Origin of the sequence: Pseudomonas asturiensis (assembly GCF_900143095.1) — a bacterium.
Classification (GTDB): Bacteria; Pseudomonadota; Gammaproteobacteria; order Pseudomonadales; family Pseudomonadaceae; genus Aquipseudomonas; species Aquipseudomonas asturiensis.
Window position 1 is genome coordinate 95,550 of record NZ_FRDA01000006.1, and the last position, 57,671, is coordinate 153,220.

Consider the following 57,671-nt stretch of genomic DNA (forward strand, 5'->3'; position numbering starts at 1 on the left):
TACATCAGCACCTCGCGAAGCGGCCTGATTATCCGCTAGCATGACGCTCTGTTTCCTTGTCACTGCGACCCGCCATGCCGTCCCCGCGTACGTCTGCCGTCAAACGCATCACTCTGGCCAACGGCCTGAGCGTGGTGCTGTGTCATGAGCCACGGCTCAAACGCTGCGCCGCTTCGCTGCGGGTTGCGGCGGGCAGTCATGATGTGCCCCAGGCATGGCCGGGGCTGGCGCATTTTCTGGAGCATCTGTTCTTTCTGGGCACCGAGCGTTTCACCGACGAGCAGAACCTGATGACCTTCGTGCAGCGCCACGGCGGTCAGCTCAATGCCAGTACGCGAGAACGCACCACCGACTTTTTCTTCGAACTGCCGCCTGCCGTTTTTGCCGACGGCCTGGAACGCCTGTGCGACATGCTCGCTCAGCCACGCATGGCCATGGCGGACCAACTGCGGGAGCGCGAGGTGCTGCATGCCGAGTTCATCGCCTGGCGCGGGGATGCCGAAGCCCGCCAACAAATCCACTTGCTGGCGTCGATCAATCCACACCACCCGTTACGCGGGTTTCACGCGGGCAATCGCTACAGCCTGTCGGTGCCCAACCCTGCGTTTCAGCAGGCCTTGAAGGCCTTCTACCAACGCTTTTATCAGGCCGGGCAAATGACGCTTTGCCTGAGCGGCCCGCAGTCACTGGCTGAGCTGGAAAGCCTGGCGATGCGCTACGGTGTGTCGTTCGCAACGGGCAAGCGCGTCGAGCAACAGTCTGCGCCTCCACTGGCTGAACACGCCACGCCCGTGCTGGAAACCGATGCGCAGCGCCTGCATCTGCTGTTCGCTTGCGACGGCTTGCCGGAAAAGGCTGACGAAGCCGTGGCGTTTCTGTGCCATTGGATGAATGCCGCCAAGCCGGGCGGTCTGGTGGCCACGTTGAGTGAACGAGGTCTGATTGACGCGTTGAAAGCCGCGCCGCTGTATCAGTTTGGCGAGCAATTGTTGCTGGAGGTGAGCGTTGATAAAGGCTTCGCGAACAAGCTTTCGCCCGCAGAAGCGGCGGGGCTGTCGCTCGACTGGCTGGCTTTTTTCAAACTGAACTGGCCCTCGTTGGTAGAGGAATACCGGCGTATTCAGCACCGTCAGTTGCAGGTCTGCGGTACCTTGGCGCTGGCGCATCATTATTGCCGCGATCTTCCGGCAACACTCAGCGAGCAAGGCGGCGAGGCGTTGCGAGCGTTGCTGGATCAACTCGGCCCTGAAACGCTGATCAATGTTCAAGGTGTGGATAACCCGGCAGGCGAGCCTGACGACTGGCACCTGCCTGCGCCCAACCCGTTTTTAACGGGCGATTCAGCACCTCGGCCGCTCGCCGCCGAAGCCGCTGTATACCTGCGCTGGACGTTGCAACACCCACAGCCCAGACTCTGGCAGGTACTCAACGACAGCCTGAAAGACCTCATTGAGGAGGCCCGACAGGCCGGGGTCGCGTTGGCGTTCAGTGAATACGGCACGTACTGGCAACTCAGACTGAACGGCCTGCACGAGCCGTTCGCTGCCATTATCGAACACTGCCTGAATCGCCTGAAGCATCCGGCACCTGAAGCACTGGCCCGCTACGCACGGCCTGCAAACGAGCCGGCACTGATCCCGATTCGTCAGTTGCTCAAACGGCTGCCTGATCATTTTTTAGCCAGCCCTTCCGGCCAGGAAACCGATGACCTGCAAAGCGTCTGGGCCAGCTCAAACTGGACAAGCTTTGCTACAGGGTTGCCCACCGACGGCCAGCACCGTGTCGAAGAGGCGCTGCAAGGCATGCCTGGCGAACCGCAGGCGCATCTGGCGATATCAACCACCTGCAGCCCGGGCAAGCGTTGGCAGACAGAAGCCTCGTCTTCCCCGGAAAGCGCCGTGCTGTTGTTTTGCCCGGCAGCCAGCGCATCCGCCCGGGATGAGGCCGCCTGGCGCCTGCTCGCGCATCGAATTCAAGCGCCGTTCTACCACCGGCTTCGGGTCGAATTGCAGCTGGGTTACGCGGTGTTCAGCGGCATCCGGCAGATAGACGGCACCACAGGGCTGTTGTTTGGCGTGCAATCGCCGTCGTGCAGCGTCGATCAGTTGGTCGCGCACATCGAGGCTTTTCTGGAAGGGCTTCCTGACCTGATACACAACGCCGATCTGGCCGAGCAGCGCCAGGCCTTGATCACGCAGCAGGACGTTTCCACGCTGTCTCACGAGCAAGTCGCAGAAACGCGCTGGCAAGCGCACCTTGCCGGCCATACTGAAAGGCACAGGCTTGATCTGCACAACGCGCTGTCAAATCTGGATACACACTCTTTAGCCACGGCCGCCCGCGCACTGTGCGATGCCGACGCGGGCTGGCTGATCCTGGCCAATCGCCCGCCAGCCACGGCGTTCAAGGATCGTTACCTGAACGGTAACGGTCTTTCATAAAGATTTGAGCACTGCCAAATTGTTAAATTGAGTAACATAGCTCCCTAAGCATCTGAACGTATGCCGTTGCTGGCGCACTAAGATGTAGTCACCAACCGCTGCACTATCTGAAGGAGTGTTTTTATGTCGTGGACTAAACCTGCTTACACTGATCTGCGTATCGGCTTCGAAGTCACCATGTACTTCGCCAGCCGTTGATTTCAGTGCGCTGCAAAGCCTCGGTTCGCCGGGGCTTTTTTTATTGTCGGGCTGCTTTGGTTTTTTGTTTCGGGTCATGTGGTAGGGAGCTGACATGTACATCCAGATTTTAGGTTCCGCTGCCGGTGGTGGTTTTCCCCAGTGGAACTGCAACTGCGTCAACTGCGCAGGTTTTCGCGACGGCAGCCTGCGGGCGCAGGCGCGCACTCAATCCTCCATTGCCCTGTCCGACGACGGCGTGAACTGGGTACTGTGCAACGCCTCGCCGGACATCCGCGCTCAACTGCAGAGCTTTGCGCCGATGCAACCGGGCCGTGCGCTGCGCGACACCGGGATCAGCGCCATTGTGCTGATGGACAGCCAGATCGACCACACCACCGGTTTGTTGAGCCTGCGCGAAGGCTGCCCGCATCAGGTATGGTGTACCGACATGGTCCATGAAGACCTCAGCACGGGCTTTGCGCTGTTCGAGATGCTCAAGCACTGGAACGGCGGCCTGGACTGGCACCGCATCGAGCTGCAAGGCAGCTTTGTGATTCCGGCCTGCCCGAACCTGCGGTTTACGCCGTTTCCGCTACGCAGCGCCGCGCCGCCTTATTCCCCTCACCGTTTCGACCCGCATCCGGGCGACAACATCGGTTTGCTGGTGGAAGACACCCGCACTGGCGGCAAGCTGTTCTATGCGCCGGGCCTGGGCAAGGTCGATGACGCGCTGGCCGAAAAGATGCGCGACGCCGACTGCCTGCTGGTCGACGGCACGATGTGGGACGACGACGAGATGCAGCGTCGTGGCGTGGGCACTCGCACTGGCCGGGAAATGGGCCATCTGGCACAAAACGGTCCTGGCGGCATGCTCGAAGTGCTGGAAGGCTTCCCGACCCAGCGCAAGGTGCTGATCCACATCAACAACACCAACCCGATCCTCGACGAAGACTCTTCGGAGCGCGCCGAGCTGGTCCGCCGCAACGTTGAAGTTGCTTTCGATGGCATGAGCATCGAGCTTTAGGAGCCGACATGAGCGAAGCCACTGCACTGTCTCCCGCCGAATTCGAGCAGGCCTTGCGGGCCAAGGGCGCGTATTACCACATCTACCATCCCTATCACGTTGCCATGTACGAAGGCCGTGCGACCCGCGAGCAGATTCAGGGCTGGGTCGCCAACCGCTTTTATTATCAGGTGAACATTCCGCTCAAGGATGCCGCGATTCTGGCCAACTGCCCGGACCGCGAGATTCGTCGCGAATGGATTCAGCGCCTGCTCGACCACGACGGTGCACCCGGCGAAGACGGCGGCATTGAAGCCTGGCTGCGTCTGGGTCAGGCCGTCGGCCTGGACCCTGATCAGTTGCGCTCCCAGGAGCTGGTGCTGCCAGGCGTGCGCTTTGCCGTGGATGCCTACGTGAATTTTGCCCGCCGCGCCAACTGGCAGGAAGCGGCCAGCAGCTCGTTGACCGAGCTGTTCGCGCCGCAGATTCACCAGTCGCGTCTGGACAGCTGGCCGCAGCATTACCCGTGGATCGACCCGCAAGGTTACCAATATTTCCGCACGCGCCTGGGCCAGGCACGTCGCGACGTAGAACATGGTCTCGCGATTACGTTGCAGCACTACACTACGTATGAAGGCCAGCAGCGCATGCTGGAGATCCTGCAGTTCAAGCTCGACATTCTGTGGAGCATGCTTGATGCCATGTCCATGGCTTACGAATTGAACCGCCCGCCGTACCACAGCGTCACAGACCAGAAGGTCTGGCATAAGGGAATCGCGCTATGAACGTTCATTCCAAGAAAGACAATTCGAATCCGGAACGCCTGTCATTTCGCAACAAAGTCCCCACATGGCGACAAGGCTATCGCTTCCAGTTCGAACCGGCCCAGAACGCCAACGTGGTGCTGTACCCGGAAGGCATGATCAAGCTCAACGACAGTGCTGGCTTGATTGGCGGTCTGGTCGATGGAAAGCGAACCATCGCCGCCATCATCCAGGACCTGGAGCACAAATTCCCCAACGTCCCCGAGCTGGGCATGGATGTCGATGACTTCATGAAACACGCTCAGGAAAAACACTGGATCACCCTTGACTGAACTGACGCTTGCCACCGCCAGCCCACTGATACCGCCCAGGCCGGAGACCGGCCTGCCGCTGTGGTTACTGGCTGAACTGACCTACCGTTGCCCGCTGCAATGCCCGTATTGCTCGAACCCGCTCGACTTCGCGAAACAGGGTCAGGAGCTGACCACCGAGCAGTGGTTCAAGGTGATGCAGGAAGCCCGACAGATGGGAGCCGCGCAGATTGGCTTTTCCGGTGGTGAACCGCTGGTGCGTCAGGACCTGGCCGAACTGATCGCCGAAGCGCGACGACTGGGCTTTTACACCAACCTGATCACCTCGGGCATTGGCCTGACCGAAGAGAAGATCATCGCATTCAAGGAAGCCGGTCTGGACCATATTCAGATCAGCTTTCAAGCCAGCGACGAGCAGGTGAACAACATGCTCGCAGGTTCGAAGAAAGCCTTCGCGCAGAAGCTGGAAATGGCCCGTGCGGTGAAGAAGCACGGCTACCCGATGGTGCTGAACTTTGTTACCCATCGGCACAACATCGACAGGATCGACAAGATCATCGAGCTGTGCCTGGCCCTTGAAGCGGACTTCGTCGAACTGGCCACGTGTCAGTTCTATGGCTGGGCGCACCTGAACCGGGTTGGTCTGTTGCCGACCAAGGATCAACTGGTGCGCGCCGAAGCGGTCACCAATGAGTACCGGGAACAGCTCGAAGCGGAAAATCATCCGTGCAAGCTGATCTTCGTCACACCCGATTACTACGAAGAACGTCCCAAGGCCTGCATGAACGGCTGGGGCAGCATCTTCCTGACCGTGACGCCGGACGGCACCGCCCTGCCCTGCCATGGCGCACGCCAGATGCCGATCCAGTTCCCGAACGTGCGCGACCACAGCATGCAGCACATCTGGTACGACTCGTTCGGTTTCAACCGTTTTCGCGGTTATGACTGGATGCCCGAGCCTTGCCGTTCGTGTGATGAAAAGGAAAAGGATTTCGGCGGCTGCCGCTGCCAGGCCTTCATGCTGACCGGCGACGCGGCCAACGCCGACCCGGTGTGCAGCAAGTCCCCGCACCACGGGATGATCACGCAGGCTCGCGACGAATCCGAGACCGCCACCCAAACCATCGAAGAGCTGGCCTTTCGCAATGAACGAAACTCACGACTCATCGCCAAATCTTCCTGAACGGCTTTCTGCCGCCCAGGCGGTCGCCGCTGGCGTAGATTTCGCCGAACTGGATGTCAGCTCGGCGGGCCTGTTCTGGAATGAATACCGACCCGCAGACGGCGCGTGCCGCCTCTGGCACTGGTACGCGGGCACCACGCGCTGCCTGACGCCTGATGGCTTCAGTGTGCGCAGCCGGGTCTACGAGTATGGCGGCGGTTCGTTCTGCCTGGCCGATGACGCCCTGGTGTTCGTCAACGAACGCGACCAGCAGCTTTATCGCCAACCCCTCGATGGCAGCACGCCTGTTCCGCTGACTCAGGGTGACAAGCGTTACGGCGGCGTGTTTTACACCAACGGCCAGATTCTCGCGGTCGAGGAAGATCACAACATCCATCGACTGGTCGGCATCGAGCTGGCTGACGGGCAACGCGAACTGCTGGCCGAGGGCGCGGACTTCTATGCCTCGCCAGTGGTCAGCGCCGACGGCAAGCGACTGGCCTGGATCGAATGGCAACGCCCGCATCAGCCCTGGACATCGACCCGTCTCCTGTGTGCACAACAACAGGATGACGGCAGTTGGGGCCCGGCGCGTTGCGTTGCCGGCGACGAGACCGACGAGTCGTTGCAGCAACCGCGCTTCGACGCTCAAGGCCGGTTGTACTGCCTGACGGATCGGGCCGGGTTCTGGCAGCCGTGGGTCGAATCGTCGACAGGGTTTGCGCCCTTGCCAGCGGCTAAGGCGGACCATTCCCCCGCCCCATGGCAGCTTGGAGGATGCACCTGGCTACCGCTCAGCGACGGTTTTCTCGCCAGTTGGTCGCAGGATGGCTCGGGACTATTGGGGCTGATTCAGGCCGACGGTTCAGTCACTGATTTCAGCGCTGGCTACAGCCGCTTTCGCAGCCTGGCGATGGATGAGGAATACATTTATTGCATCGCCGCCTCGGCCGTAAGCACTTCGGCAGTGCTGGCCATTTCGCGCAGCGACCAAAGCGTGCAGGTTCTGGCGGGCGGCGGTGCGCCGTTGCCGCCGGAACAGATCAGCCGACCCGAACCGCTTCGCTATCCCAGCGGCGGCGCAGAGGCCTTCGGCTATTTCTATCCAGCAATGACAGATACAGATACGCCGCCGCTGGTGGTCTTCATCCATGGCGGGCCTACCTCTGCGTGTTACCCCGTTCTGGATCCGCGCATTCAGTACTGGACCCATCGCGGGTTTGCCGTGGCCGATCTCAACTACCGGGGCAGTACCGGTTATGGCCGTGACTATCGCCAGAGCCTGCACCTGACCTGGGGCATAGCCGACGTCGAAGACGCCTGCGCGGTGGTCGCCCACCTGTCAGCGCGAGGCTTGATTGATGCCAGCAAGGCATTCATTCGCGGCGGTAGCGCCGGGGGCTACACGACGCTGTGCGCGTTGGCGTTTCAGGATGTCTTCCGTGCGGGCGCAAGCCTGTATGGCGTCAGCGATCCGATCGCACTGGCGCGCGCAACACACAAGTTCGAAGGTGATTATCTGGACTGGCTGATCGGTGATCCGGTCAAGGATATCGAACGCTACAAGGAGAGAACGCCCTTGTCGCATGCCGACACCATCAACGTACCGGTCATCTTCTTCCAGGGAGAACTGGACGCTGTCGTCGTACCCGAGCAGACCCGCGACATGCTCAAGGCCTTGCAGGACAGAGGCATCCAGGCAGAGGGTCACTTTTACCCGGACGAGCATCATGGCTTCCGCAAGGCTGCAAACCTGGCAGATGCACTGGAGAAAGAGTGGCGTTTTTATCGTGAGGTGTTAGACGGGGCCGTTTGATCGTCCCCATATCGGGAACGATCAAACCTGGTGCAGCACGGCGCGATGCCGGACTGCTGCACCACAGGCTACTTACGCGAAACGATGATGTAGATCGCGTGGATGATGCCCGGGATGTAACCCAGCAGGGTCAGCAGGATGTTCAGCCAGAAAGCACCGCCCAGACCTACTTGCAGGAACACACCCAGCGGGGGCAACAGAATGGCGAAGATGATACGAATGATGTCCATGGGAAGCTCCTGATTGATTGGCTCTGATTGGCCATACAGCTAATCGACCCTTGGCATCAATGAGGGTTCCACCCGCTCTGGCACGAAGCCATTATTCTTGGGAATAAGAGGCTCGAAGAACCTGCTTCCCAGTATCTGAAAAAGCCGCGAAACGCCGCCTGCAAAAAACGCAGACAAAGAAAACCCCGCATAAGCGGGGCTTTCCAGACTGTTTCCCTGACATCCTTTTCTTCCCACCTTCCTGGCAGGCATCCCTACGTGTCCCTTTTATGTCTTATTGCGCATCCTGCGCTACGTCCATGGATTTAGAGTAACTTTGGATCCCACCTAAAGGAAGAGGCCAAATGTCAGCACGGCGTGTAAGCATTTGCTTACACGTCGTCATATTTCAAAACTGCTCGGCGCTCAACATGAACAATGACTCACTGCCAGCACGCACCGATGCGTTCAGCGAATGGATACGCGGCAGCAGGCGCGCGAAGTAGAAACGCGCCGTACCCAGCTTGCTGGCATAAAAATCTTCCTGCGCTTCCTTGCCGACAGCGGCCTTGGCCATCATCGCCCACATGTAGGCATAGGCCGTGTAACCGAACAGGTGTAAATATTCCACAGACGCAGCACCAATCTCATTGGGGTTGCTGCGTGAGCGATCCAGAATCCAGTGCGTCAGTTCGTCGAGCATGTCGAGCGCTGCGGCCAGCGGGCGAGTGAATTCGCCAAGCGAGCTGTCGGCGTCGGAAATGAACTGACGCACTTCATCGGAGAACAACTGGTAGAACGCACCACCCGAACCGACGATCTTGCGACCGACCAGATCCAGCGCCTGAATGCCGTTGGTACCCTCGTAGATCTGCGTGATGCGCACGTCGCGCACCAATTGCTCCTGGCCCCATTCACGAATGTAACCATGGCCGCCAAACACTTGCTGACCATGTACGGTGGTTTCCAGCCCCACATCAGTCAGGAAGGCCTTGGCGACGGGCGTCAGCAGCGCCACCAGATCGTCGGCGCGCTTGCGATCCGCGTCGTTCTCGCTGAACTTGGCGATGTCCAGTTGCAGCGCAACGTAACTGGAGAACGCACGGCCACCTTCGTTGAAGGCCTTCATGGTCAGCAGCATGCGCCGCACGTCCGGATGGACGATGATCGGATCAGCGGCCTTGTCCTTGTTCTGCGCACCGGTCGGTGCCCGGCTTTGCAGGCGGTCGAGGGCGTATTCCACAGCGTTCTGATACGAGCGCACGCCAGATGCCAGGCCTTGAATGCCCACACCCAGACGCTCGTAATTCATCATCGTGAACATGGCCGCCAGCCCCTTGTTGGGCTCGCCGATCAGATAACCAATGGCGTCATCGAAGTTCATCACGCACGTGGCCGATGCCTGAATGCCCATCTTGTGCTCGATGGAGCCACAGCTCACGGTGTTGCGCTCACCCACGCTGCCGTCGTCACCGACCATGAACTTGGGCACCAGAAACAGCGAGATGCCTTTCGGGCCTGCTGGCGCGTCCGGCAGCTTGGCGAGCACCAGATGGATGATGTTTTCGGTCAGGTCATGCTCGCCGCCGGTGATGAAAATCTTGCTGCCGGTGATCTTGTAGGAACCGTCGGTCTGCGGATCGGCCTTGGTGCGAATGATGCCCAGGTCGGTCCCGGCATGGGCTTCGGTCAGGCACATCGATCCACACCACAGGCCCGAATACATGTTTGGCAGGTACTTGGCCTTGAGCGCTTCAGTGGCGTGGGTGTTGATCGACACACAAGCGCCGGAGGTCAGCATCGGGTACAGGCCGAAAGCAAGGCTTGCCGAGTTGAGCATTTCCTCAACCTGGGCCGACACCACCTTGGGCATGCCCATGCCGCCGAAATCGGGGTTGCCGCCCACACCGACCCAGCCGCCTTCGGCGTAGGTGCGATAGGCCTCAGGAAAACCCGCCGGCGTCGTCACGACGGTGTCTTTCCAGTGGCAGCCTTCCTCGTCACCATTACGGCTCAACGGCGCGATGGTCTTGCTGGTGACCTTACCGGCTTCTTCAAGAATGGCGTCGACGGTTTCAGCGTCGACCGTTTCGGCCAGCGCCGGCAGTTGAGCCCAGAGTATGGAAACCTCGAACACTTCATTGAGGACGAAGCGCATATCGCGCAGCGGCGCTTTGTAGTCAGCCATGGCAAACCTCGTGAACACGGAGCGTGAGACCTGTAAGTGCTGATCTGCCCCGGTCGGGAATGCGGATCAGCCGTCGATAGTTCCGAGTCTACCCGAACAACATTTCAGACACATAGGGTCGTGTCATGACTATAAAGTCATAACAGGTCACTGCTTGAAAACACTGTGTTCAGGTGGCCGCTTCAGTGGTTCGCACGGCGCCACGGCGGTTTTGCTGCTGATGGGAAATCACGCAGTTGCGCCCGGCCCCTTTGGCGGCGTAGAGCGCCTGGTCAGCCGCTTTCAGGACTTCTTCGGGGGTGCGATGTTCCGGCTGACGTTCGGCGACGCCGATGCTGACCGTCACCGATACCGTGCCGGTATGCGCGCCGCTACGGCGCTGCCTTCCCTGCTGGTCGTCCTGAGGCCGACTGTCCTTGTTGCGCAGCTGAATTTCGTAATTGGCGATGGACTCGCGAATCGCTTCCAGATGCGGCAAACACTCATCGATGGTCTTGGCGGCAAACACGATGGCGAATTCTTCGCCACCATAGCGGTATGCCTTGCCGCCGCCATTGCTGATCTTCGACAGTTTGCTGGCCACCAGACGCAATACCTGGTCGCCCACGTCGTGGCCGTGGGTGTCGTTGAATTTCTTGAAATGGTCGACGTCACTCATCGCCAGCACATAATTGCGCCCCAGGCGCTGCATACGCTCGTTGAGCGCACGACGTCCAGGCAAGCCGGTCAGCTCGTCACGGAAGGCCATCTGATAGGCCTCATGGGCGACAGCGGCGGCAATCATCAGCATCACCTGGCTGCACAGAATATTCAGCGTGAAGGGCAGGATGAAGGTCTTGGGCAGTGCCCAGAACAAGCCCAGCAGCCCGACGATCTGCGCCGCATGCAACGGCCGGGGCTTTTCCAGGTACTGCCAGATCAAGACTGCGAACGAAATCAGAAACATCGCGTACGACAACTGGATCAGGCTCATCCACGCGCCATGCAACGCCGGCCAGCGGATGTCGGCCAGCCAGGCCTGCAATTCCACCGGATAGCTCTGCTCAAGCCCCAGCGCCACACTGCCCACGGCCAGCAGCACCGCGAGCCGGGCAACCATGTCCTGGAACAAATGCGTACGCTCCTCCCAGGCGGCGTACAACCCGTAGAGCACCGGCAGCAACAGGCAGACCAGATGAAAGATCACCGCGGCATCTTCCCGAACCTTGCCGAAGTCGCGGTAATAGTCGGTCTGGGTGTCGAGCAGGTAATAGGCGATGTACACGGTGATCATCAGGAACAGTTCGCGCTGACGCCGGTAGACACCGCAGTACGCACCGCCCAACAGCAGCACCAGAGTGGGCAGCACGTTGAACAGTGAGGTAAAGAATACGTTCAGGTCTTTGACGTAAGCAGCCGCCAGCCCCGCCACCAGCAATGCCAGTGATGGTAGAAAATGACTCAGTCGCGCAGCAGATGGACGTAACAAAAGAGGCTGTCTCCTTGCCTGAACCCGAGTCATCACCCGAATTAATAGCATTGTGCCTTCATCCTGAAAACAATGCATTCAGCAGGATTGATCAGTGACTGAGTCTGTAACGGCAGGAGAGTGAAAAGGTTTATGGATCGAGGGCAGATAGCCCTGTAACACTGAGTGATCACAGGCTGGAGGCTTCAGCCCGCGCCTCAAGCGCGGGGCACGATCAAGATCAAACGCCCATAAAAAAGCCGCCTGATCGACGATCAGGCGGCCTGGGTGACTCGGAACCGACTCAGTAAGCCAGACCGAAATCCTCTTCTTTCATGTCCATCAGGTTACCAGCACCCGAGAGGATGGCGGCAACGTGAGTGCGGGTGCGCGGCAGAATACGCTGAAAGTAGAAGCGTGCGGTCTGGATCTTGGCGCGGTAGAACGCTTCGTCCGATGTACCGGCTGCCAGCTTCTCGGCCGCAAGACGTGCCATGTCGGCCCAGAAGTAGGCAAGGCACGCGTAACCCGAATACATCACGTAATCGACCGACGCAGCGCCGACTTCTTCGCGATCCTTCATGGCGGCCATGCCCACTTTCATGGTCAGTTCGCCCCACTCCTTGTTCAGCGCCGCCAGCGGGGTCACGAACTCCTGAACGGATTCGTTGCCTTCGTTGTTCTGGCAGAACTTGTGCACGATTTTGGTGAAGCCCTTGAGCGCTTCGCCTTGGGTCATCAGGACCTTGCGGCCCAGCAAATCAAGCGCCTGGATACCGGTGGTGCCTTCGTACAGCATGGAAATACGGCTGTCGCGAACGTTCTGCTCCATGCCCCACTCGGCGATAAAGCCGTGGCCGCCGTAGATCTGCACGCCGTGGTTGGCGGCTTCGAAGCCCACTTCGGTCATGAAGGCCTTGGCGATCGGGGTCATGAAGGCCAGCAGTGCATCGGCTGCTTTCTTCTGGTCTGCGTCTTCGCTGTATTTGACAATGTCGACCTGCTTGGCCGTGAAGTACACCATGGCACGCGTGCCCTCGGCGAACGCCTTCATGGTCAGCAGCATGCGACGTACGTCCGGGTGGACGATGATCGGGTCAGCGGCTTTTTCCGGCGCTTTAGGACCCGTCAGCGAACGCATCTGCAGACGCTCGCGGGCATATTTCAAGCCGCCCTGGAACGCGATTTCAGCGTGCGCCAGACCTTGCAGTGCAGTGCCCAGACGCGCCGTGTTCATGAACGTGAACATGCAGTTCAGGCCCTTGTTCGCCGGGCCGATCAGGTAACCGGTAGCACCGTCGAAGTTCATCACGCAAGTGGCGTTGCCGTGGATGCCCATCTTGTGTTCGATCGAACCGCAGCTCACTGCGTTGCGCTCGCCAACGCCGCCGTCGGCCGCCGACAGGAACTTGGGCACGATGAACAGCGAAATACCTTTGGTGCCCGCCGGAGCATCCGGCAGACGCGCCAGCACGATGTGGACGATGTTATCGGCCATGTCGTGTTCGCCAGCGGAGATGAAGATCTTGGTGCCGGACACTTTGTAGGTGCCGTCAGCCTGAGGCTCGGCCTTGGTGCGCAGCATGCCCAGGTCGGTGCCGCAGTGTGGCTCGGTCAGGCACATGGTGCCGGTCCATTCGCCGGACACCAGTCGGGTCAGATACGCCGCTTGCTGCTCGGGCGTGCCATGCTCGGAAATGGTGTTCATCGCGCCATGTGACAGACCTGGGTACATGCCCCACGACCAGTTGGCTTCGCCAACCATCTCGCTGACTGCCAGACCCAGCGACTCAGGCAGGCCCTGACCGCCGTGCTCGACGTCATGCGCCAGGCTCGGCCAGCCGCCTTCGACGAATTGCTGATACGCCTGCTTGAAACCGGTCGGCGTCTTCACGCCCGATTCGCTCCAGGTACAGCCTTCGGTATCGCCTACCCGGTTCAGCGGAGCCAGCACCTGTTCACAGAACTTGGCGCCCTCCTCAAGAATGGCGTCGACCATATCAGGGGTAGCGTCCTGGCAGGCGGGCAGACTCTGATAGTGCGCTTCGTAACCGAGCAGTTCGTCACGAACGAAACGAATATCACGCAAGGGGGCCTTGTAATCAGGCATAGCGATAAACCTCTGCTGATGAATCCTGGAACGAATGACCGGGCGGTGACTGGAAGCATACTCCCAGGACCAGACAATCTCGTATGCCTTACGGTCAAACAGGTGTTTGAAACATACGTTTACGCCCAAACCTTGTCAATAGCGGCACATGAACCATTCGTCCACGCTGCTGCAGACCGCGCAGGCAAAGGGGTACAACGTCATGTAGACGATAACGGGAAGTCTAGCCGAGGGAATAAGGGTTGCAGCGGTGATACAGGACGGTGATACAGGAAGATTCAGAAGATAACGCCGTGCACGGAAGGCACGGCGTGAGGGTGTGGCAAGCCGTTACTCAGGCAAAGGTATCGATCAACGTGCCAAGCGCTTCGTCGCTCGCGCGCTGTGAGGCAAGCCCGGCTTCGATCTGCGATTTGCCTGCGGCCATTTCAACGATGTTGGCAGGCAGGTCGGAACGCTGGCTGCGGTCGACCGAACGCAGGTTCTCGAGCTGGAAGTCCGAAGACTGGCTTCTGCCCGACACCTCAATGTTGCTGCTGGCGATCTGCGTGGCTGCCTGATCGACACGGCTCTGCCCGACCTGCATGGCGCTCAGACCTGGATAGAGGGTGTTGTTCATGGTGATTTGCATAAGCCGATCCTCAGTTCAAAAAGCGAACACGTGTCATTGAACCAGCAAATGCCCGGAAACGCTCGACAAATAGACTAATGGCACTAGGCCTGTTAATAGCCTCAGTCTTGAAAATCTCAAAACCGCCATACGTGTCAGCAACATAGCGCCGCTGTCAGTCGAGCAGCTCCAGATGAAGACATTGCGCCACATTATCGGCGCTGGCCTTTTTCAACCGTGGTACACGCCCCAGACAGGGTGCAGGCAGACGCTCGGCCAGGGTGGCAAGATTCTCTTCGAGGCGCGAGGTCTTGCCATCGGTGACGTTCGCAACCCAGCCAGCCAGGTGCAGCCCGTCTCTGGCAATGGCCTCGGCCGTCAACAACGCATGGTTGATGCACCCCAGGCGTACGCCCACCACCAGAATCACCGGCAGGCCCAGCGCGATGGCAAGGTCGGACAGATTGCTCTGATCGGCCAGCGGCACTCGCCAGCCTCCCGCGCCTTCGATCAGGGTGAAGTCCGCCTGCTTGTTCAGAATATGCTGCATGGGCTGCAGCAGGGAGCGAACGGTCAGCGCCACGCCAGCCTCACGGGCCGCCAGATGCGGGGCGATGGCCGGCTCGAACGCCACCGGGTTCACTTCGTCGTAACTCAGCGGGATGGAACATTCGGCCTGCAACGCCAACGCATCCGCATTGCGCAGCCCTTGCGGCGTGACGACGCAACCTGATGCCACGGGCTTGCCTGCAGCCGTGCTCAGGCCGTTCAACCTCGCGGCATGCAGCAAGCCGGCCGCGACCGTGGTCTTGCCGGCATCGGTGTCGGTTCCGGTGATGAAATACGCAACGCTCATCTCGGCGGTCTTCCCATATGACGTGAACCCGGTCAGGGTTTTTCAAGTACCGCGTAGACCACTTGGTAAGTGGCGGGCAGCCCTGCGTCCTGACGAAAGCGCTCGTACGCTCGCACCAAGCCTAGAATCCGTTGACGCCCCGTCAAGCCGCTGGGCCTTCCCGGGTTGAGATTGTGTGCGCCCAGTGCCTTCAACTCATGAGTCAGGCTGCGCACATCCGGGTAATGCAGCACGTGCGGGCGGACGTCGAGGCGGGTGACACGCAAACCACTGGCCGCGCACAACTGACGATAGTCGTCTTCACGCCGAAAGCGGTTCACATGCACGCAACCATCAACGACCTGCCAGCTTTCACGCAGCTCATACAGCGTGCCGGTACACAGACTGGCGAAGGCAAACACCCCGCCCGGTTTCAAAACCCGAGAGGCCTCGCTGAGTACTGCCCTGAAATCCGCACACCATTGCACCGCCAGGCTTGAGAAAATCAGCTCGCAACCCTGATCGGCCAATGGCAGTCGCTCGGCATCGCCTGCCACGAAGTGACGCGCGCCACCCAGCGGCTGCGCATGGCGCAACATGCCTTCGGCGATATCCAGCGCAACGCCTTCACTCTCCTGAAAGGTCTGTGCCAGCACTCGACTGAAATAACCGGTGCCACTGCCCAGGTCGAGCCAGCGTGCGGGACTGAACTGGGCAGGCAACCGTGACATCAACTCGTGCCCGACCGAACGCTGCAATTCGGCGACGCTGTCGTAACTGCCCGCCGCGCGGGAAAAGGAAGCCGCCACCTGACGTTTGTCAGGCAGACCTGCCGACAATACGGCCTGTGAAAGGTCAGTCATGGTCCGACTCGTGTTCCGATTCATGTAGAAAGGCCTGGATCGCAGCCGCCACGCCATGGGGGTTTTCCAGAAGAAACGCATGGCTGGCCTGTTCGATCACACCGACCTCGACATCCGGCAACAGGTCCAGCAGATCGCCCGCTGCTTCGGCAGGCACGAACGCATCGAGCCCGGCGAATACATGCAACTGCGGTCCACGATAAGTCTGCAAGGCGCTGCGGGTATCAAGCTGTTGCAATATTTTCAGCCCGTCGACCAGCGCCGTGGGCGAGGTATGCGGCGCACCGGCCTTGAGCAGACGGGCCAGGCCACGCGGGTCCTCGGCGCCCTGGGTACATAGCAGGCTGAAACGCTTCAGAGTGGCGTCGGGATCAGCAGCGCAGCCCGCCAGAAACGCCTCGAAGTCCGGCACCGGCATCGCATGCGGCCAGGCACCCTGAGTCACGAAACAGGCATTGCTGGCCAGGGTAAACAGACCACAGCAACGTTCACCCCGACGTGCCGCCAGTTCCGCCGCGAGCATGCCGCCCAGCGACCAGCCGCCCAGCCAGGCGTCATCCGGCAGGTTGGCGTCCAGTTCATCGAGCCAGTCCGCCAGATCGCAGCTGTCGATGTCAGGCAACGGCTCGACCTCGACACGCAAATGCTCGTCCAGTCCGCGCAACGCAGCCGCCAACGGTTCAAGTGGCGAAACACCCAGGCCCCAGCCCGGCAGCAGGATCAGACGGTCACGCATGATCGGGCTCCATGGATTCAACCGCATCCAGCAGCGGGTAGCACTGCTCCAATGCATTCAACAATAGCTGCACGTGTGCTTCGGTGTGCGCCGCCGACAGCGTCACGCGCAAACGGGCGCTACCGACCGGCACGGTGGGCGGGCGAATCGCGGTCACCATCACGCCACGCTCGCGCAGCAACTGCGACAGGCGCAAGGCGCGCCCGGCATCGCCGATCAGAATTGGCTGGATGGGCGTGAAGCTGTCCATCAGTTGCAGGCCAAGCTGCTCGGCACCCTGACGGAACTGGCGGATCAGGTTGGCCAGGTGCGCTCGACGCCAATGCTCGGCGCGCAGCAATTCCAGGCTTTTCAGCGTGGCGCAGGCCAACGCAGGCGGCTGGCTGGTGGTGTAGATGTAAGGCCGGGCGAACTGGATCAGGGTTTCGATCAGCGCTTCACTGCCCGCGACGAATGCCCCGGACGTGCCGAAGGACTTGCCGAGGGTGCCGATCAGCACCGGCACATCCTCCATACTCAGGCCGAAGTGCTCGACGAGCCCGGCCCCGTTGGCGCCCAGCGGGCCGAAGCCATGCGCATCATCGACCATCAACCACGCGCCCCTGGCCCTGGCGGCACGCGACAGCGCCGGCAGGTCGGCCACGTCGCCGTCCATGCTGAACACGCCGTCGGTGACCACCAATGTGTCGCCCACAGCCTTTTCCAGTCGGGATTCGAGGCTCGCCACCTCGTTATGCCGATAACGGGAGAAACGCGCGCCACTGAGCAACCCGGCGTCCAGCAATGAGGCATGGTTCAGGCGGTCTTCCAGCACCGTATCGCCCTGCCCGACCAGCGCCGTGACGGTGCCCAGGTTGGCCATGTAGCCGTTGGAGAACAACAGCGCACGCGGTCGGCCGGTGAATTCAGCGAGGGCTTCTTCCAGCTCATGGTGCGGCGTGCTGTGGCCGATCACCAGGTGTGATGCTCCGCCGCCCACACCCCAACGCTCGGCCCCGGCCTGCCACGCAGCGATCACCTCGGGGTGATTGGCCAGCCCCATGTAGTCGTTGTTGCAGAACGCCAGCAACGGCTTGCCATCGACCACCACCTGCGGACCTTGCGGGGTCTGCAGCAGAGGTCGCTGGCGATAGAGGTGTTCGTGACGGCGAGCCTCGAGTCGGGTACGCAGATCGAAAGACATGCAGGCTCCGTTCCAGAGATCAGGCGGACGCGGCGTCGTAGAACATCGCGCTGCTTTGCTGTTCGACCAGTGCCTGCTCGATGGCGGCCTGATGGACTTCGTCAGGATGCTCCTCGCCCGCTTCCGGCTTGATGCCCAGACGGGAGAACAGCAGCATGTCCTTGTCAGCTTGCGGGTTGGCGGTGGTCAGCAGTTTGTCACCGTAAAAAATCGAGTTGGCACCGGCAAGGAACGCCAGCGCCTGCATCTGCTCATTCATCGCCTCGCGACCGGCAGACAGGCGCACGTGGGACTTGGGCATGAGAATCCGTGCCACTGCCAGCATGCGGATGAAGTCGAACGGATCGACGTCTTCGGCATTTTCCAACGGTGTACCGGCGACTTTCACGAGCATATTGATGGGCACGGATTCCGGATGCTCGGGCAGGTTGGCCAGCTGGATCAGCAGACCGGCACGATCGTCGAGCGACTCGCCCATGCCCAGAATGCCGCCCGAGCAGATTTTCATCCCGGCATCGCGCACGTACGCCAGGGTTTGCAGGCGCTCGCTGTAAGTACGGGTGGTGATGATACTGCCGTAGAACTCAGGCGAGGTGTCCAGGTTGTGGTTGTAGTAATCGAGCCCGGCGGACGCCAGCGCGGCGGTCTGATCCTGATCCAGGCGGCCCAGGGTCATGCAGGTTTCCAGGCCCATGGCCTTCACGCCTTTGACCATTTCAAGGACATACGGCATGTCTTTGGCCGAAGGGTGTTTCCAGGCCGCGCCCATGCAGAAACGCGTCGAGCCGATGGATTTGGCGCGAGCGGCCTCTTCCAGCACTTTCTGCACTTCAAGCAGCTTCTCTTTTTCCAGACCGGTGTTGTAGTGGCCGGACTGCGGGCAGTACTTGCAGTCTTCCGGGCACGCACCGGTCTTGATCGACAACAGGGTCGAAACCTGGACGCGGTTGGCGTCGAAATGAGCGCGGTGCACGGTCTGCGCCTGAAACAGCAGGTCATTGAATGGCTGTACGAACAGCGCCTTGACCTCGGCTAAAGTCCAGTCGTGACGCAGAGTGGCGGTGATGCTGGCGCTCATCGGGCGGCTCCTTTGTGTTTCTGGGGGCTGTGCGCAGGGGCACAAAGACCACAAGCGCTACACGGATGTTCGGCATATTTAAGGAAGAGCGATGCACTGTCAACCAAACAGTAAGCGAGAGGTTTACATCTGGTTAAAAAACAAACAATCCTGTTTGTTATGCGATGAGCTTACCGATGTTTCAGTGCCTATCTGCGTGCCGTGCGAAACCGAGTTGCCGTGGCTGGGTGACCAGTGCGAATCCTGCGCTCTGCCCTTGCCGACATCCGGGATGAGTTGCGCACAGTGCATCAGCAAGCCGCCAAGCTTCACCCAGGTCATCGCGCCCTGGCGGTATGATTTCCCGGTCGACAGCCTGATCACCCGTTTCAAGCACAACGGCAAGTGGCCCATGGGACGCCTGATGGCTGAATTGCTGGGTCAGTTTCTGCACCATCGGTTTGACGAGGGCCTGCCTCGTCCCGATTGCCTTGTGCCGGTGCCGCTGGCCAACAAGCGTTTTCGCCAGCGCGGCTACAACCAGGCGGCCATGCTGGCCGACTGGCTGAGTGAACCGCTGCAATTGCCGGTGAATGAACGCCGCGTGCTGCGCACCCGGGAAACCCCCAACCAGCAGGGCCTTGACGCCAAAGCCCGCAAGCGCAACCTGCAGGGCGCGTTTACCTTGATCGACAGCGAAGGGGTACGTGGCAAGCATCTGGCCCTGGTGGACGACGTGCTGACCACGGGCTCTACAGCGGACGTGATTGCTCGGTTGCTGACCGGCGCTGGCGCCAGCCGTGTGGACGTCTACTGCCTGGCCAGAACACCGAAACCCGGAAATTGATCATCGCTCCCAGGCACACTGATCGTGCCCGGGCTCCGCGCGGGAGTACGCAGGCCTTTACGCGGACAAGTCCGCTCTCACGTTTTACACTCGCGTGATCTGCCAGAGCGTTCAAATCCCCATGCCTCTACCGCCACTGCTCACCCAACACATGACCCGTCGTCCGCAGCGCATCGCGCTGTTGCAGCACATTGCCGAACAAGGCTCTATCACCCGCGCGGCCAAGAGCGCCGGGCTGAGTTACAAAGCCGCGTGGGATGCCATCGATGAGTTGAATAACCTGGCGCAAAAACCATTGGTCGAGCGTAGCGTCGGCGGCCGTGGTGGCGGTGGCGCGAAGCTGTCGGCAGAGGGCGAGCGCGTGCTGCGTCTTTACCAACGTATCCAGGCGCTACAGGCTCAAGTGCTGGAAGCGGCCGAAGACAGCAGCGATCTGGAACTGCTCACGCGCCTGACCCTGCGCACCAGTGCGCGCAATCAATTGCTGGGGCGAATCGTGAGCATTAGGCGCCAGGGCCATAACGACACCATTCGCCTGCATCTGGCTGATGAGGTGTTCATCGACGCGCAAATCACCCATGACAGCACCTTGCGCATGGACCTGGATATCGATACGCAAGTCGTCGCCCTGATCAAGGCCGGATGGCTGGAACTGTTCGCCGCGGACCATCTTGAAACATCGGGAAACAATTACCTTTTCGGCCAGATCGAGGACGTCATCGACGCGCAGGACGGTCCCAGCGAAGTGCGCATTCTTCTGCCCAGCGGCCATACGCTGTGCGCCCTGGCGAGCCGCGACGCGTTGCTGGCACAGCAGCTGGAAACCGGCAAACCGGTGAACGTCCGCTTCGCTCCGTCACGGGTGCTGCTGGGCACACCGCTCTAGCGATTCAGGGTCATCGCCACGACACAATTCCGTCATACACGCGCTTTAAGGTAGCGACCACATTTGTGGGAGCCGTGATGATGAAACTATTAGAAGAAAATCAAACCACCGATCTGGAAAACATGGTCGGACTCACCCGCCGAGGCTTTATCACCGCTGGCGCCCTGTGCGGCGCAGCGATGTTTCTGGGTGGCAACCTGTTGACCCGAAGCGCGCTCGCCACCGGTGTCGGCGCGGCTTCCGGCAGACTGCTGGGCTTTGAAAGCATCCCCACCGCCACGGCTGACAGCATCAGCCTGCCGCCAGGCTACAACGCCTCTGTGCTGATCAGTTGGGGCCAGCCGTTGCAGGCAGGCGGCCCGGCGTTCGACCCGAGCGGCAAAGGCACGGCCAAGGCTCAGGAAGTCCAGTTCGGCGACAACAACGACGGCATGAGCCTGTTCCCGATGCCGGGTCACAAGGATCGCGCGTTGATGGCGATCAACAACGAATACACCAACTACCGCTACCTCTTCGATCACGGCAAGGAACCACAGTCGGCCGAGGACGTGCAGAAAGCCCTTGCCGCAGAAGGCGTCTCGGTGATCGAGATCCAGCAGAAGAACGGCAAGTGGCAGTTCGTGCAGGGCTCGCGCTACAACCGCCGCGTGCATGGCAATACGCCTATCACCCTGAGCGGGCCGGCCGCCGGGCATGAGTGGCTCAAGACCGACGCCGACAAGACCGGCACCCGCGTGTTGGGGACCTTTCAGAACTGCGCCAACGGCAAGACACCGTGGGGCACCTACCTGACCTGTGAAGAGAACTTCACCGACTGCTTCGGCAGCAGCAATCCCGAGCAGACCTTCGACGCGGGCATGAAGCGCTATGGCGTGGTCGCGGCCAGCAAGGACATCAACTGGCATCAGCACAACCCGCGCTTCGACATCGCCAAGAATCCCAACGAGGTCAACCGTCACGGCTGGGTCGTCGAGATCGATCCGTTCGCGCCCGACTCCACGCCGGTCAAACGCACTGCACTGGGCCGCTTCAAGCATGAAAACGCCGCCTTCACCCTGAGCAAGGGCGGTCGCGCCGTGGTGTACATGGGCGATGACGAGCGCGGTGAGTTCATCTACAAATTCATCAGCCGTAACACCATTGACCGCATCAACCCGAAGAACAACCGCAGCCTGCTGGACCACGGCACGCTGTACGTGGCGCAGTTCGACGGTGGCGACAGCAACCCGGATCACCCGAAAGGCAAAGGCCAGTGGATCGAGTTGACTCACGGCAAGAACGGCCTGGACGCGGCGGCGGGCTTCAACAGCCAGGCCGAAGTGCTGATCCATGCACGGCTGGCGGCCAGCGTTGTAAAAGCGACGCGCATGGACCGCCCGGAATGGATCGTGGTCAGCCCCAAGGATGGCCAGGTCTATTGCACGCTGACCAACAACGTCAAACGTGGCGACGACGGTCAACCGGTCGGCGGCCCCAACCCGCGAGCGAAGAACCAGTACGGGCAGATCCTGCGCTGGCGTGAAAGCGAAGATAACGCGTCGGCCATGACGTTTGAGTGGGATCTGTTCGTGGTCGCGGGCAACCCGACTGTGCATGCTGGCACGCCGCAGGCTGGCTCCAGCAATATCAACGCACAGAACATGTTCAACAGCCCGGACGGCCTGAGCTTCGACGAAGCCGGACGCTTGTGGATCCAGACCGACGGCGACTCCAGCAACAAGGGTGACTTCGCGGGCATGGGCAACAACCAGATGCTGTGTGCCGACCCTGCGAGCGGGGAAATCCGTCGTTTTCTGGTCGGCCCTATTGGTTGCGAAATCACCGGCATCAGCTTCGCGCCGGACTATCGCACGATGTTCATCGGCATTCAGCACCCCGGCGAAAACGGCGGCTCTACGTTCCCCGAGCACCTGCCCAACGGCAAACCGCGTTCCTCGGTGATGGTGATTACCCGTCAGGACGGCGGCGTTATCGGCGCCTGACAGAGACTGATCGTTTGACAGTGCGGCGCGAGCCGCCTGTCGAACACCACGCAACTCACTGAATACACACGCTTTGTGGGAGCGAGCTTGCTCGCGAAAGGGCCTGTGTATCCGACGAGCATTCAGCGACTGAAACACAGTATTCGCGGACACGTCCGCCACCAGCATCCCGAGCGTTGGCACGATCAGGTACAGCCAACCTCAGTCAATCAATCCGTTCACGTCATAGAACGGGTACGGCCCTTCATACTCTCCGAACACCGCGTTATGGCTGACCAGCCCTTCCTGGGGGTGCCAGCGGTGCAGCACGTAACCGGCAGGCTCCAGGTTGAAATGCGCAGGCGCGTCAGCGTCCAGGTCGAGCACGATCTGATGCGAGGTGCCGGGGCAGACGCAGGTCAGGCTGCCACCGAAGCGACGCTGCATCGGCCGGTGCAAATGCCCGCATAACAGACGTTCCACCTGCGGATGCCTGGCGATGACCCGCTCAAGCTCCTTCGCGTTGCCAAACGGCTGATGATCCATATGGCCGATACCGGACATGAACGGCGGGTGATGCAGGATGATCACTGTCGGCACATCAGGTCGACGCGACAGTTGAGCGTGCAGCCAGTCGAGCTGGCAGAAATCCAGGTGCCCGCCGTGCTCGCCCGGAATGGTCGAGTCCAGGCCGATCAGCCGCACCGGATGCTGCTCCACCACCCAGTCCAGCGGGCCGTTCGCTGACAGCGGCAGGTAGACGTGATCCGCAAAGGTAGCCAACAGGTGTTCACGATCGTCGTGATTGCCGGGCACCAGGTAAAACGGCATCTGCAAGCGATCCAGTTCCGGCTTGAGCACCGCGTATTCGTCGGCACGGCCAAAGTCCACCAGATCACCGCTGATCACCACAATATCGGGACGCTGTTTGCTGGCATTGATGTGTTCGACAGCGCGGCGAAGCGCACCCAGCGTATCGACGATGCCATAGGTCAGGCGGCCATCGGCCTTGAGGTGCAGGTCGCTGATCTGGGCGATAAGAAACGGACGATTCAAAATAATCTCTCGACAGAAAACGGCTTACGAATTCAGGGTGAACAGCACGCTGGGGTCGACACTCAGTCCCAGGTGCGCGCCTGCTGCATGGATCAGGTTGTCAGGGCTGTCGACCAGCAAGGGTTGAGCGCCGCCGACATCCACCAGCAGCCGACTCTGCGCGCCCTGGAAGAACTGCCCGACCAGCCGACCCTGCAACTGCCCGCGCTCGGGTGTCAGGCGCAGATGCTCGGGACGGCAATACACCGTGTCCGGCAGATCAACGCCCGACCACGGCAACTCGCCGCCACTGACCTTCAGGCCAGACGCCGTACGCCCAAGCACGCTGAACGCGTTGAGGTTGCCCACGAATCCGGCCACGAACGCATTGGCAGGCTGTTGATAGATTTCCCTGGGCGTTGCCAGTTGCGACACACAGCCTTTGTCCATGACCAGAATCCGGTCACCCAACGCCATGGCTTCACCCTGATCGTGGGTCACGAACACCGAGGTGATACCCAGCCCGCGCAGCAATTGATCCAGCTCGCTGCGCAGGCGCTCGCGCAGTTGTGCATCCAGAGCGGCCAGCGGCTCGTCGAGCAACAACACCCGAGGACGCGGCGCCAACGCACGCGCCAAGGCAACGCGCTGGCGCTGGCCACCGGACAATTCGTGAACGCGACGCTTGCCGTGATCGGTCAGCCCGACCAGCTCAAGCAATTCATCGCAGCGCTTGTTTCGCTCGGCGTGCGACAGGCCTCGAATCTTCAGGCCATAGACAATGTTCCCCGCCACATCGAGATTGGGAAACAGCGCGTAGTTCTGAAACACCATGCCGACGTCACGCCGCTCGATGGGCAGGTGCGTGACGTCCTGATCGTCGAACAACACCTGCCCGATATCCGGGCGCTCAAGCCCGGCGATCAGACGCAACGTGGTGGTTTTTCCGCAGCCGGACGGACCGAGAATCGCCAGCGTTTCGCCGGGCGAAATCGTCAGGTGCAGGTCCTGTAACGCAACGGTGCCGTCGGCAAATGCCTTGCGGCAGCCCTTAAGGCGAATGGTCGTGCCGCTCATCGGCTGTCTCCTCGAGCAAGTCGGGCGCTGATGGCCTGCAACGCAATCAGCAGCGGCACAATCAGCAACAGAAAAAGAAGGGTGTAGGCGCTGGCGACTTCCAGCCGCGCCGAGGCATAGCTGTCAGCAAGGCCAACCGGCAGGGTCTTGGTCATGGGCGTGTGCAGCATCCAGGTCAGGTTGAATTCGCCCAGCGACAATGTAACCACCATCAGCACACCGGCCAGGATCCCGGCGCGGCAGTTGGGCACCACCACGCTGAAGAACCGTTTGATTGGCCCGGCCCCCAGACTCGCGGCAGCCTCTTCAAGCACTGGCAATTGCTGGCGCTGCATGACGGCCATCACCGGACGCACCAGAAACGGCAGCGTGAACAGCACGTGGCCGACCAGAATGAACAGCCAACTGCCCCGAAAGCTGCCGAACTGTCCGTAGGTCAATAGCAGCGCAAGGGCACTGGCGAGTCCCGGCATGGCGACGGGCAACACCATCAGTTCTTCAAAAGCACGACTGAAGCGGTTGTTCATGCGCACCAGTGCATACGCGGCCGGCACGCCAATCAGGCACACGCACAGCGCACAGGCCACAGCCAGTTGGAGCGACAGCCACACCGTCGGCGAATAGGCCTGCCAGACCTGCGCCAGCCAGTCGAAGGTCAGCCCGCTCGACAGGCCTTGAAAGTAATTGCGCGTCAGACCTGCCAGCAGCGACAGCACTACCGGGACCAGCATGAACGCGCAGACCATCAGGGTGAACAGCAATTGCGCAGCAAACAGGGGAGAACGTTTCACAGGGCAATCCCCGAATTTTTGACCAGACGGCGCGCCAGCAACAGCACCGCCCAAGTCACCAGGCCGAGAATCACCGACAACGCAGCAGCGACCGTAAAGTTGGCGTAGTTGGTGAATACGTTGTAAATCGCGACCGGCGTGACATTCAGGCGCGTGCCCAAGGTGAACGCCGTACCGAATGCCCCCATTGACGTCGCAAAGCAGATCGCCCCGCAGGACACCAGTGCAGGCATCAGGCCCGGCACGATCACGTCGCACACCACGCGCCAGTGTCCGGCACCGAGAGAATGCGCAGCCTCCTCAAGACTTCGGTCCAGGCTTTCACACGCCGCCATCACCGTGAGGATCACGCGCGGAATCGAGAAATACAGGTAGCCGATGAACAGCCCGGTCAGCGAATAGGCGAAGATCCACCGCTCGCCGGCCAGCTCCAGACCGAGCGCGGCGAAGATGCCTTGCCGACCGGCCAGCAGGATCACCAGAAAACCTACCACCACGCCGGGAAACGCCAGAGGAAAGGTCAGCAGTGCGACCAGCGCCGAGCGGCCGAAGAACTGATTGCGGGCAAGAAACACACCGCTGATCCCGCCGACCAACAACGCCGCCAGTGTCACCACGGCAGCCAGCACACAGGTCTGCGCCAGACTGCCCATGTACTGAGCGCTGCTCAGCACCTGCCAGTAACCGCTGCCATCGACCTCGTTGCCCTGCGCGCCGAGCACGATCAAATGCGTCAGCGGCAGCAGCCAGAATGCGAGCAGAACCGCCATCGCCGGGGCAAGCGCCACGGCCGCGGACGGGCGCAGGCGCAACCTGGACAATCCGCTCGAACGCACAGCAATGACATTCCCCAGCGAGGCGGACATTACTTCACCTCTCGCAGGTAACGGGCGGCGAACGCTTCCTGCACGGCTGCCATGTGCTGGTAATCCACCACACCGGCGCGGGCATAGTCGCTGTCCGGCAGGAATTGCGCCGCCACGTCAGCAGGCATGGTCGAGCGTACCGGACGCAGATACGCCTTGGCCCACAGCGCCTGACCTGCGTCGGACAGCACGAAGTCCAGCACCTTCTCGGCATTCGCACGATGCGGTGCCTTGGCCACCAGGCTCATCACGTACGGCACGCCGATGGTGCCTTCCTTGGGGATCACGAACGCGACGTTGGCCTTGTCCTTGTAGCGCGCGCGATAGGCATTGAAGTCGTAGTCGACCAGGATCGGCAGCTCACCGGACAGCACGCGGGCATAAGCCGTCTGCTTGGGCACGATGGGTGAGTTTTTCGCCAGTTTCTGGAAGTAGTCGATGGCAGGTGTGAAGTTGTCCAGAGTGCCGCCCATGGCCTGGTTGATCGCTACAGCAGAGACGTAACCGACGAATGCACTGGAAGGATCAAGGTAGCCGACCATGCCTTTGTACTCAGGCTTGAGCAGGTCTGCCCAGCTCTGCGGCACCGGCAAACCGCCCAGGGCATCGACGTTGACCATGATGCCCAACGTTCCGGAATGAATGGCGAACCAGTGCCCGGCCGGGTCCTTCAAACCTGCGGGGATTTCATCCCAGTGCTTGGGCTTGTAGGTGTCGACCACACCGGCCTTCTGCGCCTGCAGGCCGAAGGTCACGCCGTAATACACCACATCGGCCACCGGCGCGGCCTGCTCGGCGACGATTTGCGCCAGCGCCTGCCCGGAGTTCTTGTTGTCCAGCGGTACCTGCACGCCGGTGCTGTCGGCAATTGCCTTGAGCTGCGAACCCCAATCCGCCCACTCGGGCGGACAGTTGTAGCAAATCGCGTTTTCGGCGGCCTGGGCAAGGCTGGCCGCACCACACAACAACAGTGCCGCGAGGGTTTTACTGAAGCTGAGCATGAAACGTCTCCTGATAGGACTGGGTACTTTCGCCGGGCCGGATATGGCACGGCAGGCAATGGGAAACCGGCGCAGCGCCAGCGATCTGGGCCAGCAACTGGTCAATAAGGGTGTGCGCCAGTTCGGCAATGGGCTGAACGACGGTGCTTAACGTGGGGTGCATCTGAGTGCCAAGGGCGATGCCATCGAAGCCCATCACCGACACACGCTGAGGCACCTCCAGCCCATTGCGTCGCAACTCGGCAATCAGGCTGATGGCCAGCAGGTCGTTGGAACACACCAGCGCCGTCGGTGCGTCGGGGCCACGCAGCAGGGGTTCGAGCGCGGCGAAATCAGCCTGGGTGTGAGCAGGCATTTCGATGACCGGCAGCTGTTCAAGGCCATGGGCGACGACGGCATCGCCATAGCCCGCATAACGCAGGCGAGCGCGATCCGACTGCATGGCCGGACCTGCGACCATGGCGATGCGCTGATGCCCCAGTTCAATCAAATGGCGGGTGGCCAGCGCCATGCCCGCACGGTTATCCACCGAGACCGCGCTGTAGTCCGGGTTGTCGGTCTGGTGGTAGGCAAGCACGAAGGGCGTGTCTTCGTTGATCAGGCCTTGCAGCACCTGATTGTGCTCGGCGTCGGTCACTGTCAGCACCAGCCCGTCGACCCGTTGGCGCAGCAACTCTTCCACCACGTCGCTTTCGCGCTCGCTGGCGTAGTCGGTGGTGACCAGCAACAGGTTGTACCCGCGCTGACGAGCGGCGCTCTCCATGGCCTGAAACTGTTCGGCAAAGACAGGGTTGTGCAGATTGGGAACGACCACGCCGATCAGGTTGGTGGTCTGCAGGCGCAACTGACGCCCCAGCCGGTTCGGCCGGAAGCCCAGCTCGCGAGCGGCAACGAAAACCTTCTCCCGGGTATCGGCACGCACCACGTCTGGTGTGGCGAAAGCACGGGCAGCCGTGGCCCGGGAAACCCCCGCCAGACGTGCCACCGTTTTCAGATCCGTCATTGTCGCCCCCTTTTGAGATCGATCTCATTGGCGGCGACTGTAAAGCCCAAACATGGCTGAATAGCGAACGGACGATGACCGTTTGGTGACAAACCCGGGTTCGCGCAGATTAAACATCCAGGGTTTTGGCGAACCGGGACCGGTCTGCGTTAACATCAGCGGTCCGACGCGGCAACCTGCTGCGCGCAGGAGTAGTCATGGCTCATCCGTTCGCAACACTTACTCCCGACCTGGTCCTCGATGCAGTCGAAAGCATCGGTTTTCTCAGCGATGCGCGCATTCTGGCGCTCAACAGTTATGAAAACCGGGTGTATCAGGTCGGTATCGAAGACGGCCAGCCGCTGATCGCCAAGTTCTACCGTCCACAACGCTGGACCAACGAGGCGATTCTCGAAGAACACAGCTTCACCCACGAGCTGACCACGGTCGAAGTACCGGTGGTCGCACCCATGGTGCACAACGGTGAAACCCTGTTCGAACACGCAGGCTTTCGCTTCACGCTGTTTCCGCGTCGTGGCGGACGTGCGCCCGAGCCGGGCAATCTCGACCAGTTGTACCGTCTGGGGCAGTTGCTCGGCCGCATTCACGCCGTGGGCGCAACCAAGCCATTCGCGCACCGGGAGGCGCTGGGCGTGAAGAACTTCGGTCGTGATTCGGTCAATTACCTGCTGGAGAACGACTGCATCCCCCGCAGCCTGCTGCCCGCCTACGAGTCCGTGGCCCGCGATCTGCTCAAGCGTGTCGAGGACGTTTACGCCGCCACGCCACACACCAACATCCGCATGCACGGCGACTGCCACCCCGGCAACATGATGTGCCGCGACGATGTATTCCACATCGTCGACCTGGACGACTGTCGCATGGGGCCTGCGGTGCAGGACATCTGGATGATGCTGGCCGGTGATCGCCAGGAACGCCTTGGCCAATTGTCCGAGTTGATGGACGGCTACAACGAATTCCACGACTTCGATCCGCGCGAACTGGCCCTGATCGAACCGCTGCGCGCCCTGCGCCTGATGCATTACAGCGCCTGGCTGGCCAGGCGCTGGGATGACCCCGCGTTCCCGCACAGCTTCCCCTGGTTCGGCACCGAGCGTTACTGGGGCGACCAGATCCTGGCCCTTCGCGAGCAAATGTCAGCGTTGAATGAGGAGCCGTTGAAGCTGTTTTGAACGTTCCCCTACACGTATACGCACATCTGGGCGAATCGACGCGGGCGTTGGTGGGAGCGAGCTTGCTCGCGAAGAGGCCGGAACAGCCCCGGAAGAAGAGTCGCCTGAACGCTGGCCTTCGCGAGCAAGCTCGCTCCCACAAGTCCTTGTATCTATCGAGCAAAACTGTTCAAGAGCCTCGGCGCGAAGCCTGGGCACAGTCAGCAACTCACTACTAAAAACCGGAACAACCTGCTTTTAAGGGACGACCCATGCAAGCTGCCAATCCGCGCCGCGGATACATCCTCGGCCTGAGTGCTTACACCATCTGGGGCCTGTTCCCCCTCTACTTCAAAGCCATCGCCGCCGTCCCCGCCATCGAGATCATCATCCATCGGGTGCTGTGGTCGGCGCTGTTCGGCTCGATTGTGTTGATGTTCTGCAAGCACCCCGGCTGGTGGCGCGAGCTGCGGGACAACCCGAAGCGCCTCGCGGTGCTGGCCCTGAGTGGTTCGCTGATCGCCGCCAACTGGATCGTGTACGTGTGGGCGGTGAATAACGGCCGCATGGTCGAAGCCAGTCTCGGGTATTACATCAACCCGCTGGTCAACGTGCTGCTCGGCATGGTGCTGCTGGGCGAGCGGCTCAGGCGTCTGCAATGGCTGGCGGTCGGGTTCGCCGCAGCGGGCGTCGCGCAACAGGTCTGGCAGGTCGGCAACCTGCCCTGGGTCTCGCTGGTGCTGCCGCTGACCTTCGGGTTCTATGGGTTGATCCGCAAAAAAGCTCCGGTCGCCGCCTTGCCCGGCCTGGTCGTGGAAACCTGGATGCTCGTGCCGCTGGCGTTGATCTGGCTGGCACTCAACCCGACTGCGCTCAGCGCACAAGCCGAATTCTGGACCACCTCGCAAGCCATCTGGCTGGCAGCTGCAGGTCCGGTGACACTTATACCGCTGGTGTGTTTCAACGCAGCGGCCCGTCACCTGCCCTACACCACACTCGGCTTTCTTCAATACCTGGCACCGACGCTGGTGCTGCTGTTGGCCGTGTTGATCTATGACGAGCACATGAGCGCCAGCACCATCATTACCTTCGCCTGCATCTGGGCGGGTCTTGCGATCTACAGCATCGACGCCTGGCTGAGTTTACGCCGGCGAGCCTGATCAAAAAACATACAAACCTTCGCAAGCCACGTCCTGCGTGGCCTGCAAAGGGTTCTCCAACGGTTATCCACAGGCAGGCTCACGCTATTTGTGCACAAGCCGTTGAAACTGTTGGTTTTTTGATCAAATCCCGCAAAGCCTTGTCCCGCCTGGCACACAACGCGATTCCCCCAGCTTATCCACAGGCAGGCGCAGGATAAGCGTGGATAAGCTTGAGTGTGACTCAAGTGTCCGAACGCAACACCAACTCCACCATCAGATCATCCGCCAGCGTTTCCAGTCGCGCCTGCAAGTCGTCCAGCGACAGGCTCAGCGGTACGCCCAGCATTGCCTCGGCGTGAAACAGCAGTTCGCTGCTCATGGGTGCGGGCGAGACGTCGGTGATCAGCCGTTCGACGTTGACGCCCTGCTCGGCCAGCAGACGGGTGATGTCGCGCACAATACCGGCGCGGTCGTTGCCGACCAGTTCCATGCTGATAGGACGGGCCTGGCCTGTGGTCTCGACCACGCTTTCGGCCAGCAGCATGCGGATGCCATGGGTTGAGAGTGCATTCAACGCGGCAATAAGGTCATCGTATTTTTCAGGCTCCACGCCCACTTTCAGGATGCCTGCGAACTGCCCGGCCATCCGCGACATGCGGCTCTCCAGCCAGTTACCGCCCTGCTCGGCAATACACTGAGCAATGCGTTCAACCAGCCCGGGCTTGTCAGGGGCAATCAGCGTTACGACGAGATGATCCACGGTCACTTCCTCTTCTTGTTCACAATGTGGGGGTTGAATGAGTATAGGCACAGTTGCGCAGCGAACCTCATACGGCAAATCGTGTACCGTTCAGCATGACTTATGGAACAATCCGGCCTGTTTTTTGAGTACAGACCGGAAATCGTGACTGGATCGGGAAATCCAGTCGTTTTAATGACATATTCGCCAGCGTTTTCACAATGCTGCCGCTCATGTAGTATTTCGCGGCGCGCACTACATAACACTAAAACCAATGACAGAGCGCTCCTTGAGTGAGCTCGACCCTGCTGAGCAGAGTGAGGCAAGTGCAATGACTGAGTACGTTCAAGTCGGTGACCTGCGGGTTGCCAAAGCCCTGTTCGACTTCGTGCAGAACGAAGCCATCCCCGGAACCGGCGTCGATGCCGGTGCATTCTGGGCCGGTGCGGATCAACTGATTCACGATCTCGCCCCCAAAAACAGGGCTCTGCTCGAAAAACGTGACGACTTGCAGGCAAGAATCGATGCCTGGCACCAGTCCCATGCCGGCAAGGCCCACGATGCCTCGGCTTATAAAGCATTCCTTCAGGAAATCGGTTATCTGCAGCCAGAAGCGGCGGACTTCCAGATCACGACACAAAACGTCGATGAAGAAATCGCCACCATGGCAGGCCCGCAACTGGTCGTGCCGGTGATGAACGCACGTTTCGCGCTCAACGCTTCCAATGCCCGCTGGGGCTCGCTGTACGACGCGCTTTATGGCACCGATGCCATCAGCGAAGCGGGCGGTGCCGAAAAGGGCAAAGGTTACAACAAGGTACGCGGCGACAAGGTCATTGCCTTTGCCCGCGCTTTTCTGGACGAAGCCGCCCCGTTGTCGGCCGGTTCGCACCTTGACTCGACCGCCTACAGGCTGATCGACGGCAAGCTGGTGGTCAGCCTCAAGGGTGGCAGCAACACCGGGCTTAGAAACGACACGCAACTGATCGGTTTTCAGGGCGACGCATCGGCACCAATCGCCATCCTGTTCGAACACAACGGCCTGCATTTCGAACTTCAGATCGACGCGTCCAGTCCGGTGGGTCAAACCGACCCTGCGGGCGTCAAAGACATTCTCATGGAAGCTGCGCTGACCACCATCATGGATTGCGAAGACTCCATTGCAGCCGTCGATGCCGACGACAAGGTCATTGTGTACCGCAACTGGCTGGGCCTGATGAAAGGCGACCTGGCTGAATCGGTGTCCAAGGGCGGTGAAACCTTCACCCGCACCATGAACCCTGACCGGGTCTACACCACGCCCAAAGGCGGTGAAGTCACGCTGCACGGTCGCTCGCTGCTGTTCATTCGTAACGTCGGTCACCTGATGACCATCGACGCCATACTCGACAAGCACGGCAACGAAGTGCCGGAAGGCATTCTCGACGGCCTGCTGACCAGCCTGGCGGCGATCCATAACCTCAACGGCAACACGTCACGCAGCAACAGCCGCCGCGGCTCGATGTACATCGTCAAACCGAAGATGCACGGCCCCGAAGAAGTTGCGTTTACCAACGAACTGTTCGGCCGTGTCGAGCAGGTATTGGGCCTGCCGCACAACACGCTGAAAGTCGGGATCATGGACGAGGAGCGCCGCACCACGGTCAACCTCAAGGCCTGCATCCAGGCGGCCAGCGAGCGCGTGGTGTTCATCAACACCGGCTTCCTGGACCGCACGGGCGATGAAATCCACACCTCGATGGAGGCAGGCCCGGTGGTGCGCAAGGCGCAGATGAAGGCCGAGAAGTGGATTGGGGCCTACGAGAACGCCAACGTCGATGTCGGCCTCAAGTGCGGCCTGCAGGGCAAGGCGCAGATCGGCAAGGGCATGTGGGCCATGCCGGACTTGATGGCCGCGATGCTCGAGCAGAAAATCGCTCACCCCCTGGCCGGTGCCAACACGGCCTGGGTGCCGTCGCCGACGGCGGCTGCGTTGCATGCGTTGCATTATCACAAGGTCGATGTGCACGCCCGCCAGGCCGAACTGGCTCAGCGCGAACCAGCTTCGGTGGACGACATCCTGACCATTCCGCTTGCCCCCGATACCGACTGGACGCCTGACGAGATTCAGAACGAACTGGACAACAACGCCCAGGGCATTCTGGGTTACGTGGTGCGCTGGATCGATCAAGGCGTCGGTTGCTCGAAGGTGCCAGACATCAACGACATCGGCCTGATGGAAGACCGCGCAACGCTACGCATTTCCAGCCAGCACATGGCCAACTGGCTGCGCCACGGCGTGGTCACGCAAGCGCAGGTGCTGGAAAGCCTCAAGCGCATGGCGCCCGTGGTGGATCGTCAGAATGCGGGCGATGCGCTGTATCGTCCATTGGCACCGGACTTCGACAACAACATCGCCTTTCAGGCAGCCGTTGAATTGGTGATCGAGGGCACTCGCCAGCCGAACGGCTACACCGAGCCGGTGCTGCATCGTCGTCGTCGCGAGTTCAAGGCTAGAAACGCTCAGTAACACCGCACGAAGAGCGCTCCAGGGTTCAGGCCCTGGTAGCGCACGTGCTCATCAAACGACAGGTCATTTATTGGGCAGACATCTTTTTTGCGGAAGGCGGCGTGCTGGCGACCCGGTTTCCAAAGCGCCCTACCTGCAAACTGCATAAACGCCATCGCCGGCAAGCCGCCTCCCACATGGTTTGCATTCCTCCAGCAAGCCGCGTTCTGGCGCTGAGCATGGCAGCTTGCATCGGTCGCCCCTTTACGCAGGTTATTCCGGTTTTAGTATTGAGCTGCTGATTGTGGCTGAATAAAAATCCCGTGGGAGGCGGCTTGCCGGCGATAGCGTCAGGCCAGGCAGTGAGGGGCCAACTGGAAAATGGCATCACCGGACAGCCGCCTGCCGCCGTTCCGTGTTTGCCACGAGACGGCGCGGTGTGAGAGCCATTGGGGCGGCTATTACATCCCCAGCTCTCGCCGGATCAGCTTGACCAGTTGCTTGGTATTGAGCGGCTTGAGCAGGAAATCCACCACGTTCAGGTGCATGGCGTCGATGGCGTCACGCACGTTGGCATCGCCGGAAACAATGATGATGGGCAGTTCGGCGCGCTCCGATTCCCTGACCTGACGTATCAGGTCAAGGCCGTCGGACGGTGCCATGCGCAGGTCCGTGATCAGCAGGCCGATGGAATCACGCGTCGTTATCAGCGCCATCGCGCTTTCAACGTCTGGCGCTGTCAGGCAACTGATGTCATTGAGGCTCAGAATTTCGGCCAGCAGTTCGCGCGCATCGTTGTCGTCGTCGACGATCAGCACGCGTTGCGGCATATCGCGGTTCGGTTCCAGCATGACCTCAGTGAGGGCACTGCGCTCTTCGTCGCTCAGTATGTCGTGGTCAATCATCGCAATCTCATCATTCCCTGAACCCATCCGACCGCAGATCGCGCGAGATCTGCGATGTATTTCGTCGGCTTCCCGGCCAATGATCGTTCGCGCTCCAATGCGTTCGTCAATCACTTATCTGGCATCAAGATGACCATCGCGTTCAACGCAGGCGTAAGACTTACGTCCAATGGGCACTGTGCTGCAAGCGGCCGACCATGGGCACCAATAACAAGAACGCGGAACAGCTCATGAGTAAAGCAGACGCTTTCACCCAGGCAGGCAAGACAGCCGTGCTGCAGAACATCCACGGCACCATGCAGTTCCTGCAGCGATTCCCGCCCTTCAACCAGATGGAAAACGCCCACCTGGCGTACCTCGTCGAACAATGCCAGCTCAGGTTTTACGCTGCCGATGAGAGCATCATCAAGCCTGGCGATGGGCCAGTAGAACACTTTTATATCGTCAAACAAGGCCGAGTGGTAGGCGAACGTCCTCATTCGGCCAAAGGCGGCACGGAAACCACGTTTGAGATCACCACCGGCGAGTGTTTTCCGCTGGCGGCCCTGCTGGGCGAACGGGCCACACGTACCGAGCATCTGGCGGCTGAAGACACCTTCTGCCTGCAACTGAACAAGCAGGCCTTCATCAAGCTGTTCGCACTGTCCACCACCTTTCGCGACTTCGCCCTGCGCGGGGTCAGCAGTCTGCTGGATCAGGTCAATCAGCAGGTCCAGCAACGCGCCGCCGAGACCCTTGGCACACAGTATTCCCTGAACACGCGGCTGGGCGAGCTGGCCATGCGTCACCCGGTGATGTGTGGTCCCGAGATGCCCATGCGCGAAGCGGTGAAGCTGATGCACGAGCAGCAGGTGGGCAGCATCGTGATCGTCGATGAGCGTCAATCTCCGCTCGGGATTTTCACCCTGCGTGATCTGCGCGAAGCGGTTGCCGACGTCAACACCGACTTCGGCGCAGAGATTCGGCACAGCATGAGCCTGGCGCCTTTTCACCTGAGCCCGGATGCCAGCGCATTCGATGCCGCCATCGCCATGACCGGGCGGCACATCGCCCATGTCTGCCTGGTGAAAGACGGACGGCTGTGCGGCGTGGTCTCCGAGCGCGACCTGTTCTCCCTGCAACGGGTCGATCTGGTGCACCTGGCACGTACCATCCGCAACGCGCCGCGCATCGAGGCATTGACTGGCCTGCGCGGCGATATCGTTCAACTGGTGGATCGCATGCTGGCCCATGGTGCGTCCTCGACCCAGATCACCCAGATCATCACCCTGCTCAACGACCACACCGTCTGCCGTGTCATCGAGCTGACGCTTGCTGAACAGGGTGATCCCGGCGTGCCGTTCAGCTGGCTGTGTTTCGGCAGCGAAGGCCGACGCGAACAGACGCTGCACACCGATCAGGACAACGGCATTCTGTTCGAAGCCGCCGACGCGGCAGAAGCCGCTCGGATCCGTGCCCTGCTGCTGCCGATTGCCGAGCGCATCAACCAGAGCCTGGCGCAGTGCGGATTCACGCTCTGCAAAGGCAACATCATGGCCAGCAACCCGGACCTGTGCCTGTCACGCGCCGAATGGTCCAGACGGTTCGCGGCGTTCATTCGCGAGGCCACGCCCGAGAACCTGCTGGCATCGAGCATCTATTTCGACCTGCGGGTGGTGTGGGGCGATGAAAGCGGGGGCGATCAACTGCGCCGCGGCATTCTCGATCAGGTGGCGGACAACCGGTTGTTCCAGCGCATGATGGCTGACAACGCTTTGCGCCAACGCCCGCCCGTGGGCCGCTTCAAGGATTTCGTGCTGGCCCGCAAAGGCAGCGAAAAAGACACGCTGGACCTCAAGACCGAAGGCCTGACGCCGTTCGTGGATGGCGCACGTCTGCTGGCGCTGGCCAACGGTATTGGCGCCAACAACACCCTGGAGCGCTTGCGGCAACTGGTCGAGCGCGAGGTCATCGACCCACTGGACGGCGCGGCTTACGAAGAGGCGTATCACTTTATCCAGCAGACGCGCATGCAACAGCATCAATTGCAGAGTCGCCAGAACCTTGCGTATTCCAACCGCATCGACCCGGACACCCTGAACCATCTGGACCGGCGCATCCTGCGTGAATCGTTTCGTCAGGCGCAGCGTCTGCAGACCAGCCTGACGCTGCGTTACCAACTGTGAATATCGACGCCTTATGAATCTGTTCGAATGGCTGCGGCCTCGCCCGAAAAGAACCCCACTGGAAAGCCATCAACTGCAGCGGCTCAAGGCTCTGCCGACCTGCGCCAGGCTGAGCGACAAGCCGTTGCGCCAGCAGCGCTGGGTGGTGCTGGACCTGGAAACCAGCGGCCTGAACATGAACCGCGATCAGGTGCTGTCCATCGGCGCCGTGGTGATCGAGGACGGTGCCATTGATCTGGGCCAGCAGTTCGAGCGCACGCTGTTGCGCGTCGATCACAAGGTCAGCCCGGCGGTCTTGATTCACGGCCTGGCTCCCAGCGCGATTGCGGCGGGCAGCGAGCCGGTCGACGCGTTGCTGGACTTCATGGCGTTTCTGGGCGACAGCCCGGTGCTGGGGTTTCACGCGCCGTTCGACCAGCACATGCTGTCACGTGCGTTGAAAGACAGCCTGGACTATCGACTGCAACACCCTTTTTTCGACGTTGCAGAGATCGCCCCGATGCTCTGCGAGCAGGCCAACCTGCGCCATGCGGGCCTGGACGACTGGACCCGCTTCTTCGGGCTGCATGCCGAGGAGCGTCACAACGCCAGCGCCGACGCCCTGGTGACCGCCGAACTCGCGTTGATCCTCTTCAGCCACGCACGCCGCCAACAGATCGACAGCCCCGTCCGGCTGGAGGAATGCCTGGGACAGTGGCGCAGACGCAAGCAGTCGCATTCTTTTTGATCATGTGATCGGCGCCATTGGGACGCAGAGTGTCCCGGGCTGCATTCCCACGCTGAAGCGTGGGGACGATCAGGCAGTCGAATGTCACTCCTCAGCCGACAGACGCTAATTGCCACTACCCACGCGCCCTGTCACAATCGCGAATGATTCTCTTTAGTTAGATTCTTCTCATCGAGGCCGTTCGTGTCGTCAGCCCCAAGCCCTCATAGCGAAATCGTTGGTGCGTTGTATCGCGATCATCGCGGCTGGCTGTTGGCCTGGCTTCGGCGCAATGTCGCCTGCCCGCAGCGCGCTCAGGACCTGAGTCAGGACACGTTCGTGCGCTTGCTGGGTCGTGACGAGTTGCAGTCGCCCAGAGAGCCCAGGGCGTTTCTGGCAACCATCGCCAAAGGCCTGATGTTCGACTATTTCCGGCGTGCTGCGCTGGAGCAGGCGTATCTCGGCGAGCTGATGCAGGTCCCGGAGGCCGAACAGCCCTCGCCCGAAGAACAACTGTTGATCCTGGAAGACCTGAAAGCGATTGACCGCCTGCTGGACACCTTGCCCGGCAAGGCGCGCGCAGCCTTCCTCTATAACCGTCTGGACGGGCTGAGCCACGCCGAGATTGCCGAGCGGCTGGGCGTTTCGGTATCGCGGGTCAGGCAATACCTGGCCCAGGCCATGCGTCAGTGTTACGTGTCGCTGTATGGCGAGCCAACATGAACACCCGCCCGGTATCAGCCCGCGTACTGAATGCGGCCATCGAGTGGCAACTGAATCTGGACTCGGCCAACGGCAGTGACGGCGAGCGCGCCGAGTTCGCCCGCTGGCTGGCTGCGGATGAGGAGCACGCTCGCGCCTGGAGCCAACTGGGCATGATCAATCAGCGCTTTGCGGTGCCCTCAGGTCCGGCGCGCAAGGCTTTGCAGCAATCACCCGGCACCTTGCGACGCAGCCTGCGCAAGCTCGGTGGTGGTCTGGCCGGAGTGTTTCTGGCCTGTGGCCTGGCGTTGTTCACCGCTGATCGTTACCTGGCGCTGGACTACTGGCTTGCCGATCAACGCACGGCGACCGGCGAACAACGCGATGTGCGTCTGGCCGATAACACCCTGATTCGCCTCAACACCCACAGCGCAATCGACGTGCGCTTCGATGCCCGGCAGCGCCGGGTCATCCTGCAGGACGGCGAAATCCTGGTGCAGACCGGCGATCATAACGACCCTAGGCCGTTCATTGTGGAAACCCCGGACGGCAAGATGCGTGCACTCGGCACGCGCTTTCTGGTCAGGCGCGACGCCGACGGCACGCTGCTCAGCGTGTTGCAATCGGCCGTTGCGGCCAATGCCCGTGATGTTCCCCAAGAGCAGATTCTGCATGAAGGCCAGCAAATCCGCCTGACCCGTGACGGCCTTGGCCCGCTGCTCGCCCTGCCGATGGGCGCAGACGCCTGGACGCGCGGCATGCTGGTGGTGGATAACGCCCGCCTGCAAGACATGCTGGCGGAACTGGCGCGTTATCGACAGGGGCATCTGGGCGTCGATCCGCAAGTCGCAGACCTGCGCATCACGGGCAGCTTCCCGCTGACCGATACCAACCTGGCCCTCAAGGCGCTGCTGCCGACCTTGCCGGTGCGTATCGAGCAGCACACGCCCTGGTGGACCACGGTGCAGCCCAGGAATGACGCTGCTGCTGCAAAACCCTGAAACACAGCGGCGAAGCTGCACCCTGCGCCAGGCTGACACTTTTCCGGTCTCATGCGGCTTAGCCTTAACGAGCCCTGTCCTTTCGTCTGTGGATACCCCATGAAAAGCCAAACCGTGCGTCGCTGGTCTGTCGTCCATACCTGGAGCAGCCTGATCTGCACACTGTTCCTGTTGATGCTGGCCATCACCGGCCTGCCGCTGATCTTTCACCACGAGATCGACCACCTGCTGGGCGATGCGCCGCATTACAAGGACATGCCCGCCGACACGCCGCGCCTGAACCTGGAGCACCTGGCCAGGGCGGCCGAAGCGCATCGGCCGGGAGAAGTGATGCAGTACTTTGGCTGGGATGACGAAGAACCGAACGGCGTGATGGCAATCACGGCGGCAACGGCCGGCACCGAACCCAATTCGTCCCACACCTTCGCGCTGGATGCGCGTACCGGCGAAGCGCTGGAAATGCCCTCGGCCAATGGCGGGTTCATGATGGTCATGCTGCGCCTGCACGTGGACATGTACGCCGAACTGCCGGGCAAACTGCTGCTAGCGTTCATGGGGCTGCTGTTCGTGGTAGCGATTGTGTCCGGGACGGTCCTGTATTCGCCGTTCATGCGCAAGCTGGAGTTCGGCACAGTACGGGCAGGCAAATCCACACGAACCCGCTGGCTGGACCTGCATAACCTGATCGGCGTCGTAACCCTGACCTGGGCGCTGGTGGTGGGCGTTACGGGCGTGATCAGCGCCTGCGCCGATCTGCTGATTGCCTCGTGGCGCAACGACGCGCTGGCCACCATGATCGCGCCTTACCGCGACGCGCCACCCTTGACTCAACGCGCGCCGGCCACGCGGCTGCTGGAGATCGCTGAATCGGCGGTGCCCGGCATGCAGGCCGACTTCATCGCCTTTCCCGGCACGCGCTTCTCCAGCGAGCATCACTACGCTGTATTTCTCAAAGGCAACACGCACCTGACCGCGCACCTGGCGACCCCGGTGCTGATCGACGCGCAGACCCTGCAGGTCACCGCCGTGGTCGAACGGCCCTGGTACATGGACGCGCTGGGCATGTCGCAGCCGCTGCATTTCGGTGATTACGGCGGCATGCCGATGAAGATCCTCTGGGCCACGCTGGATGTGCTGACCATCATCGTGCTCGGCAGTGGCGTTTATCTGTGGTGGGTCAGACGGCGTGTCGCCCGCACGGAGCGCGCGGGTCAGGCGCAGGTGGCGCAATGAGTGGCAAGCCGTCGCGGTTCTGGAAAACCTTCGCCAAGCCTGCATGGATCACCCTGCTGACCGGGGTCGGTCTGTTTGCGGCGCTGCTGGGTGATGGCGGATGGGACACCTTGGCGTGGGCAGGCATGGGGATCGCGGCGGGGGTGAGTATCAGAGGATTGCTGACTCGGCGATGATGGTGATCCATGATTGTTACCTCCGATTGCAGTCCCGTCCCTCGCTGACTAGTCTATGGGCCTGTCCCAGCGAGGAACACCCATGTCTGCGCCCACGATGACGTTGTATTTCAACGCCGCTTCTCCCTTCGCCCGCAAGGTGGTGGTGCTGCTTCACGAAACCGGTCAGTTCGACCGTGTGCAGTTGCATCCCACGGTACTGACGCCTGTCAATCCGTCTGCCGAGCTCAATGACGACAACCCGGCAGGCAAGCTCCCGGCCCTGCGTCTGGCCGATGGCAACGTGATCCACGACAGCCGTGTGATCCTTGATTATCTGGACCATCAGCATGTCGGCAATCCACTGATCCCGCGCGAAGGGTCGGCGCGCTGGCGGCGCCTGACCCTGGCGTCACTGGCCGACGCCCTGCTCGACGCTGCTGTACTGATCCGCTACGAAACCTTCCTGCGGCCTGTTGAAAAGCATTGGGACCTGTGGCTGAACAGCCAGCAGGAAAAAATCGAACGCACGCTCAGCTATTTCGAGCAGGACGCCATTACCGAACTCAGCTCGTCATTCGATGTGGCGTCCATCAGCGTCGCTGCCGCGTTGGGTTACCTGGATTTCCGCCAGCCTGACCTGCGCTGGCGTGGTGCCTACCCTCGCCTGGCGAGCTGGTATCTGGAGATCAGCCAGCGCCCTTCGATGCTGGCGACTCAGCCGCCGGCGTAATTGCGCGGGATCTGTTGCCGGGACGCGCACGGTACCGTGGCGGCTCAGGCAACAGGCGCGTGATGATGGAGATCAGGCCCTGCGCCCGGACCTGATCCTCCCGCAAGCCGAGCCATTTACTCATGACGCACCTCCAGGTCCACGTCGCGCGTCGGGCTCGGGCGACTGATCGCAATGCCATACCAGTCCAGCTTGCGGGTCAGCACCATGAACACGCTCAGCAGGCCGAACAGCAGCAAAGCCCCCATCAGCAACGCGTAATCTTCGGCACTGAGCAGGCCATAGAGCAATCCGTACAGCGCCGTCAGCCCCGCTGCAAAGCCTGCCCCATGACCCACACTGCGCAGCACGTGACTGACATAGAAACCAATCAGACACACGCAGGCACCCGCCGACAGCACGTAGGCCATGGCAAAGCCCAGGTGCTCGGACAGCGACAGCAGCATCAGGTAGAACAACGCCAGCGCCGCACCCACCAAGGCATATTGAACCGGATGCACCGCCAGGCTTTTCAGCACCTCGAAGAGGAAGAACCCGGCAAAGGTCAGTGCGATGAACAACAGCGCGTATTTGATCGCCCGGTCGCTCTTGAGGTACTGATCCACCGGGTCGACGAAGCTCACGCCGAAGCTGCGGCTCTTGAAGTCCTCGCACGCCTGCGCTGTCAGGCAACGGCTGAGCGCATCTTCCAGGTTGGTGGAAAAGAACGAGGCCTGCCACTCAGCCTTGAAACCCTGATCGGTGATCTCGCGTCGGGTCGGCAGGTAATTGCCGATGAAACCGGGATGTGGCCAGTCGGCACTCAACTGTACGCTGCTGGACTTGCCCACCGGCGCGACTTCGAGCTGGCCGGTGCCCTGCAGACGCAGGTCCAGCGTGAAGTCCAGTGTGGTCTGCTCGCGCCCGTCCTGCACCGGCAGGCTGGCGCTGACCCCTTCGCCCAGCCACTCGGTCCGCGAGCCTGGCAGCAGGTCCAGCGTCTGCCCGTTCACCTGCAGCTTCGGCGCGCTTTCGATACCACGGATATCGCTGATGCCAAGCGCCAGGTACGGTTTTTCAAAGGTGTAATCGGCAACGTCATCGGTCACGCCCAGCTTCTCGGGCAATACGAACTGGCCGCTGATGTGGTTATCGGCGTGATAAAGACGCGCCTCATAGATGCCTCGGGCGCGCAGCTCGGTCTGCACCTTGCCATCGAGTTCGAAACGCTCCGGCAGAAAATACAGATACCCGCGCTCAGACGCGTTTTCAACATAGCGCTCTTCGGTCTGGGCGTTGGTTTTCGATATCCGCACGATCTTGCGGTAGGGCACGACCAGGATCGGGCCCGTCAGACGCTGACTGAAGCTGGAACTGCGCGCGATGTCCTCAAGCACCCCGTCGCGTTGCGACTGTCGGTCTGTGATCAGGCTGCCGATCATCAACAATGGAATCAGCAACAGCATGATCAGCAGGGCAATGGTGCCCAGTTTTACAGCCAGATTTCGGTTCATGGGACTCTCCCTGTTTTTCGATGGGGAGAGTCTGGAATGAGCATGTGGAGGCAGGATGGGGGTTGTGTGGAGATTGTGTGGTGTGGATCGAACAGCGCTCACGCTTGCCTGAAGACATCGCCCGGCCTGTCAATTCTGATAGCTGGGCGAACAAACGGGGCACATGCAGGCTCCATGTACCCACGACCACTCATGATCGAGAGAAAAAGCCATGGCTGGCAGCGCACCGGTCGTACTGTGTATCTATCGCTACGATGCTCTGGATCGCCTGGCCAGTTGCGCCGTGCACGGTCAGGCCAGTGTGCTTTTTTTCTACCAAAGGAACCGATTGACCACGCAAGTCCGGGGCGCCGTACGGCATTCATTATTCCAGACAGAAAACGATGTCCTGGCCCAGCAGAACCAGATCGGCAACCACATGGATTGCCTGCCGGTTTCGATTGATCAGCAGGGTTCAATCATTGCAGCCCCCCAGCAAGCGTTTACCTATACAGCCTACGGCACACGCACTCCATCGACCGATCCGGGCCGACTTCCAGGTTTCAATGGTCAACCGGTTGATCCACTGACAGGGCATTATTTGTTGGGCAATGGTTACCGGTCATTCAATCCGGTGCTATTGAGGTTCAACAGCCCGGACAGTCTGAGTCCGTTTGGGGAGGGTGGACTGAATGCTTATGCGTACTGCCTGGGTGATCCGGTCAATCGCAAGGATCCGACGGGACATGTGCCAGGCTTGCAGGGCATTCAAAAGGCTGTTTCCCGATTATCGGGTGCCTTTTACAAGGCCTCTCAACGCGTTCGGCGGGCACTCTTCGGCCCCACAAAAATGCGCTTGTCCAATGGCAGAGATCTATCGGGCGTTGCTCTTTACGACCGGATCAAGAAAAACGGCAAGAAGGAATTGCTCATCAGTGCCCACGGCACTCGCCCGTCAAACAGCGACGGGTCGTTCATCTATCTGGACAACAAGCCGATAGCGGCCGACGCGTTTTATAACGAGCTCAGACGCAATAGTGTGGACCTGGACAACTATGAGAGCATTCGAACCGTTGTTTGTTACTCAGGCGATGGCAGCGTTCCATTCGGGGAAACCCTGTCTTCCATTACCGGTTTACCGGTCAAAAGTTACAAAGGCAAAGTCACTGCATCCATGGTTCTGGACAACAGTCAGGTGCGGGGGGTAAGGCCGTCATATATTGAAAAAACCAACCCTTTTGAGAAAGGCACTGAGCGCAGCAGATGGTTTACTTATGAGCCTGTCTGGTATGGACGTCCAGACAAATGAACTAAAGAAGGTCCCGCCCCCGTTTACGACGCCGCGCTGTCGCGCAGCAAACACCCGACCTCGTGGGAGTGGACTTGTCCACGAAAGGGCCCATGCAGACGCCGGAATGCATGACAGGATGCGGTGACCGAAATGACGTCTTCGCGGACAAGTCCGTATCCCGCAGTGAAATGCCTTTGTTCTGCGGGTTACAGGTTGTTTGACAGGAGGCAGCCAACCACACCCGTGACGACCTCATCCTTCGCCCGACAAAATCAACCTCACCTCGACCCCGCCCTCGACATTCCCGATCTGCATTTCCCCGGCATGCAACTGCACGACTTCTTCCACGAAATTCAGTCCGAGCCCGGTGCTTTTTCGACCGCTGTCCGGGCGCGGCAGGGAATAGAAACGCTCGCTCAGACGAGGCAAGGCGTAGTCGGGAATCGGGGCGGCGTCGTTGTAGAGCGTGAAGCGGATCCGCTCGCCATCACGCATGGCCTCCAGACTCAATCTGCCATTGACGGGCGTAAAATCCAGCGCGTTATCGATTAGATTGCCCAGCGCCTGACTCAACAGGAAGCGCTCACCCAAAAGCTGCAGGCTGGCATCGATCTGGATGTCGATGCGCAATCCCTGACGCTCTATGCGCGTGTTTCTGGCCGTCAGCAGCTCATCGATCAGATCGGCCAACGCTATCGCGACCTTTTCTTCCAGACCCTGGCGCTGTTCGACCATCGCCAGGTTCAGCAGCCGTTCGATCAGTTGCTGCAAACGGGCGCTTTCGCCCTCGATGTTACTGACGAAACGTTTTCGCTGTTCGCCGGGCATCTCATCCTGCAACAGCTCGGCAGCACCGCGAATCGCCGCCAGCGGGCTTTTCAGTTCGTGGGTCAGCGTGTGCACGTAGCGCTCGACGTAGGCTTTGCCTTCCAGTTGAGTGCGCATGTGTTCGACCGCCGCAGACAGTTGCTCAAGCTCGCCACCCCGATAATGCGGCAGCGCTGCGCGGCGTCCTTCACTGACGGCCTGGGCATAGCCGGTCAAACGTCTCAATGCCGAACCCAGCCACCATGAAAACAGGCCGCCCATGCAGAGGCCCATCACCATAAGGCCGCCGCCGTACCACAGCAGCCTGCGCTCGGCGCGGTCAACGTAGGGTTGCAACGAGCTGTTGGGTTTGGCGACCGTGACCACGCCGATGATCACGCCATGATCGCGAATCGGCGCACCAACGTGCATGACCGACGAGTCAGGGTCTTCAGGATCACTGCGGGTCGAGCGCGCACCGTACTGGCCCCGCAGCGTCAGGTAGACGTCATTCCAGCGTGAGTAATCCTGACCCACCGCCTGATCGCTGGAGTCGAGCAGGACGATGCCGTTGGCATCGGTCACATAAATGCGATTGTTGACCTGATTCTTGTCCAGCCCCCAGATATTCGCAGCCGGCTGACGCAGGCCGTAGGCCTTGAGTGCGTCTGGGAGTCGGCTTTGGTTCAGGGTGCCGTTCTTGACATCGTCATGAAGAATTTCAGCCAGCAGATTGGCCGTGTCGACAAGCGTTTCCTCGGTGGACTGACGCACGCCGGGGCGGACTTCCTTCATCACCGTATTGAGCACGAAGTAGCCGGTCAACGCGATGAACACCGCGTAGACCAGAAAAATCCGCATGCTCAACGGCATCAGCTGTGGCCCGGGCTGAAGCTGTAACCCAGCCCGCGATGGGTCTGGATCGGCTCGGCATCGGCCGCGACGACACGCAGCTTGGCACGTACGCTCTTGATGTGGCTGTCGATGTTGCGCTCGTACCCGGCATCCGCCGCAACCCCCATTGCATCGAGCAATTGCTCGCGGCTGAACACGCGCTCGGGCTGGGCGAGCAAGCACTGCAACAGGCGGAATTCGTGACGGGTCAGGCTCAGCGGCTGGTTGCGGTAACTGATCTGGAAACGCTCAAGATCGATCGTGAACGGCTGGTTTTCCGAAACCGTGACAGGGCGCGGCTGCATGCGTTTCAGGATCGCCCGAACCCGTGCGGCAACTTCTCGCGGGCTGAACGGTTTGACGACATAGTCATCCGCGCCGATCTCAAGCCCCACTACGCGATCGATTTCAGCGTCGCGCGCGCTCAGGAAAATCACCGGCACGTCGCTGAAACGCCGTAACTGTTTGCAGGCCTCGAAACCAGTGATATCCGGCAGGCCGATGTCCAGAATGATCAGGTCGGCCGGCGACACGCGCTGCTGCTCGACGGCCTCTTGCCCAAGGCTGAGCCAGGAGGTGGTAAACCCTTCGCTTTGCAGCACATAGATCAGCGTGTCGGCAATCGCGGCTTCGTCTTCGACAATCAATATGTGCGGCATGGCATCCGGGCGCTGGAGGAGAGGGCGAAACGTTGCGCGATTTCAGCCCTCTGCGTCAATCAGCAATCGGGTTTGTCAGCGGTATAACGGCGTGCCGGGTTGACCGCTGCGTCGAACTCGCGCAGCGCCTTGGCGCCGATCAGCAGCGGGTAGTTGAAGTGGCTGCGGTCCACCAGATTGACTTCGACTGTGCGTTTCTTGTCACCCAGACACAGCTCCATGTCCACCACCGGGCGCTTGGTCGGGTCGATCACTTCGTCGTCTTCGTCCTCGCCCTCGGAGCGGCCCTTGATCTTGCTGATCCGCGAGACCTTGTGTTCGTACACCTTGCTGTCGGCGTCTTTGGTCGCCAGACGGAAACGCACCCAGTCATCGCCATCGCGTTTGAACAGCTCGATATCCTTGGCCGACAACGAAGCGGTCAACGCGCCGGTGTCCATCTTGGCCTTGAAGGTCTGGCCGACATCCACCACCTTGATGTTCTCGTAGCGACCATACAGCGTCGGTTCGGCTGCCATGACAGGCAGGGCGAGCAGGGACAACAGCGCCAGAATCGGTTTCACGTGCAAGGTTCCTCACAAGGGACAACGCCTGATTGGCGCCCGGTTTTAGACAGCGAACCTGCCGTTGGTTCGGCAGTTCAGTGTTCGGCGAGCATAATCTCCCGTACGTGAAACATTTGTAAGCACCTGTGTAATTGGCGTAAAACGCGATGATCTTTATCATTGCCGGCCCAGAACCCTCAAGAGCCTTTTATGCGCCGTGTACTCACCGGCTGTTTTGTCACCCTCCTCCTGCTGATCAACACGCTCGTGCTGATTGGTCCCTTACTGGTTTTCGCCCTGCTCAAGCTTTTGTTCAGAGGCCGCATGCGGGATCACTGCTCCCATGCCGTGATGTGGATTGCCGAAACCTGGGCCGAGATCGACAAGCTCATTTTCGCCGCCTGCATTCCGACGCGATGGGATATTCGCGGCGACGAGGGCCTGCGCAGCGACACATCGTATCTGGTGATCAGCAACCATCAGTCGTGGGTCGATATCCCCGCACTCATTCAGGCGCTCAACCGGCGCACGCCGTTCTTCAAGTTCTTTCTGAAAAAAGAGCTGATCTGGGTGCCGCTGCTGGGTCTGGCGTGGTGGGGGCTGGATTACCCGTTCATGAAACGTTACACCAAGGCCTTTCTGGCCAAACACCCGGAACTCAAAGGCAAGGACCTGGAAATCACCAAGGCTGCCTGCGAACTGTTCAAACGCCAGCCAGTGACCATCGTCAACTACCTGGAAGGCACCCGCTTCACGCCGGCCAAGCATTCGGCGCAAGCCTCGCCCCACACCAGCCTGCTCAAACCCAAGGCGGGTGGCGTGGCATTCGTGCTGGCCGCCATGGGTGAGCAGCTGGATGCGATTCTGGACGTTACGGTGGTGTATCCCGGCTCAACCATCCCGGGCTTCTGGGACATGCTCTGCGGACGGGTCTCGAACGTCATTGTCGACATCAGGACCCGCGAGCTGGATCCCTGGCTGTGGCAGGGAGACTACGAGAACGACCCAGTGTTTCGGGAGAAGGTTCAGAGCTGGGTCAATCAGCTCTGGACCGAGAAGGATGTACGGATTGCGGCGTTAAGGCTGGAGGCAGCGCAGCAACAACAATGACTAGTAGTTTCGACAGGTAGACGGCTTTTCGCGGGCGATTGAAACTGATCCCAACAGAACAGGAGAGTTCGACCGTGCTGTTACCTACTCTGGCGATCTATCGTTATGACGCACTGGACCGCATGGCGAACCTTTCCCTATCGGCAAATAACGTTGTGCGACACTTCTATCAAAAGAGTCGCCTCGCCACCCGGATTGAGGGCTCGATCAGGTACATCGGGCTTCACACAAACGAACACATGTTGGCTCAATATCGCCTGGAAAATGGAGCGAGTGAGTGCGCGTTGCTGGCGACAGATCAGCAAGGTTCCGTCATTGCGGACCTGCTACAGAAAGTGTCCTACACGCCCTACGGTGTTCGTCATCCAGCGGCCAACCCGAAGAGCCTGCCAGGTTTTAATGGCCAGCCAGTGGACAAGGTGACCGGGTACTATTTACTGGGGAACGGCTACAGAGCGTTCAATCCTGTACTCATGAGATTCAATAGCCCGGACAGCCTCGGTCCGTTTGAAAAAGCCGGCCTGAACGCATATGCCTATTGCGAGGGAGACCCAATAAACTCCGTCGATCCGGATGGGCACTTGCCTTTCCGTTCAGCCGCGCTGGCAAGAAGGCTTAACGTAAAGAAAGTCGTACAACAAACAGCCAATGTTCCGTCCCTGCTGCAGCGAAGCTTAAAATTGTTCAGCGGTAACGCGCTGAGAGAATTGCAAAACACGCCTTATCGCAAGGTGATTACCCAGATAAATGAAAGATCCGGGGCACATCATCTGACCGACTTTCTCTCCAGGGCAAAAGGAAGCTGGGCTGAGCGGACAGATCAGGCGTTCTCGGGTCAAGGCCGGGGGTTTCTACCCCGCACAGCACTCCCCTTCGAAGCGCATCTCAGGAACTTCGAGCCCACGCTCGGAGTAATCAAACACCTGCAACCACACAATAAGGAACGTGTCCTCATAGGCCAACTGGCGGACATGCGCACGTTCCGTAATAGACCGACGGGGTCGTATGACAGTGAAATCTACGACTTGGACACGCGAGCTCTTGAACAATTGGTGCAGGACATGACCATACTCCGTAAAGAAAAAGCAGCCGCTTTACAGCGCCACCATGTAGAAGCAGTGAAAGCTATCAGAGATATCTAGCGAACGAACTGCGCACTGTTCGCGCTTGACTTCACTGCCCGGTGAAGCAGGATATGCGCTCAGCTACCTACGCCCCATATTCCACTCAGACTCTGCAACGCGGAACCGCTCGCGCCTTGCTGACCGAGGTACTGCAGAATCACCGGTACAAACTGACCGACCATATTGCTGTCCATGCCCAACGCCTTGAACGCGTTGTTGACATCGCCCATGTCCTGCACGTTGCCCAAGGCACTGTTAAGCATTGAATTGTCGCCTGACTTGCTCCCGCCCAGCAGCTTGCCCAGACCGTTAGCACCTCCGAGGCTGTCGAGCGCCGAGACGCCGGACAGTTGCTCCAGGCCGGGAACCGACTGAGCCAGTTGCGCGTAATCGTTGCCGGCCAGCTTGTTCTTCGCCAGCCCCAGCAGTGCACCCGTCCCGCCTACCGCCTGTTCGGGAGTGACATTGAGTTGGGAGCCCAACGCGTTCAGCAAGCCGGCCGCCTCGGGTGCGGCTGTGGCTTTCTGATTCCCGCCTGTGGCGTTGGAAACCGCATTCGCTGCGTCATTCAGGTTGAAGGCAAACACCGGGCTTGCTGCCAGGCCCATCAACGTTGCCAGTGCCATCACGCGTGCAGTCTTCATTCGGTCAACCTCATCAAACTGAACCGCCCGAGAGTGGGCGGTAAAACAGACGATTTGACTGAGTGGGCCAAAGCTTGTTCCCGGTGCCTCGGAGCAGATAGCGGTTATTTCCGACTGTGACGTTGAAGCCTGACGCCCAGACGGGCTCTACCTGACAGTCCTGATAGTCCTGATAGCCAGGCTGAAGGCAGTGCTCCGTGTAAGCTGCCATGTGGATGACTCAAGCGGAAGGGGTTAACACCAATGGCTTTCATCAGACCTGCAGCGCATTGTCTTTATCGCTACGACCCTCTGGATCGGCTGGCACACAGCGAACGTGAAGGTCAAACCAGCCTGAAGTTTTTTTATCAAAAGAACCGGCTGACCACGCACATTCAGGGACACACCCGGCGCACGCTGCTGCACGCCAATGACTATTTGCTGGCGCTTCAGCTTGGGCAGAATCAAACGACCACGTACGCACTGTTAGCGACCGACCCGCAGTTTTCGGTCATCGCGACCCCCGACGAGAAGGCATCCTTTACGCCCTATGGTCATCGGCATCCACAGGCAAACCTCCTGTACCTGCCGGGCTTTAAGGGTCAGGAGACAGACCGGCTGACCGGGCATTATTGGCTGGGTAATGGTTATCGGGCATTCAACCCGGTGCTGATGAGGTTCAACAGCCCGGACAGTTTGAGTCCGTTTGGCAAAGGCGGCTTGAACCCGTATGCGTATTGTGTGGGGGATCCGGTCAATCGGGTGGACCCCAGTGGGCATATGCCCTTGTTTCTTAAAACAGCGCTCCAAGGATTGCAACCTGGCAACAGCGTGCCTTTCTTACTGGAAAGGGAAAGCTTCATCAGCCAAAGGATCCCCGGCATCGAGCAGAAAAATATCGGTGTAAAGGTACTGAACCTGGGTTACCGGCTGGAACTGGGCGGTGGTGTTAATGCGTATCAAAAACTGAAAAAAAATGGAAACCTGGAGTTGATCGTCAACGGTCACGCCGCGACGCTACCGACGTCCGACCTTTCAGCCCTGATCGCGCAAGGAAAGGGTTATGTGTATCCACAAGAGCTTGTCGACCGATTGGCAGAACAGCGTGTACACCTGAACAACTTTGAAAACATTCACCTGGTGTCATGCTTCCTGGGAACCGGCGGTGCCAGGTCGTATGCAGCTGAAGTTGCAAGAATTACGAAAAAACCTGTCAAAGCCTATATTGGATACGTCTATACCCACGAAATACGCAACATTCAAGATTCCACTGACAATTTCCTGGTCGGCTTTTACAAGAAGGACTCATACGATGAATATGGCGTGCTCCGCGAAAAACCAGTCTACCACTCGGTCAGGTTTCCATGACCGAACGAGTTCAGTCGCAACTTCCGGCCTCACCGCATTGCGCACCCTCGTACCTGACGATTCTGATAGCTAGGCCACGAGAGAGGCCTGGCGCAGACTCGAACCTGAATGATTCACGTCAGAGAAGGTAACTCCAATGAGCGCGATCGCACCGGCCCTGCTTTGCCGTTATCACTATGACCCTCTGGATCAGATGGTGCTCTGCGCACAGGCAGGACAGGAGAGCGTGCAGCGGTTTTTTCAAAAGAACCGCCTGACTGCACACCTTCAGGGCCAGACCCGGCGCACACTGCTGCACGCCAATGAACAGTTGCTGGCGCTTCAGCTTGGGCAGAATCAAACGACAACGTATGTGTTGCTTGCGACCGATCAGCAGAACTCGGTCATCATGACGCCCAAGGAAAAGGCTTCCTTTACGCCGTACGGCCAACGACACCCTCAAGCCAACCCCATGAACCTGCCCGGCTTCACGGGCCAGCAGGCAGATCCCGTGACCGGGCACTATCTGCTGGGCAACGGTTATCGAGGGTTTAATCCGATATTGATGACGTTCAACAGCCCGGACAGCTTGAGTCCGTTTGGCGAGGGTGGGCTGAATGCGTATGCGTACTGTGCAGGTGACCCGATCAATTTAGTCGATCCAGAGGGTCACCTGTCATTTCCGGCGGCGACGTTGGTAGCGACCGCTGTCCAACGGTTCAAGAAAGGACCTTACGCTGCCTGGCTAGCCGGTAAAAAGGAGTACATCACCGCGCCCATTTCCACTGCGTCGGAAACGCTTCCCAGCTTAAAAACATTGAGCTTCAACGCGGCAAGAGGTGAAACGCTGGACGCACTAAAAAACACACTGCCTTATAAAAACGTCATAAAGAAATTCAATGCCAAAGTCGGCCGGAAAAACCTGGAACGCTTCATCGTGCAAGGTGGTAATGCCAAAGAGTCAGTGGCGCAAAGGGTTGAAGACGCTCTGTCAGGTAAAGGGAAAGGGTTTCTTCCTGAAATGGCCCGCCCTTATAAGCAGGCGTCTTCTCATCCCACAAACAATCGCGTGTTCAATGATATTGACCAAAGCATGCTGGATATTCGAGGTCTGGATCACCTTACTCAGCCCCGCAGACGCGCAGCCGGTCGACAGTACGGGCCGAGAGACTCTGATACATCAGACTGATACGCACATTGGAAAATGTATGCCTATGACTTCCCGCGATCCGGTAACGCTGTGCCGTTATCACTATGACGCTCTGGATCAGGTGGTAAATAGCATGGGCGGCCTAAGCCGCCCAGCTATTGGCATCAGGCTGCGCTGAACAACGTGTGCGGATCAATCACAAACTTCTTCGGCACACCCGCATCGAACTCGCCATCGCCACGCAGCGGATCATCAATCTTGATGCGGTACCGCGCTTGGGTCTCACTGCACCGCGCGCCCTCGCACCTGACGTTTCTGATAGCTAGGCCGCGGGAGGGGCCTGGCGCAGACTCGAACCTGAATGATTCACGTCAGAGAAGGTAAGTCCCATGAGCGCGATCGCACCGGCCCTGCTTTGCCGTTATCACTATGACCCTCTGGATCAGATGGTGCTCAGCGCACAGGCGGGACAGGAGAGCGTGCAGCGGTTTTTTCAAAAGAACCGCCTGACTACACACCTTCAGGGCCAGACCCGGCGCACACTGCTGCACGCCAATGAACAGTTGCTGGCGCTTCAGCTTGGGCAGAATCAAACGACAACGTATGTGTTGCTTGCGACCGATCAGCAGAACTCGGTCATCATGACGCCCAAGGAAAAGGCTTCCTTTACGCCGTACGGCCAACGACACCCTCAAGCCAACCCCATGAACCTGCCCGGCTTCACGGGCCAGCAGGCAGATCCCGTGACCGGGCACTATCTGCTGGGCAACGGTTATCGAGGGTTTAATCCGATATTGATGACGTTCAACAGCCCGGACAGCTTGAGTCCGTTTGGCGAGGGTGGGCTGAATGCGTATGCGTACTGTAAGGGGGATCCGGTCAACCAGATCGATCCCAGCGGCCATGCGCCCGTGCTGTTGAGACTTCTGCGACACATGGGGCTCAGACAAAAACGTTCGCTGCTTCAGGAGTTTCCATCAACGCTGAAGGGTTTGAAACTGAGTAATCACGTCAATCTGGGAGACGGCCTCAATGTCTACGATAACGTGACCAAAAAAGGACAGCGGGAATTATTGGTTCACGCCCACGGCATTCCAGTGGAGTCAACAGGCCACCCACAACTGAGCATGGGGACAGGCGTTGTTTCTCCAGAACTTCTTAATTATAAAATCATGAGAAACAAAGGAAATCTTGACAACTATGACAACATTCACCTTGCTGTCTGTTACTCTGCCGACGGCGGGGCACATTCGTTTGCGGGGCAACTATCCGAACTCACCCGCTTGCCGGTGAAAGGCTACAAAGGGAGGTTCATCTACAAGTATGTCTATGACATTCGCCATACGGTCTCTGACGGTGATACGCTCAGAGACATCTATAAAAGAAACACCTTCCGCAAAGGCAGCGGCCTGTATAAATCGTTCGCTTATGAACCCGTATGGCATACCTACCTGTAAAGGAAACCGTCAAGTAGTGCCTGAGCTGCTGATTAGCTGTCTACTGATCAGCCCCTGCACAAATGTTTACCTAAGTAGCTCAAGCCGAAAAGGCAATTACGATGGCTTACATCAAGATGCTCTGCCGTTATCACTACGATGCTATGGATCGCTTGGCAAACGCTTCGCCAGCAGGTTTGGACTCTTTTCGGCACTTCTATAAAAAGAACCGCCTGAACACGCAGGTCCAAGCGTTCATCCAACACACGTATCTGCATGCAAGTGATCATTTGCTGGCGCTGCAGCGTGCGCATGATCAGGGTTCAGACTGCGCAGTACTCGCCACCGACCGACAGGACTCGGTCATTGCAACGCCACTGTCAGCATTTTCCTATACGCCTTACGGTCATCGGCATCCACAGGCCGATCCCATAAGCCTGCCGGGTTTTACAGGCCAACAGGCAGATCCGGTGACCGGGCACTATCTGCTGGGTAACGGCTATCGCGCGTTCAACCCGGTACTCATGAGGTTCAACAGCCCGGACCGTTTGAGCCCGTTTGGCGACGGTGGGTTGAATGCCTATGCGTATTGCAAGGGGGAACCGGTTAATCAGACAGATTCGACAGGGCACATACCTGCGTTCCTGAAGCCTTTGAGCAAGTTGCTGTCGCACATGACTACGCCGTCGGAGGCTAAAGACGCCCTCGTAAGCCTGAAACTGAGCAATAAACGAACTGTCTTTAAGGACATCACTCTCTACGATCACACTCTCGAGTCAGGAAACAAACAGCTGGTCGTTAACGCACATGGCGCACGCCCCGGTATTGCCGATAACAGCACGCTGTACGCGGATGGCCAGTACATAGGTGCAGAGCATCTGAGCGCTGCACTCACGAAACAAGGCATTGCGTTGGAAAACTACCAAAGTGCTCACATCATCGCGTGTCACTCTGCAGATACCAGCATGCCGTTCGCAGAACAATTCTCACGTCAAACGGGCCTCCCCACGCTGGGCTACCAGGGCATTGTGAACGCCAAAGAAACGATGAAGGGTAACGCCATCAGGATCGAAATTCTGCGTAAAAACCTGTATGAACGCTCTTCTTCAAAAAAACACAAAGCGCGTGGCGCAAGGTTTAGCTATGCACCCGTCTGGTTTGACGGAAGTGAATCACCCGCTGCCCTGTGATGTGGACGGGCAGCCTGCGCTGCCCGCCCACCCATATCACGCCGCGCTGAACAACGTGTGCGGATCAATCACAAACTTCTTCGGCACACCCGCATCGAACTCGCCATAGCCACGCGGCGCGTCATCAAGACTGATGACTTCAACACCCACCACGTCAGCGATCTTGATGCGGTCCCACATGATGGCTTGCATGAGTTGGCGGTTGTACTTCATGACCGGCGTCTGCCCAGTGTGGAAGCTGTGGGACTTGGCCCAACCCAGGCCGAAACGGATACTGAGGCTGCCCATCTTCGCAGCAGCGTCCACGGCTCCCGGATCTTCGGTAACGTAAAGGCCGGGAATACCAATCTTGCCAGCCACGCGAACCACGCCCATGAGCGAGTTGAGTACGGTTGCGGGCGCTTCCGACTGAGCACCCGCATGGCCGTGACCTCGGGCTTCGAAGCCGACCGCATCAATGGCGCAATCCACTTCCGGCTCGCCCAGCAGCGCGGCGATCTGCTCGTGCAACGGCGTGTCCTGGGACAGATCGGCAATCTCGAAACCCTGAGCCTTGGCGTGAATCAGGCGGGTCGGATTGACGTCACCGACGATCACCACTGCAGCGCCCAGCAGACGCGCCGACGCAGCGGCTGCCAGACCGACCGGCCCGGCACCCGCCACATAGACCGTGCTACCCGGACCGACACCGGCAGTCACTGCACCGTGGTAGCCGGTGGGCAGAATGTCGGACAGGCAGGTCAGGTCGCGAATCTTTTCCATCGCGGCATCGCGATCCGGCAGTTTGAGCAGGTTGAAGTCCGCATAAGGCACCAGCACGTATTCCGCCTGGCCACCGACCCAGTCGCCCATGTCGACATAACCATAGGCACCACCGGCGCGGGCAGGGTTTACGGTCAGGCAGACACCGGTGTGCTGCTCCTTGCAACTGCGGCAGCGGCCGCACGCCACGTTGAAGGGCACGGAGACCAGATCGCCGACCTTGAGGTGTTCCACATCACGACCGGCTTCGAGCACTTCGCCGGTGATTTCATGACCGAGCACGAGCCCGGTCTGGGCAGTGGTGCGGCCGCGAACCATGTGCTGGTCCGAGCCGCAGATGTTGGTGGACACCACGCGCAGGATGACACCGTGTTCGATGCGCTTGCCGCGTGGATCTTCCATTTTGGGGAAAGGAATGCTTTGCACTTCGACCTTGCCAGCGCCGAGATACACTACACCGCGATTACCAGACATGCTTTCACCTCGCTTTTATTGTGTTGTAGCGGAGAAATGCGCTGCTTTGATGGGGTGTTACGGCAACGCATCGATTGCTCTGGGTTGCTTGTGTCGTAACTTGCTGAAAACCATGACTGTGGAAGTGCGCTTGCCCGCGATGCATGCTTTCAGGCGAGCCGCGGATAACGGGTCTGACGCCATCGCCGGCAAGCCGCCTCCCACGGCCCTGTGATTCCTGTGAGTGTGTTGTGAAGCCCTACAAAACCACCGTCCTGTTGGCGTTGAGAAACACCCGCCGTTCAATGTGATAGCCCACTGCACGAGCCAGTGTCAGTCCTTCAATGTCCCGGCCTTTGGCAATCAGGTCTTCGGGGTAGTGGCTGTGGTCGACCACTTCGACGCCCTGCGCAATGATCGGACCTTCGTCCAGGTCGTTGTTGATGTAGTGCGCCGTCGCCCCTACCAGCTTCACGCCCTTGTTGTAGGCCTGATGGTAGGGCTTGGCACCTTTGAAACCGGGCAGCAACGAGTGGTGAATGTTGATCGCCTTGCCATCGAGCTTGCGGCACAGGTCCGGTGACAGCACCTGCATGTAGCGGGCGAGGATCACCAGTTCGGCACCTGATTCTTCGATGACCTGCCAGACTCTGGCCTCCTGCGCGGGCTTGTCGTTGGGGTCGAGTGGGAAATGGTAGTACGCAATTCCGTGCCATGCTGCCAACGGCTCAAGATCGGGGTGATTGGACACCACCGCGACCACGTCCATGGACAGCTGATTGATGCGCTGGCGGTACAGCAGGTCATTCAGGCAATGGTCCGCCTTAGAGACCATGATCACCACTTTCGGCCGATAGTTGGGCGCCGTCAGCTCGAAGATCATGCCGAACGCACCGCCCCGCTCGGCCAGGCCTGCCCGGAATCCGTCCTCGTCGAAGCCTTCTGGCTGACGAAACTCGACGCGAATGAAAAAGCGCCCCGACAGGCGATCATCGAACGAGTGGTGCTCGGTCACGTAGCAACCCTGCTCGAACAGAAAGCGGGTCACGGCATCGACCGTACCCAGCACGCTGGGGCAGTCGGCAGTCAAAATCCATGTATCGGGGGCACGACTCATTACGCGATTACTCCTGAATCCTTATCGCCTGTCAGGTCTTTGCAAAGACGCTGGATCAGGCACCACTCACTTCACGCCTGAATACTCAAACCATATTCCGCCGACGCATCCTGCAACCACAGCCACCAGTAATCGGCGAAGCTGCGACGAATCAGCAGCTCCCAGGTTTCTTCGCCGGTGCGACGAATC

52 protein-coding genes and 2 pseudogenes (1 of these 54 only partly in view) are annotated in these 57,671 nt (G+C 59.9%); 27 read left to right on the plus strand and 27 right to left on the minus strand.

Annotated elements, in window-relative coordinates:
- The first annotated feature begins 74 nt into the window (after nt 1–74).
- From pqqF to BUB69_RS12750, 7 genes and pseudogenes are all read left to right on the plus strand, one after another.
- Nucleotides 75–2,428 (plus strand): annotated as a pseudogene (gene pqqF, locus BUB69_RS12720) (pyrroloquinoline quinone biosynthesis protein PqqF).
- Between the two features lie 136 nt (nt 2,429–2,564).
- Nucleotides 2,565–2,639, plus strand: a complete 75-nt coding sequence (pqqA, locus tag BUB69_RS12725) for a pyrroloquinoline quinone precursor peptide PqqA (RefSeq protein ID WP_003422658.1) — start codon at nt 2,565–2,567, stop codon at nt 2,637–2,639.
- 94 nt (nt 2,640–2,733) lie between these two features.
- Nucleotides 2,734–3,645 carry a pyrroloquinoline quinone biosynthesis protein PqqB gene (gene pqqB, locus BUB69_RS12730; protein ID WP_073167035.1) on the plus strand — a complete coding sequence of 304 codons (912 nt, stop codon included), beginning with the start codon at nt 2,734–2,736 and terminating at the stop codon, nt 3,643–3,645.
- 8 nt (nt 3,646–3,653) lie between these two features.
- Nucleotides 3,654–4,409: a pyrroloquinoline-quinone synthase PqqC gene (gene pqqC / locus BUB69_RS12735; RefSeq protein ID WP_073167038.1), complete on the plus strand. Its 756-nt coding sequence runs from the start codon at nt 3,654–3,656 to the stop codon at nt 4,407–4,409.
- 38 nt (nt 4,410–4,447) lie between these two features.
- Nucleotides 4,448–4,720 carry a pyrroloquinoline quinone biosynthesis peptide chaperone PqqD gene (gene pqqD / locus BUB69_RS12740; protein WP_245825285.1) on the plus strand — a complete coding sequence of 91 codons (273 nt, stop codon included), beginning with the start codon at nt 4,448–4,450 and terminating at the stop codon, nt 4,718–4,720.
- The gene (gene pqqE, locus BUB69_RS12745; protein WP_073167044.1) at nt 4,713–5,882 is read left to right on the plus strand and encodes a pyrroloquinoline quinone biosynthesis protein PqqE; all 1,170 of its coding nucleotides are present in this window, start codon (nt 4,713–4,715) and stop codon (nt 5,880–5,882) included. The genes pqqD and pqqE overlap by 8 nt, the downstream gene beginning before the upstream one ends.
- Nucleotides 5,845–7,677 carry a S9 family peptidase gene (locus tag BUB69_RS12750; protein ID WP_073167046.1) on the plus strand — a complete coding sequence of 611 codons (1,833 nt, stop codon included), beginning with the start codon at nt 5,845–5,847 and terminating at the stop codon, nt 7,675–7,677. The genes pqqE and BUB69_RS12750 overlap by 38 nt, the downstream gene beginning before the upstream one ends.
- A gap of 68 nt (nt 7,678–7,745) precedes the next feature.
- Here BUB69_RS12750 and BUB69_RS12755 read toward each other — a convergent pair whose 3' ends face one another.
- The 10 genes from BUB69_RS12755 to bioB all read right to left on the minus strand — a co-directional run bounded on the left by BUB69_RS12755 (nt 7,746) and on the right by bioB (nt 18,936).
- Nucleotides 7,746–7,907 (minus strand): YqaE/Pmp3 family membrane protein, encoded by a 162-nt coding sequence (locus BUB69_RS12755; RefSeq protein ID WP_032610758.1) that lies wholly within the window; start codon nt 7,905–7,907, stop codon nt 7,746–7,748.
- Between the two features lie 388 nt (nt 7,908–8,295).
- Nucleotides 8,296–10,074: an acyl-CoA dehydrogenase C-terminal domain-containing protein gene (locus BUB69_RS12760; RefSeq protein WP_073167049.1), complete on the minus strand. Its 1,779-nt coding sequence runs from the start codon at nt 10,072–10,074 to the stop codon at nt 8,296–8,298.
- 169 nt (nt 10,075–10,243) lie between these two features.
- Nucleotides 10,244–11,542 carry a GGDEF domain-containing protein gene (locus BUB69_RS12765; protein ID WP_073167053.1) on the minus strand — a complete coding sequence of 433 codons (1,299 nt, stop codon included), beginning with the start codon at nt 11,540–11,542 and terminating at the stop codon, nt 10,244–10,246.
- A 283-nt stretch (nt 11,543–11,825) separates the two neighbouring features.
- Nucleotides 11,826–13,631 (minus strand): phenylacyl-CoA dehydrogenase, encoded by a 1,806-nt coding sequence (locus tag BUB69_RS12770; RefSeq protein ID WP_073167056.1) that lies wholly within the window; start codon nt 13,629–13,631, stop codon nt 11,826–11,828.
- A gap of 334 nt (nt 13,632–13,965) precedes the next feature.
- Nucleotides 13,966–14,262 carry a hypothetical protein gene (locus tag BUB69_RS12775; RefSeq protein ID WP_024688168.1) on the minus strand — a complete coding sequence of 99 codons (297 nt, stop codon included), beginning with the start codon at nt 14,260–14,262 and terminating at the stop codon, nt 13,966–13,968.
- Between the two features lie 154 nt (nt 14,263–14,416).
- Nucleotides 14,417–15,097, minus strand: coding sequence for a dethiobiotin synthase (gene bioD, locus BUB69_RS12780; RefSeq protein WP_073167059.1), 681 nt, complete (start codon nt 15,095–15,097; stop codon nt 14,417–14,419).
- Between the two features lie 32 nt (nt 15,098–15,129).
- Nucleotides 15,130–15,939: a malonyl-ACP O-methyltransferase BioC gene (gene bioC, locus BUB69_RS12785; RefSeq protein WP_073167063.1), complete on the minus strand. Its 810-nt coding sequence runs from the start codon at nt 15,937–15,939 to the stop codon at nt 15,130–15,132.
- Nucleotides 15,932–16,675, minus strand: coding sequence for an alpha/beta fold hydrolase (locus tag BUB69_RS12790; protein WP_073167066.1), 744 nt, complete (start codon nt 16,673–16,675; stop codon nt 15,932–15,934). Before BUB69_RS12790 ends, bioC begins: the two co-directional genes overlap by 8 nt.
- The gene (bioF, locus tag BUB69_RS12795) at nt 16,668–17,858 is read right to left on the minus strand and encodes an 8-amino-7-oxononanoate synthase (RefSeq protein ID WP_073167069.1); all 1,191 of its coding nucleotides are present in this window, start codon (nt 17,856–17,858) and stop codon (nt 16,668–16,670) included. The genes BUB69_RS12790 and bioF overlap by 8 nt, the downstream gene beginning before the upstream one ends.
- A 19-nt stretch (nt 17,859–17,877) precedes the next feature.
- On the minus strand, nt 17,878–18,936 hold the full coding sequence (gene bioB / locus BUB69_RS12800) for a biotin synthase BioB (RefSeq protein WP_024688173.1): 1,059 nt from the start codon (nt 18,934–18,936) through the stop codon (nt 17,878–17,880).
- Nucleotides 18,937–19,027: 91 nt separating this feature from the next.
- Here bioB and BUB69_RS12805 point away from each other — a divergent pair, with 91 nt between their 5' ends.
- The 3 genes from BUB69_RS12805 (at nt 19,028) to BUB69_RS12815 (ending at nt 22,630) form a co-directional block, all read left to right on the plus strand.
- Complete coding sequence (locus BUB69_RS12805) at nt 19,028–19,762, plus strand: ComFC family protein (RefSeq protein ID WP_073167072.1); 735 nt, start codon at nt 19,028–19,030, stop codon at nt 19,760–19,762.
- A 121-nt stretch (nt 19,763–19,883) separates the two neighbouring features.
- A complete protein-coding gene (locus BUB69_RS12810; RefSeq protein WP_073167075.1) occupies nt 19,884–20,648 on the plus strand; it encodes a TOBE domain-containing protein in 765 nt (254 codons plus the stop codon).
- A gap of 80 nt (nt 20,649–20,728) precedes the next feature.
- The gene (locus BUB69_RS12815; RefSeq protein WP_073167648.1) at nt 20,729–22,630 is read left to right on the plus strand and encodes a PhoX family protein; all 1,902 of its coding nucleotides are present in this window, start codon (nt 20,729–20,731) and stop codon (nt 22,628–22,630) included.
- Between the two features lie 201 nt (nt 22,631–22,831).
- Here BUB69_RS12815 and BUB69_RS12820 read toward each other — a convergent pair whose 3' ends face one another.
- The 6 genes from BUB69_RS12820 to BUB69_RS12845 are packed head-to-tail and all read right to left on the minus strand — an operon-like array spanning nt 22,832 to nt 28,382.
- Entirely contained in the window at nt 22,832–23,665 is an 834-nt protein-coding gene (locus tag BUB69_RS12820; RefSeq protein WP_073167079.1) for a phosphodiesterase, read from the minus strand.
- A 24-nt stretch (nt 23,666–23,689) separates the two neighbouring features.
- A complete protein-coding gene (locus BUB69_RS12825; RefSeq protein ID WP_073167083.1) occupies nt 23,690–24,721 on the minus strand; it encodes an ABC transporter ATP-binding protein in 1,032 nt (343 codons plus the stop codon).
- Nucleotides 24,718–25,512 carry an ABC transporter permease gene (locus BUB69_RS12830; RefSeq protein ID WP_073167086.1) on the minus strand — a complete coding sequence of 265 codons (795 nt, stop codon included), beginning with the start codon at nt 25,510–25,512 and terminating at the stop codon, nt 24,718–24,720. Before BUB69_RS12830 ends, BUB69_RS12825 begins: the two co-directional genes overlap by 4 nt.
- Complete coding sequence (locus BUB69_RS12835; protein WP_073167089.1) at nt 25,509–26,378, minus strand: ABC transporter permease; 870 nt, start codon at nt 26,376–26,378, stop codon at nt 25,509–25,511. Before BUB69_RS12835 ends, BUB69_RS12830 begins: the two co-directional genes overlap by 4 nt.
- A complete protein-coding gene (locus BUB69_RS12840; protein ID WP_073167092.1) occupies nt 26,378–27,379 on the minus strand; it encodes an ABC transporter substrate-binding protein in 1,002 nt (333 codons plus the stop codon). Before BUB69_RS12840 ends, BUB69_RS12835 begins: the two co-directional genes overlap by 1 nt.
- Entirely contained in the window at nt 27,363–28,382 is a 1,020-nt protein-coding gene (locus BUB69_RS12845; protein ID WP_073167096.1) for a substrate-binding domain-containing protein, read from the minus strand. Before BUB69_RS12845 ends, BUB69_RS12840 begins: the two co-directional genes overlap by 17 nt.
- A gap of 197 nt (nt 28,383–28,579) precedes the next feature.
- Here BUB69_RS12845 and BUB69_RS12850 point away from each other — a divergent pair, with 197 nt between their 5' ends.
- Together BUB69_RS12850 and rarD are read left to right on the plus strand one after the other, a co-directional pair.
- The gene (locus BUB69_RS12850; RefSeq protein ID WP_024696216.1) at nt 28,580–29,554 is read left to right on the plus strand and encodes a serine/threonine protein kinase; all 975 of its coding nucleotides are present in this window, start codon (nt 28,580–28,582) and stop codon (nt 29,552–29,554) included.
- A 251-nt stretch (nt 29,555–29,805) separates the two neighbouring features.
- Nucleotides 29,806–30,693, plus strand: coding sequence for an EamA family transporter RarD (gene rarD, locus BUB69_RS12855; RefSeq protein ID WP_073167099.1), 888 nt, complete (start codon nt 29,806–29,808; stop codon nt 30,691–30,693).
- 223 nt (nt 30,694–30,916) lie between these two features.
- Here rarD and BUB69_RS12860 read toward each other — a convergent pair whose 3' ends face one another.
- Entirely contained in the window at nt 30,917–31,435 is a 519-nt protein-coding gene (locus BUB69_RS12860) for a glycine cleavage system transcriptional repressor (RefSeq protein ID WP_073167653.1), read from the minus strand.
- 310 nt (nt 31,436–31,745) lie between these two features.
- Between BUB69_RS12860 and BUB69_RS12865 the strand changes: the two genes are divergently transcribed.
- Nucleotides 31,746–33,923 carry a malate synthase G gene (locus tag BUB69_RS12865; RefSeq protein ID WP_073167103.1) on the plus strand — a complete coding sequence of 726 codons (2,178 nt, stop codon included), beginning with the start codon at nt 31,746–31,748 and terminating at the stop codon, nt 33,921–33,923.
- Between the two features lie 440 nt (nt 33,924–34,363).
- Here the strand turns inward: BUB69_RS12865 and BUB69_RS12870 are convergent, their stop codons facing one another.
- The gene (locus tag BUB69_RS12870; protein WP_073167107.1) at nt 34,364–34,807 is read right to left on the minus strand and encodes a response regulator; all 444 of its coding nucleotides are present in this window, start codon (nt 34,805–34,807) and stop codon (nt 34,364–34,366) included.
- A 230-nt stretch (nt 34,808–35,037) separates the two neighbouring features.
- On the opposite strand from BUB69_RS12870, the gene BUB69_RS12875 reads away from it, so the two are divergent.
- The 7 genes from BUB69_RS12875 to BUB69_RS12905 all read left to right on the plus strand — a co-directional run bounded on the left by BUB69_RS12875 (nt 35,038) and on the right by BUB69_RS12905 (nt 41,502).
- Entirely contained in the window at nt 35,038–36,972 is a 1,935-nt protein-coding gene (locus tag BUB69_RS12875; RefSeq protein WP_073167656.1) for a putative nucleotidyltransferase substrate binding domain-containing protein, read from the plus strand.
- 13 nt (nt 36,973–36,985) lie between these two features.
- The gene (locus tag BUB69_RS12880; protein WP_073167109.1) at nt 36,986–37,699 is read left to right on the plus strand and encodes a 3'-5' exonuclease; all 714 of its coding nucleotides are present in this window, start codon (nt 36,986–36,988) and stop codon (nt 37,697–37,699) included.
- A gap of 183 nt (nt 37,700–37,882) precedes the next feature.
- Entirely contained in the window at nt 37,883–38,401 is a 519-nt protein-coding gene (locus BUB69_RS12885; protein ID WP_073167111.1) for an RNA polymerase sigma factor, read from the plus strand.
- Entirely contained in the window at nt 38,398–39,381 is a 984-nt protein-coding gene (locus tag BUB69_RS12890) for a FecR domain-containing protein (protein ID WP_073167114.1), read from the plus strand. The genes BUB69_RS12885 and BUB69_RS12890 overlap by 4 nt, the downstream gene beginning before the upstream one ends.
- Before the next feature lie 99 nt (nt 39,382–39,480).
- On the plus strand, nt 39,481–40,614 hold the full coding sequence (locus BUB69_RS12895; protein ID WP_073167117.1) for a PepSY-associated TM helix domain-containing protein: 1,134 nt from the start codon (nt 39,481–39,483) through the stop codon (nt 40,612–40,614).
- Nucleotides 40,611–40,790 (plus strand): hypothetical protein, encoded by a 180-nt coding sequence (locus BUB69_RS12900; RefSeq protein WP_073167119.1) that lies wholly within the window; start codon nt 40,611–40,613, stop codon nt 40,788–40,790. The genes BUB69_RS12895 and BUB69_RS12900 overlap by 4 nt, the downstream gene beginning before the upstream one ends.
- Before the next feature lie 82 nt (nt 40,791–40,872).
- Nucleotides 40,873–41,502, plus strand: a complete 630-nt coding sequence (locus BUB69_RS12905; protein WP_073167122.1) for a glutathione S-transferase family protein — start codon at nt 40,873–40,875, stop codon at nt 41,500–41,502.
- Between the two features lie 116 nt (nt 41,503–41,618).
- Here BUB69_RS12905 and creD read toward each other — a convergent pair whose 3' ends face one another.
- Nucleotides 41,619–42,995, minus strand: a complete 1,377-nt coding sequence (gene creD, locus BUB69_RS12910) for a cell envelope integrity protein CreD (RefSeq protein ID WP_073167125.1) — start codon at nt 42,993–42,995, stop codon at nt 41,619–41,621.
- Between the two features lie 211 nt (nt 42,996–43,206).
- Here creD and BUB69_RS28855 point away from each other — a divergent pair, with 211 nt between their 5' ends.
- The gene (locus tag BUB69_RS28855; RefSeq protein ID WP_073167128.1) at nt 43,207–44,283 is read left to right on the plus strand and encodes an RHS repeat-associated core domain-containing protein; all 1,077 of its coding nucleotides are present in this window, start codon (nt 43,207–43,209) and stop codon (nt 44,281–44,283) included.
- Nucleotides 44,284–44,517: 234 nt separating this feature from the next.
- Here the strand turns inward: BUB69_RS28855 and creC are convergent, their stop codons facing one another.
- From creC to rloA2, 3 genes are read right to left on the minus strand one after another with little or no spacing between them, the layout of a single operon-like run.
- On the minus strand, nt 44,518–45,945 hold the full coding sequence (gene creC, locus BUB69_RS12920) for a two-component system sensor histidine kinase CreC (RefSeq protein WP_073167131.1): 1,428 nt from the start codon (nt 45,943–45,945) through the stop codon (nt 44,518–44,520).
- Nucleotides 45,945–46,625: a two-component system response regulator CreB gene (gene creB / locus BUB69_RS12925; protein ID WP_073167134.1), complete on the minus strand. Its 681-nt coding sequence runs from the start codon at nt 46,623–46,625 to the stop codon at nt 45,945–45,947. Before creB ends, creC begins: the two co-directional genes overlap by 1 nt.
- A 59-nt stretch (nt 46,626–46,684) precedes the next feature.
- Complete coding sequence (rloA2, locus tag BUB69_RS12930; protein ID WP_073167138.1) at nt 46,685–47,188, minus strand: retropepsin-like aspartic peptidase RloA2; 504 nt, start codon at nt 47,186–47,188, stop codon at nt 46,685–46,687.
- 192 nt (nt 47,189–47,380) lie between these two features.
- Between rloA2 and BUB69_RS12935 the strand changes: the two genes are divergently transcribed.
- Entirely contained in the window at nt 47,381–48,280 is a 900-nt protein-coding gene (locus BUB69_RS12935; RefSeq protein ID WP_073167141.1) for an acyltransferase, read from the plus strand.
- Nucleotides 48,281–48,402: 122 nt separating this feature from the next.
- Entirely contained in the window at nt 48,403–49,422 is a 1,020-nt protein-coding gene (locus BUB69_RS12940) for an RHS repeat-associated core domain-containing protein (protein ID WP_084537102.1), read from the plus strand.
- A gap of 59 nt (nt 49,423–49,481) precedes the next feature.
- On the opposite strand, the gene BUB69_RS12945 is transcribed toward BUB69_RS12940, so the two are convergent.
- A complete protein-coding gene (locus tag BUB69_RS12945) occupies nt 49,482–50,048 on the minus strand; it encodes a DUF2780 domain-containing protein (RefSeq protein ID WP_073167148.1) in 567 nt (188 codons plus the stop codon).
- A 243-nt stretch (nt 50,049–50,291) separates the two neighbouring features.
- Between BUB69_RS12945 and BUB69_RS29005 the strand changes: the two genes are divergently transcribed.
- Nucleotides 50,292–51,395, plus strand: coding sequence for an RHS repeat-associated core domain-containing protein (locus BUB69_RS29005; protein ID WP_073167150.1), 1,104 nt, complete (start codon nt 50,292–50,294; stop codon nt 51,393–51,395).
- A gap of 136 nt (nt 51,396–51,531) precedes the next feature.
- The gene (locus tag BUB69_RS12955) at nt 51,532–52,563 is read left to right on the plus strand and encodes an RHS repeat-associated core domain-containing protein (RefSeq protein ID WP_073167153.1); all 1,032 of its coding nucleotides are present in this window, start codon (nt 51,532–51,534) and stop codon (nt 52,561–52,563) included.
- Nucleotides 52,564–52,688: 125 nt separating this feature from the next.
- Here the strand turns inward: BUB69_RS12955 and BUB69_RS29595 are convergent.
- Nucleotides 52,689–52,787: pseudogene (locus tag BUB69_RS29595) on the minus strand (hypothetical protein); the annotation flags it as partial.
- Nucleotides 52,788–52,913: 126 nt separating this feature from the next.
- On the opposite strand from BUB69_RS29595, the gene BUB69_RS12960 reads away from it, so the two are divergent.
- Entirely contained in the window at nt 52,914–53,981 is a 1,068-nt protein-coding gene (locus BUB69_RS12960) for an RHS repeat-associated core domain-containing protein (protein WP_073167156.1), read from the plus strand.
- A 101-nt stretch (nt 53,982–54,082) separates the two neighbouring features.
- Nucleotides 54,083–55,150: an RHS repeat-associated core domain-containing protein gene (locus tag BUB69_RS28225; protein WP_245825281.1), complete on the plus strand. Its 1,068-nt coding sequence runs from the start codon at nt 54,083–54,085 to the stop codon at nt 55,148–55,150.
- A gap of 36 nt (nt 55,151–55,186) precedes the next feature.
- Here BUB69_RS28225 and fdhA read toward each other — a convergent pair whose 3' ends face one another.
- The 3 genes from fdhA to BUB69_RS12980 all read right to left on the minus strand — a co-directional run.
- On the minus strand, nt 55,187–56,386 hold the full coding sequence (gene fdhA / locus BUB69_RS12970; RefSeq protein WP_073167158.1) for a formaldehyde dehydrogenase, glutathione-independent: 1,200 nt from the start codon (nt 56,384–56,386) through the stop codon (nt 55,187–55,189).
- 238 nt (nt 56,387–56,624) lie between these two features.
- Nucleotides 56,625–57,482: a formyltetrahydrofolate deformylase gene (locus BUB69_RS12975; RefSeq protein WP_073167161.1), complete on the minus strand. Its 858-nt coding sequence runs from the start codon at nt 57,480–57,482 to the stop codon at nt 56,625–56,627.
- Between the two features lie 71 nt (nt 57,483–57,553).
- Nucleotides 57,554–57,671 carry the 3' portion of a sarcosine oxidase subunit gamma gene (locus BUB69_RS12980; protein ID WP_073167165.1) on the minus strand. The gene runs 515 nt beyond the window's last position, so the window shows 118 of its 633 coding nt (coding positions 516–633); the start codon falls outside the window, past its right edge; it ends in the stop codon at nt 57,554–57,556.

Coding starts and splice junctions, on each gene's coding strand:
- BUB69_RS12810 (WP_073167075.1), top strand. CDS start 19,884: ATGCCTCTACCGCCACTGCTCACCCAACACATGACCCGTCGTCCGCAG.
- BUB69_RS12895 (WP_073167117.1), top strand. CDS start 39,481: ATGAAAAGCCAAACCGTGCGTCGCTGGTCTGTCGTCCATACCTGGAGC.
- BUB69_RS12955 (WP_073167153.1), top strand. CDS start 51,532: ATGAGCGCGATCGCACCGGCCCTGCTTTGCCGTTATCACTATGACCCT.
- creD (WP_073167125.1), bottom strand. CDS start 42,995: ATGAACCGAAATCTGGCTGTAAAACTGGGCACCATTGCCCTGCTGATC.
- bioD (WP_073167059.1), bottom strand. CDS start 15,097: ATGAGCGTTGCGTATTTCATCACCGGAACCGACACCGATGCCGGCAAG.
- BUB69_RS12845 (WP_073167096.1), bottom strand. CDS start 28,382: ATGACGGATCTGAAAACGGTGGCACGTCTGGCGGGGGTTTCCCGGGCC.
- BUB69_RS12760 (WP_073167049.1), bottom strand. CDS start 10,074: ATGGCTGACTACAAAGCGCCGCTGCGCGATATGCGCTTCGTCCTCAAT.
- BUB69_RS29005 (WP_073167150.1), top strand. CDS start 50,292: ATGGCTTTCATCAGACCTGCAGCGCATTGTCTTTATCGCTACGACCCT.
- bioB (WP_024688173.1), bottom strand. CDS start 18,936: ATGAGCGCCAGCATCACCGCCACTCTGCGTCACGACTGGACTTTAGCC.
- BUB69_RS12890 (WP_073167114.1), top strand. CDS start 38,398: ATGAACACCCGCCCGGTATCAGCCCGCGTACTGAATGCGGCCATCGAG.
- BUB69_RS12880 (WP_073167109.1), top strand. CDS start 36,986: ATGAATCTGTTCGAATGGCTGCGGCCTCGCCCGAAAAGAACCCCACTG.
- BUB69_RS12835 (WP_073167089.1), bottom strand. CDS start 26,378: ATGTCCGCCTCGCTGGGGAATGTCATTGCTGTGCGTTCGAGCGGATTG.
- creB (WP_073167134.1), bottom strand. CDS start 46,625: ATGCCGCACATATTGATTGTCGAAGACGAAGCCGCGATTGCCGACACG.
- BUB69_RS12960 (WP_073167156.1), top strand. CDS start 52,914: ATGAGCGCGATCGCACCGGCCCTGCTTTGCCGTTATCACTATGACCCT.
- BUB69_RS12755 (WP_032610758.1), bottom strand. CDS start 7,907: ATGGACATCATTCGTATCATCTTCGCCATTCTGTTGCCCCCGCTGGGT.
- rarD (WP_073167099.1), top strand. CDS start 29,806: ATGCAAGCTGCCAATCCGCGCCGCGGATACATCCTCGGCCTGAGTGCT.
- BUB69_RS12805 (WP_073167072.1), top strand. CDS start 19,028: ATGCACTGTCAACCAAACAGTAAGCGAGAGGTTTACATCTGGTTAAAA.
- BUB69_RS28225 (WP_245825281.1), top strand. CDS start 54,083: ATGGCTTACATCAAGATGCTCTGCCGTTATCACTACGATGCTATGGAT.
- bioF (WP_073167069.1), bottom strand. CDS start 17,858: ATGTCTTTCGATCTGCGTACCCGACTCGAGGCTCGCCGTCACGAACAC.
- BUB69_RS12900 (WP_073167119.1), top strand. CDS start 40,611: ATGAGTGGCAAGCCGTCGCGGTTCTGGAAAACCTTCGCCAAGCCTGCA.
- BUB69_RS12850 (WP_024696216.1), top strand. CDS start 28,580: ATGGCTCATCCGTTCGCAACACTTACTCCCGACCTGGTCCTCGATGCA.
- BUB69_RS12825 (WP_073167083.1), bottom strand. CDS start 24,721: ATGAGCGGCACGACCATTCGCCTTAAGGGCTGCCGCAAGGCATTTGCC.
- BUB69_RS12875 (WP_073167656.1), top strand. CDS start 35,038: ATGAGTAAAGCAGACGCTTTCACCCAGGCAGGCAAGACAGCCGTGCTG.
- bioC (WP_073167063.1), bottom strand. CDS start 15,939: ATGACTGACCTTTCACAGGCCGTATTGTCGGCAGGTCTGCCTGACAAA.
- BUB69_RS12750 (WP_073167046.1), top strand. CDS start 5,845: ATGAACGAAACTCACGACTCATCGCCAAATCTTCCTGAACGGCTTTCT.
- fdhA (WP_073167158.1), bottom strand. CDS start 56,386: ATGTCTGGTAATCGCGGTGTAGTGTATCTCGGCGCTGGCAAGGTCGAA.
- BUB69_RS28855 (WP_073167128.1), top strand. CDS start 43,207: ATGGCTGGCAGCGCACCGGTCGTACTGTGTATCTATCGCTACGATGCT.
- BUB69_RS12870 (WP_073167107.1), bottom strand. CDS start 34,807: ATGATTGACCACGACATACTGAGCGACGAAGAGCGCAGTGCCCTCACT.
- BUB69_RS12945 (WP_073167148.1), bottom strand. CDS start 50,048: ATGAAGACTGCACGCGTGATGGCACTGGCAACGTTGATGGGCCTGGCA.
- pqqC (WP_073167038.1), top strand. CDS start 3,654: ATGAGCGAAGCCACTGCACTGTCTCCCGCCGAATTCGAGCAGGCCTTG.
- BUB69_RS12865 (WP_073167103.1), top strand. CDS start 31,746: ATGACTGAGTACGTTCAAGTCGGTGACCTGCGGGTTGCCAAAGCCCTG.
- BUB69_RS12940 (WP_084537102.1), top strand. CDS start 48,403: ATGGCGAACCTTTCCCTATCGGCAAATAACGTTGTGCGACACTTCTAT.
- BUB69_RS12840 (WP_073167092.1), bottom strand. CDS start 27,379: ATGCTCAGCTTCAGTAAAACCCTCGCGGCACTGTTGTTGTGTGGTGCG.
- creC (WP_073167131.1), bottom strand. CDS start 45,945: ATGCCGTTGAGCATGCGGATTTTTCTGGTCTACGCGGTGTTCATCGCG.
- BUB69_RS12770 (WP_073167056.1), bottom strand. CDS start 13,631: ATGCCTGATTACAAGGCCCCCTTGCGTGATATTCGTTTCGTTCGTGAC.
- BUB69_RS12775 (WP_024688168.1), bottom strand. CDS start 14,262: ATGCAAATCACCATGAACAACACCCTCTATCCAGGTCTGAGCGCCATG.
- BUB69_RS12905 (WP_073167122.1), top strand. CDS start 40,873: ATGTCTGCGCCCACGATGACGTTGTATTTCAACGCCGCTTCTCCCTTC.
- pqqB (WP_073167035.1), top strand. CDS start 2,734: ATGTACATCCAGATTTTAGGTTCCGCTGCCGGTGGTGGTTTTCCCCAG.
- BUB69_RS12935 (WP_073167141.1), top strand. CDS start 47,381: ATGCGCCGTGTACTCACCGGCTGTTTTGTCACCCTCCTCCTGCTGATC.
- BUB69_RS12815 (WP_073167648.1), top strand. CDS start 20,729: ATGAAACTATTAGAAGAAAATCAAACCACCGATCTGGAAAACATGGTC.
- BUB69_RS12790 (WP_073167066.1), bottom strand. CDS start 16,675: ATGCGTGACCGTCTGATCCTGCTGCCGGGCTGGGGCCTGGGTGTTTCG.
- BUB69_RS12975 (WP_073167161.1), bottom strand. CDS start 57,482: ATGAGTCGTGCCCCCGATACATGGATTTTGACTGCCGACTGCCCCAGC.